Raw genomic sequence first — 57,671 nt, forward strand, 5'->3', positions numbered from 1 at the left:
AAGGCGGGCAGCGACCGCTCCATGACCTCGAGGAGCCGGTGGCGCATCGAGAAGCTCGTCCGCAGCGACACGCCGCAGGCCGCCGCGCAGTCCCTGAGCGTGGCGCCCGAGACCATGAGCGCGGCGTACTCCGCCCAGGTCGGGGCCTCGAGCTTGCTCGACGCGAGCACGCTGCCGGTCGTCCCGCGGAAGGTCCTGCCGCACCCGCGGCACAGCCAGCGCTGGGCGCCGTCGGCGTCGCGGCCGCGCCTCACCACGCGCGGGCACCCGCACCTCGGGCAGCACGGGGCCTCCTCCCCGCCCCCCGCCGCGTCCTCCTCCATGACGGCGAGCAGGGCCTCGAGCGCCGACCGCCTGTCGTCGCCCCTCATCGCCCTGAACATGCTCTCCCAGCCCATCGCGGACATCGCGGACCCCTCTCTCCCCGGGAACACCTTCAGGGGAGAGGCTACTCCGCCGTGCGGACGAAAATACAAATAGAGGGTTAACACAGCCATGACGTCAAAGAAAAGCCCCGCCGGGGCGGGGCAAAGCATGCGATAAAACGGCTGCTAGTCGACCGAAACGAGGCTAAAGACCTCGTGTCCTTCGGTCTCAAGAACGTTGCGCGGGTGCAGGAAGGAAAGTTCGAGGATGCACCCGTAGCCAAGCAGCGTCGCTCCGGTCTCCTGGACAAGCTTGCCGACGGCGGCAAGGGTGCCGCCGGTAGCGATAAGGTCATCGATCACGAGCACGCGGTCCTCGGGGGTCAAGGCATCGGCGTGAATCTCAAGCGTGTCGGTGCCGTACTCGAGCTCGTAGCTCATGGAGATGGTCTTGCGAGGCAGCTTGCCAGGCTTGCGGGCCGGTACAAAGCCGGCACCAAGCTCAAGGGCGACCGGAACGCCAACCATAAAGCCGCGCGCCTCGGGGCCGATGACCTTCGTCACGCCAAGCTCACGGAAATGATCGGCAAGTGCGTCGACCGTAGCACGAAGCGCCTCGGGATCGGCGAAGAGCGGCGTGATGTCCTTAAAGATCACGCCAGGCTCCGGGTAGTCGGGAATGTCCACGATCCGTGATGCGATATCTACCATCTTGTTCATACTCCCTTGGTCTCAGGTCGTCTGAATTTGCTACCGGCTGCGACGCGTAGTGCCAGACGTGGTTCGCTGGCGCTTGCTCAGGGGTTCGATGCCTCCGCTTGGCGGCTTCTGCGCGTCACGCGCGGCGTCGCGAGCCGCCTCGGACCGGGTGATCTCGTCATCGATCTGGTCGACGTCGGCATCCTCGACGACGGCATGCAGCGATTCGAAGACACGGTTCTTCAGAAGCGCTGTCTGGACGCCGTCGGTAAGGTCGTGGAGTTTTTTGAACGCGCGCTCAAGCTTGGCGTCGCGGTCCTCATCGCTCGTGTCCATGCCCAGCATGCCGATCAGCACCTGCTCGAACATCGTCGACTCGCGGTTGGCGGCAAGCACGTACTGGCGAAGGTTCCTGGGCTCGATATGGAAGCGTGACAGCTCGGAGCAGTAGCGGATGATCTCGAAGTCGCGGCCGTCGATGAGCTCGCGGTTCTTGGGGCTCTTTACGATGCGCACGAGGTCGTTTTCGGCCAGCGAGCGGACGAAGGAGATGCTAACGCCCAGAAGGTCGGGGATGTCCTCGATAGGGTGCAGCTTCTGCTTCGTCTCCTTGGGCTGCTCCTTGATGGGAACGTCCGAAAGGAGCCCGACCTCGTACTGCAGGGTGCTGAGGTCCGTGGCGCTATCCAGTCGCTGCTTGATGACATTCAGGGGCATGTAGCGCGTCTTTTGGAGATGTAGGATGACTTCGAGCCGGTCGATATCCTCCTTGGAATACTGGCGGTATCCCTTGGGGGTGCGATGCGGGGTTATCAAGCCCTCGTCTTCCAAAAAGCGAATCTTAGAGTTCGAAAGGTCTGGATACGATCCACGCAACAGATTGACGACCTGGCCGATGCTGTAGTAGTTGCGTTCGGCCAAGCCTATTCACCCGTTTCGATGCGCTCCGGCTTGCTTTCATGGTAGATCAGCGTGAAGGTGCCGATCTGCACGGACGAACCGTCATGGAGCGGTGCCGAGTTGACGATGGCGCCGTCGACCCACGTGCCGTTGAGCGAGCCGAGGTCTTCGATCACCGCGCCGCTCGGCGTGCGGAGAATCTTGGCATGGCTGCGGGAGACGGTCATGTCGTTCAAGAAGATGGCGTTCGCGGGGTCGCGCCCAATCGTGGTCTCGGTGTCGACAAGCTCAAAGGTGTTGCCGGTCTGCGGCCCCTTGATGATGGAGAGCACGGGATTGGAAATGCGGGCGCTCCTCATGAGGTCGGGTGCGGTGGCATCGTCTATGGGCATGCGAAAGACACGCGTGGAATCAGTCTGGTTGGACATTGCTACCCCTATCGAACATACCCGGCGACATCCGGGCGGAAAGCTTTACGTTCCATTCTACCCCAAAGGCATCACAGGCCGGCTGCAAGGCTTAGGAGGTCTCCTCCGACTCCACGATTTCGGGGTTGAGGAAGTCGATGTCCTCGTCTTCGGGGTGGTCGATGGCATGCTTGATGGCTATCGCTCCCTTGATGGTGTAGATAACCGCGGTGAGCAGGGAGCAGATGATACCGAGGTAGATAAAGAAGATGCCCAGCGGAGCCGAGCTGCCGTTGAGGCCGGGAAGGGCGGAGACGCCGGGGAACCACGAGAGGCCGTCAACCACGGGCAGACCCAGCAGCATGAGCGAGAATCCCGTCATGAGGAGCGCCGTGGCGGCCTTGCCGGTGTAGACGACGTCGATGGGGCGCTTGTGGAAGTGGCGGACAACCAGGTTGCCGCAGGCAAGGTAGACGTCACGCCCGATGACAAGAATGCACATCCACAGGGGAAGCTCGCCGCGGGCAACAAGGCCCAGCACGCCGGTGAAAAGCAAGGCGCGGTCGACGATGGGGTCCATCATCTTGCCAAGCCAGCTGACGGTCTTCGTCATGCGGGCGATCTGGCCGTCCAGCCAGTCGGTGGAGGCGGCGACGGCATAGATGGCAAGTGCTACGTAGCGGTTGAAGTCGGTGACGAACAGGTACAGGAACACCACGGTAAGGACAAGCCGTATCGCGGTGATGCAGTTCGAAATGGTGAAAATCTTATTGGAGGGATAGTCGGAGGTGCCGATGAGCTCCCGTCTGATCTTCTTCTTGAGACCCACGCTACTCCCCTGTCGCTCGTTTCGTGCACGCTAGGGCATGTACACACTAGGGCTACTATACCCACTGCGTAGGGACGAACAGCGACGAATGCTGTATACGAAAAGGGCGCCATAAAGGCGCCCTGCAAGCTTCTGGTCGGGACGACTGGATTCGAACCAGCGACCCCTTGACCCCCAGTCAAGTGCGCTACCAAGCTGCGCCACGTCCCGAAGCAAACGCTGTTGTCCTGAACAGCAAAAGATACTTTACTCAACTCGTCCGCTCGATGCAAGGACTTTTTTGCGCAATCTTACAAATCGTATGCGCGGCGCAGGACGGCGCGGGCAAGGTCCGCCTTGGCAAGCGTCGGCAGCTCCTCCGCTCCGTCGCTGGTAACCCACCATGCCTTGTCGGTATCCGAGCCGAATCCGGAGTCCGCGCGCGAGACATCGTTGGCAACGATCGCGTCGCATCCCTTGCGCTCAAGTTTGGCTTGGGCGTGCTCCAGGAGGCGGTCGGTCTCGGCGGCAAACCCGATGACGCGTCGGCCCCCTTTATGGGCAGAGATCTCGCCTAGGATGTCGGGGGTTTGGACGAGCTCCACGGAATCGAGCGGCTCGGCAGACTTCTTGAGCTTGTGGTCTGCGGGGTGAGCCGGGGTATAGTCCGCGACGGCGGCGGCGCAGATGACGATGGTGCTCGCGTCAAAGGCGTCGATCACAGCGTCGTGCATCTGCTGTGCGGTCTCGACCGGAATGCAGGTCACGCCGCGCGGAGGCTCAAGCGAGGTAGGGCCAAGCACCAGGGTTACCTGGGCGCCCATGTCCCGTGCCGCCTCGGCAAGGGCGATGCCCATCTTGCCTGAAGAGCGATTGCCGATGTAGCGCACCGGATCGATGGGCTCATGCGTGGGGCCAGCCGTGATGAGCACGCGCTCCCCTGCCAGAAGCTTGGCGTCTGGCGATGAGGAGCGGGCAAGAACGTCAAGGGTCGCCTCGACGATCTGCTCGGGCTCGGCAAGGCGGCCTTTGGCGACGTCGCCACATGCCAGATAGCCCTCGCCAGGCTCGACCACGTTGACGCCTCGACGACGGAGGGTCTCAAGGTTCTCCTGGGTGGCCGGGGCCTCCCACATCCCTACGTTCATGGCCGGTGTTACCACGATGGGAGACGGGGTGGCGAGCAACGTCGTCGACATGAGGTCATCGGCGATGCCGTGGGCCATCTTGGCAAGGATGTTGGCCGTGGCTGGCGCAACAAGTACGACGTCCGCCTCTTGGGCGAGCGAGATGTGATGAATGGGGTCCTCGGGGTCGTCGAAGAGGCCGACCGCGACCTTCTCGTGCGTGAGCGACCGGAAGGTCGTAGGCCCCACGAATTTTGTCGCATGCTCGGTCATGAGCACCTTGGCGCGGCATCCACGCTTCTGCAGCAGGCGAACGATCTCGCATGCCTTATACGCGGCGATGCATCCCGTCACACATACCAGGACGCAGGGCTCATCCGTCCGATCGGACATCTTAGGCCTCCTCGGTCACGATGAGCATGCGATGGCAGTACGGGCAATGCGTGATGCCTTCGACGCGCGAAAGGTCGGCGAGCGAGGACTCGGTAAGCGTCATGCGGCAGGTGGAGGGCACGGCGCCCACCAGACGCTCGACCGCAAGGCCGTTGAAGCGCTTGAGGCAGCGGTCATACTCGGCAAGGATGTCTTCGGGAATCCGCGCACGAAGGGCGGTCTGGCGACGCTCCGCCTGGTCAATGTCCGCCTGGATGGATTGGGCCTTGTTACGAGCTGCCTGGGCGTCGGCCTTGATGGCGCGCTCGCAGCGGGAGAGGAAGTCGGATGCCTGGGCCTCCTGCTCTTTGACCTCGGCGAGGTTGCGCAGATGCTCCTCGCGGGCAAAGGCGATCTTGTCGAGCTCCTTGGCAAGGTTGGACAGGTCGATCTCGAGCTGCTGGACAGCGTCGTAGTCGGAAGGGTCGACGCATCCGCGCTGGACGTCTTCGACGGCCTGCTTGCAGTCGCGTTCGTCTTCCTCGAGCTCTGCGAGTTCCGTCTCGAGGTCTTTGCGACGGCCTACGATGCGCAGGGTATCGTCCTTGACCTTGAGATACGCCTTGCGCTTGCGCGCAAGTGCCTTGATTTCGGGCAGGTCGGCAAGATCTGCCCGGCTACGGGCCAGCGCGAGATCAAGCTCTTGCAGATCAAGCAGGTCTGTTCCAACGCTCATGAGCGCACTCCTTCGTTCGTCGTCCACCATTGGCGGGGGCAATCCATTGTAGCGATGCTGGCGGCTTCGATGCCGGCCGACTCGGCGGCCACAGAAAGGATATCTACAAACGGCTGCTCGGAGCGATCGTGCCCCAGCAGCACGACGCTGCAGCCGCGAAGCGCAAGGTCCTGGCAGACGTGATAGCCGGCCTCGCCGGTCACGACCACCTGCGCGCCCGCGGCAAGGGCGAGCTCGCCTAAGTCTCCAAGTGAGCCACCGAGAACCGCGGCACGCTCGATCTGCTGCGCGGGGTCTCCCCACACGCGAGGCGTGGTTCCAAAGGCCGTCGCGCAGCGCTGGGCAAGCGTTTCGAGGGCGCACGGCTCAAGCGTGCCCACGGCGCCAAGCCCGGCAAGCGTGTCGTCGTCGGGATGCTCAAGCGAACCTTCCGGCGTCACGCCCGCGAGTGTAGCAAGGTGGGCGCGGGCCTCGCGGGAGCGATCGAGGTTCGTATGAAGCGAGATCACCGAGACACCGAGGCGTGCTGCCGCAAAGACGGCAGACGAGCAGGCGACATTTGTTGCCGAAGGAGCCGGCTCGAAGCTTGCCGGCGCCTTTATGTAGACAGGGTGATGCGTGAGCAGGACGTTGGCACCCATGGCCGCGGCGGCCTCGACGTTGGCGAGCGTGGGGTCTAGCGCGACGGCGATGCGGCCCACCTCCTGAGCCGGATCTCCCACCGAGAGGCCTATGTGGTCCCACGACTCGGCCGTATCGGCTGGAAAGCGCTCGAGCAGGCGTTCCAGAAGTGTTGCGACGTTCACGATCGTCTCCTATCCAATGAGCTTGGCCAGGGCATCGGCAAACGCATCGAGGTCGTCCGAGCGCACGCGGTCGTCGAACGAGATGCGCAGCGACCCCTGGGCGGCCGCCGCATCCATACCCATGGCAGTGAGTACGTGGCTCGCTGCGGTACTGCCGCTCGAACAGGCGGAGCCTGCCGATACTTCGAACCCGGCAGCGTCAAGCCGAAGCACCAGGGTCTCGGAGTCCCAGCCGTCTACGTAGATGGAAACGATTCCGGGCAGGCGGTCTTGAGAGAGGATGTCCGGCACCGTTGGATGAATCTTGGGATGCGCGCAGAGCGTGCGATAGAGGCTGGCGGAAAGCTCCATGAGGCGTGCATGGTCTTTTGGAAGCCGCTTGGCGAGAGTATCGGCAGCCGCGGCGAGCGCGACGATGCCTCGGAGGTCCTGCGTGCCCGCTCGGCGTCCCGCCTCCTGTCCCCCGCCGAAAACGCGGGGACGCAGGGGCGTGCGGCCTTTTAGGTAGAGAAAGCCCGAGGCAACCGGTCCGCCGATCTTGTGCCCGGCGACAGACAGGGCGTCGATGCCAAGGCTGCAGACATCGATAGGCATATGGAGGTATCCCTGAATCGCGTCGGCATGAAAGAAGGCTCCGACACCATGGGCGAGCGTGGCAAGCTCTTGGGTGGGCTGCACGACGCCGGTCTCGTTGTTGGCAACCATGATCGAGACGAGCGCGACGTCCGTATCGAGGGCATCCGCCAGTCTTTCGGATCGAACCGTGCCGTCGCGATCGGGGTCGACGACCGTGACGGAAAAGCCGGCCTCGCGCAACAGCGGCAGGTTGTCGAGAATCGCATCGTGCTCGATGGACGAGGTGATCACGCGCGTGCGCTTGCGGTCGCGTGCCCGAACGCCTTCAGAGATACCGAGGAGGGCGAGCTGATCGGACTCGGTGCCGCCGCCCGTGAAAATGACCTCGCTGGGGCGAACGCGACCGCCGAGGGTCTTTGCGATGACGCGGCGGCAGCGCTCGAGCTCTTGTGCCGCCTGCCTGCCGAGCGTGTGGAGCGAGTTGGGGTTCGCGCCGGCGATCGGCGAGGCATCGTAGACGCGCTGGGCCTCGATCGCCTCGGGGCGCATGGGCGTCGAGGCGGCGTAGTCAAGCAGAACGAGATGGTCGGGCACGGTGCTCACTGCACGTTCCATGCTGCAAGGCCGGGCGTGCCGAGGGTGCGTAGGCGCGTGACCTCGGAGGCGGGGTCATCCGACTTGAAGACGGCCGAGCCGGCTACGATGACGTCTGCGCCGGCTGCCACGACGGTCTCGACGTTGGCAGCGGATACCCCGCCGTCGACCTCGATGAGGGGCTCGACGCCGTGCTCGCGCGCCATGGCGCGCACCTGGCGAATCTTGGAGAGGGTGGTCTCGATGAAGGACTGACCGCCGAAACCGGGGTCGACGCTCATGAGGAGGACCATATCCACGTCCTCGATGATGCTCTCGAGGACGCAGGCGGGGGTGCCGGGATTGAGCACCACGCCCGCCTGCGCGCCATGTGCGTGCACCTGCGAGACGATGCGGTGCAGGTGGCGCGCAGCCTCGTAGTGAACCGTGACCATGTCGGCGCCGGCATCAAGGTACCAGCCGACGGTCTCGTCGGGGTTAGTGACCATCATGTGCACATCGAGCGGAACCGAGCTTGCGCGCTTGCAGGCGCGCACCGTGTCGACGCCAAAGGTGAGGTTGGTCGTGAAATGCCCGTCCATAACATCGATGTGGATGAAGTCGGCGCCGGAGATGGCGTCGAGGTCGCGACCAAGATGCAGCAGGTCAGCGGACAAGATGGACGGTGCGATGCGGACGACGTGGTCTGCCATGGATGCTCCTTTCGCGGGCGACGGTGGTGCGGGAATTAGCGGTCGAGGCCGTAGAACTCTTCGTTCGGGATGCGGTCCAGCAAGAGCCGCAGGGCCTCTTCAAGTCCGACGCCTTGATAGAGCGCCGACTCGAGCGCGAACGTGATGGGAGCGTCGACGCCCAGCGAGCGGGCGAGCTGGGCGGTGCTGCGGGCAGCGGCGGCGCCCTCGACGACCATGTGCGTACGGCGCTGATAGTCCTCTAGGCTCTCGCCGTGGGCAAACGCGACGCCGAAGGAGCGGTTGCGCGAATGCGGCGAGGTGCAGGTGGCCACGAGGTCGCCCATGCCGGCAAGTCCCATGCAGGTGATGGGCTCACCACCTCGGGCGTTGACGATGCGGCTGATCTCGGCCAGGCCGCGGGTCATGATGAGGGCGAGTGTGTTGTCGCCATAGCCGGCGCCGGCAGCGATGCCGCAGACGATGGCGATGACGTTTTTCACCGCAGCGCAGGTCTCGATGCCCACCATGTCGCGCGTGACATAGATGCGGAATTCCGGCGAGATGAGCAGCGTGCGGAAGAACTCAGCGACCTGCGGGTCTTCCGAGGCCACGACGGCGGCCGAGAGGCTTCCCTTGCAGATCTCTTCGGCGTGGTTGGGGCCCGAGAGTGCGGCGACGCGTTCGGGGTGGCCGATCTCGTCGGCCACGACCTCGCTCATAAGCTTGCCGGTCCCCTCTTCGATGCCCTTCGTCAGGCAGAGGACGGGCACGTCGGCAGGAATAGAGGGGGCCGCCCCACGAATCGTGGAGCGCAGGAAGGGCGAAGGCACGACGACAATGATGCCGTCCGCCTCGGCCAGTGCCTCCTCATAGGAGCCGCTGGCGCAGACGTTGTCAGGCAGCGTGTAGTCGGTCAGATAGAGCGGGTTCACGTGGCGTTCGTTGATGCCCGTCGTGGACTCTTCGTCGTGCGACCACAGCGTTACGCGGTCGGCACGCGCCGCGGCGACGCCGGCGATCGCGGTACCCCACGAACCGGCTCCGATCACGGTGATGTTCATCGAGCGTCCTCCTTCTTGCTGCCAAACGAGAGCTTGGACTCGTTGCCATGCACAAGCTTCTTGATGTTGGAACGATGCGCCCACACGACGAGGATAGCGAGCACGGCAAACGCTACGCGCATCTCGATGGAGGACGCGGGATACCAGAACCAGATAAGAAACGGCAGGGAGATGGCCGCGAGCATGGAGCCAACCGAGACGTAGCGGGTGATGATGACACCGATAAGGAACGGGACCCACAGCGACAGGCCGACCGGCGGGATGAAGGTGACACAAACGCCGAAGCCGACTGCGATGCCCTTGCCGCCCTTGAAGTGAAGGTACGGCGTGAACATATGGCCCGCGAGCGCCGCGACACACACGAGAGACAGCGCCCAGTCACAGGGCTGGCCGGCATCGAGCAGCGTCGGCGAGGGGTCGCAGAACATCGCCATGACGGTGCGCGACGCAAGCACGCAGACGACGCCCTTGAGCACGTCGCACAACAGGGTGAGCGCGCCCATCTTGGCGCCGCCCACGCGCAGGGCGTTCGTGGTGCCGATGTTGCCGGAGCCCGACTTGCGGATGTCTCCTTTGCCAAAAAGCTCGCCGAAGATGAATCCGAAGGGGATGCCGCAGATGAGATAGGTCACAAGCATGCAGCCGACGGTGACGCCCACGGTGATGGGCATGCTGGGATTGAATGGCATCATGCCCGCTCACTTCCCTCGTCCTTGGTCTTTGCACGGAAGCGCAGGCGCAGCGGGGTTCCCTTGAAGTCAAAGCTCGCACGCATGCGGTTCTCGACGTAGCGGCGATAGGAGTCGGTCACCAGGTCGGGATGGTTGACAAAGAACGTGAAGGTGGGCGGCTTTGTGCCCGTCTGGGTGACGTAGTGCATGCGCAGACGGCGTTTGCCGTCCACGATGGTGTGGCCAAACTCGCGCAGGTCAGTCAGGAACTGGTTGAGCTTCGAGGTCGAGACCTTCGAGGCACGCTTGGCGGCAGCGTCGTCGACCAGTGCCCAGATCTTTTCCACCGAGCGTCCCGTCAGCGCCGAGATGCGCAGGACCGGCGCCCACGTGGCAAACGTGAGTCTGCGGTCGACGGTCTCGAGGACGTGCTCACGCTCCCGCTCCTCCTTGAGCAGGTCCCACTTGTTGAGCAGCACCACGAGGGCGCAGCCGCGGTCGATGGCGAGGTTCGCGACCTTCTGGTCCTGTTCGGTGACGCCCACGGTCGAGTCCACGACGAGCAGCGCGACGTCGGCACGGTCGATGGCGCGCAGGCCGCGCACCATGGAGTAGTACTCGATGTTCTCGTAGACGGTGCTCTTCTTGCGGATGCCGGCAGTGTCAACCATGCGGTAGTGGCGCCCGTCGCGCTCAACGATGGTGTCGATGGCATCGCGCGTGGTGCCGGCAACGTCGGACACGATGGAGCGGTCGGAGCCGATGACCTTGTTGAAGAGCGACGACTTGCCTGCGTTGGGGCGGCCGATGATGGCCACGCCGAGCGCGTCGGGGAACTCATCGACCTCTTCGGTGTCCTCGGGAAGCAGCGGCACGATCTTGTCGAGCAGGTCGCCCGTGCCGTGACCGTGGTGCGCCGAGATGGGCATGGGGTCGCCGATGCCAAGCGAGTAGAACTCCCAAAGAAGCTCCTGCTCGCGTGCGGGGTTGTCGAGCTTGTTGACCAGGAGGAACGTGGGCTTGTGGACGCGCTTGAGCAAGCGGGCGACGGTCTCGTCCTCTTCGGTGACGCCGGTGGTGCCGTCCACGACGAACAGGATGACGTCGGCTTCCTCGGCGGCGGCCAGCGCCTGGTCGCGAATGGAGGTGGAGAAGACGTCCTCGCTCTTGAGCGGCTCGATGCCGCCGGTGTCCACGAGGGTGAACTCGCGTCCGTTCCAGTCGGCGTCATGATACGAGCGGTCGCGCGTGACGCCGCGGCTCTCGTGCACGATGGCGTCAGATGTCTGGGCAAGCCTGTTTACCAGGGTCGACTTGCCCACGTTCGGGCGACCGACAACGGCTACGATGGGTTTCATGCATCACTCCTTGGCAGTATGTACGTGCGCAGCGAGCCCCAGGGCGCCTTCGAGGGCGCACAGAAGGTCGGTAGGCATCGTTGAGGCGATATGGGTCTCTGCGCCGCGTGTGGTGAGGTCGGCGACGAGCCGCTTTTGATGATAACCGTCAAGCGTCAGGGCGTCGGCGTTGAACATGACCTCAGGCACAAAGAGCATAACCCCTCCCAGGTCGTCGTCGAGCTGGGCAAGGAGGTCTTCGCCGCAGATGAGTCCGGTCACGTCGACGTTGCCGCCGAAGTAGTTGTTCTTGATGCCTGCGACGCGCCCCTCGAGCGGTTTGGCCTCGACAAAGCCGGCGATGATGTCCCGTGCCGCCATGCCCGAGACCACGACGAGCCGCATGCCGCGCCGGTCGAGCTCAGAGCGTACCGCAGAAAGCCGCTCCTGCTCGGCTTCCTGCACGGCGCGGGTCTCGTCAAGGTAGGTGCGCACCATGCCGATGCCGTCGTAGTACTGCGGGTAGCCGTCGTAGTGCTCCGCGGCGGGCGGCTCGATGCCGGCGTCCAGATAGAACTCATCGGCGAGCTGAAAGACGGTGCGTCCACACGCGGCACGCATGCGCTCCTGGTACGGTTCGACCTGCGCGATGACGGCGCGTGCCGCGGCAGGGTCGTCCGAGTACGACGAGGTGAATCGATGCTGGAAGCGCGTATAGCCAAGCGGTACGATGCCGAGGCTCGTGATGGCGGGATGCTCCTCGCAGTAGGTAAGCGTGCGCTCAAGCTCTTCGCCGTCGTTTATGCCGGGGCAGAGCACGATCTGGGCGTGGACCTCGATGCCGGCGGCCATGATCTGCTCGAGCACCTCCATGCCGCGCCCCGCGTTCTTTCCCATAAGGCGACGGCGAACTTCGGGCGTGACCGCATGGAGCGACACGTTCATAGGGCTCAGGCAGTGGTCGATGACGTCGGCCACGTCCGAGTCGTCCATGTTCGTGAGCGTTACGAAGTTCCCCTGTAAAAAGCTCAGTCGGTAGTCGTCGTCGCGGATGTAGAGAGTTCCACGCATATGCTTGGGCAGCATGGTCATGAAGCAGAACACGCAGGCGTTGACGCAGGTGCGCATGCCGTCGAAGACCGCGCCGTCAAACTCCAGGCCCCAGTCCTCCCCCGGCATGCGTTCAAGCTCGCAAGGGCAGACCGTTTCGTCGGACGGGTCGAAGACCTCAAGCTCAACGGTCTCGTCATCGGCCTCCCACAGCCATACGGTCATGTCGGTGAGCGGGCGGCCTGCAACCGTGAGAACGCGCATGCCGGGCTCGATGCCGGCGTCATAGGCCGGAGAATCGGGCCGCACGGCCACGACGAGGGCGCCACGCGAGGCGTCGGCGTCGCGGGTCCTGCCGTAGTCGGCACCCGTCTTGGCATAGGGCGTGTTCGCGGTCATGATCGCTCCAGAATGGCTTGGATGCGCTCGCAGGTGCGGTGGATATGGGACGAAGGCGTTGACGCGCCGGCGGTGACGCCGATGTTCTGAGACGTTGCAAACCAGGCGTCTTCAAGCTCGTCTGCATCTTCGATGTGATGCGTGTTGTCGCAGCGCTCTGCGCAGATCTGGGCGAGCCGGCGGGTGTTGGCGGAATTCTTGCCGCCAACGACGACCATGCAGTCGCAGGTGTCGGCAAGCTCCGCCGCGGCGCGCTGCCGTTCGCTCGTTGCCTCGCAGATGGTGTTGACCACATGGAGCTCGGATACACGCGGCGCGATCGCTGCCACGACATCGCTCAAGGCGGATGCGGTCTGAGTGGTCTGCACCACGACGCCCACTTTTTGGGCAAGGTCGATCTGAGTGAGGTCGGCAGGGGTCTGCACCACGACGGCGCCCTCCCCGGCCGCGCCCAGGATGCCCTCGACCTCGGGATGGCCTGCCTCGCCGACAACGATGAGCTGACAGCCATCGGCAACCAGGCGACGCGCGGCGTGGTGCACTTTCTTGACGTAGGGGCAGGTGGCGTCGATCACGTTCAGGCCCTTGGCGCGAGCCGCGTCGATGACCTGCGGAACCACGCCGTGGGTGCGGACGATGACCGTGCCGTCCGAGACGTCGTCGACGCTCTCGACGACGTCGACGCCCGAGGCTTCAAGGTCGGAGACGACTAGAGGGTTATGGATGAGCGGACCCAGGGTATGGACGGGTCCCTGGGCATCCCGCGCAGCGGCAAACGCCTTCTCGAGCGCTCGCTCAACGCCGTAGCAGGCGCCGGCGTAGGCAGCGACGCGCACGGTTGCCACCGCTATCGCCTCCCCGGATGCTCGACGCGCAGCTCGTCACGGATGGCGTACATGCGCCGGATCGCCTCGTCCTCGACCCACTGCAGGCGCTCCTTACGCTTGAGGTCGCGCGGGGCGTCGTCAAGATGCACCGGCTCACCGACGCGAAGCCACGTCTTCACGGGACGCATGAGGTGGTGTCCGTCACGGGTGATGTCGCGAAAGCCGCAGACGGCCATCGGCACGATGTCGGCCTTGGCCATGCTCGCAATGAGGGCGAAGCCTCCGTGGACCTCGACCTTTTGGTCATCGGTGCGGATGCGCGTGCCCTCCGGATAGATGAGCACGTCCTCGCCGCGCTGGAGCGCGTGCTGGGCGCGGCGAAGCGACTTCATGTCGGCCGTGTCACGCTCGACAGGAATGCCTCCGACGCGGGCAAAGAACCAGCGCACGATGGGGTTCTTGTTGAACTCGGACTTCATGATGGGGCGCACGCGCCTCCCTTGCCGCACGATATGGGTCACCGTGACGACGACCTCGGCCATGGAGGTGTGGTTGGAAATGATGACCGAGCCGGTCTTCCCTTTGGGGACGAGCTTCTCGGTGTTGTCAACCTTCCAACGCCACATGACCTTCGAGAAGATGTACAGGACGGCGATGACGACGTAGTAGAGGATGCGTATGGGCAGCGCGTTTTCGCGCATGCCCTGGTCGTAATAGTGGTCCTCGGTCTGGAAGAGCTTGATCATGCTCGCTGGGCCTCCTCGATAAGGGCAGAGATCTGATCCACGACCTCTTCGATGGAATAGGCGGTTGAATCGATGCGCACGGCGTCTGCGGCGGCTACGAGCGGCGCCACGTCGCGCGAGGCGTCCAGGGCATCGCGCCGCTCGATGGAGGCGAGGGTCTCCGCGATCTCTGGTTCGAGTGCGGAGAGGTCGACCTGTTCGCCTTCATGGCGCTGGAGGACGCGACGGCGTGCGCGTTCGCGTGGGTCGGCGGTGAGGAACACCTTGACGTCGGCATCGGGGAACACGACCGTGCCGATGTCACGGCCCTCCGCAACCACGTCGTGCTGGCGTGCGACTGCACGCTGGGGAGCGAGCATCGCTACACGGACGTCGGGATAGGCAGAGACCTTCGAGACGCCGGCGTCGACCTCTGGCGTGCGAATCTGGCTCGAGACGTCCTCGCCGTCCAAAAAGACACGCGTCACGCCGCCCGGCTGGGGCTGAAAGACGATGTTGACCAGACGGGCAAGGTGGCAGACGCCGTCCTCGTCGGCAAGGTCGATGCCGCGGCTCAAGGCGGCAAACGTCACCGCCCGGTACATGGCCCCGGTGTCGAGCTTTTCGAACCCGTGCCGACGGGCGATCTCGCGGGCAATGGTCGATTTTCCAGAACCTGCAGGTCCATCAATGGCGACGATCACGACGCCCCTCCCCTCCTGACGCGCTGCCCGATGCCGCGCGCCGATCACAAATCGTATCGGTGGCCGAACCCACAGTCGCGTGCTTAAGCGCCTGGATTTCGGCGTCCGAGAGTTTTCTCCAGCTTCCTTCGGGAAGACCTTTGAGCTCGAGCGGGCCAAACCGAGGCCTGTGAAGGCGAAGCACCGGATGATGGATGGCGCCGAGCATGCGCTTCACCTGGTTTTTCCGCCCTTCCCGAATGATGACCTCGACACAGCTCGTGCCGCTCGGCACGCCGTCCGGCCAAACGGGGCGAGTGGCGGACGGACGCAAAAGGCGGCAGCGTGCCGGCTGGCACGGACCGTCGTCGAGCATGATGCCCCGCCTCAGTGGTTCGAGCTCCTTGTCCGAGACGTTGCCGTCCACATGGGCGATATAGGTCTTCTCGACGTGGCCTGAAGGGTGAAGCAGCACGTTTGCAAGGTCGCCGTCCGTCGTAAAGAGCAACAGGCCGGTGGTGTCCTTGTCGAGCCGGCCGACCGGAAAGAGCCCGGGATAATCGTCCCGCGGCACAAGGCTTGCCACGCAGGGTCTTCCTTGCGGATCGCTCATGGTGGTGAGGAATCCCGCGGGCTTGTTGAGCATGAGATAGACCGGGGACGCGGCAAACGATACCGGTATGCCGTCGACCTCGACATGGTCGCGGTCGGGGTCGACCTTCGTACCGAGCTCGGTCGCGACCTGTCCGTTCACCGTCACGCGACCGGCTGTCATGAGGTCTTCGGACCCGCGCCTGCTCGCCACGCCCGACCGCGCGAGAAAGCGCTGCAGGCGCATGGTGCGCGGATAGTCGTTTTGTTCGGTGTCAGGCGTCATGGTCGTCGTCCGTCGCATCGCCGACGATCATGAGGTCATCGTCATCGTCGTAGTCGTCTTCAAGCAGGTCGCGCTCTTCTTGGAGGTCGCTCTCCGTCTCCTCGAGCGTCGATTGGATTGAGCGGCCCGACAGGCGCTCGCGGATAAACTGGCGGGACTGTTCGTCCGGAGCGAACTGCTCAAGGTCGGGCAGGTCCTTGGTGGAGCGCAGGCCAAACTTCTCGAGGAAGGCGTTGGTGGTTCCGTAGAGGATCGCCTGGCCGTGCTGTGCATCGCGACCCAGCTCGCGGACGAGCCCTTTATCCACAAGCGACGAGATAACGCCGTCGGAGTTGACGCCGCGCACGCCCTTGACCATCTCGCGGGTGACCGGCTGGTGATAGGCGATCACGGCAAGGGTCTCGAGCGCGGCCTGGGAGAGCTTCTGGGTATCCCAGGAAAGCACGTAGGTCTCGACCTGGTCGTGATAGGCGGGGTGCGTGAAGAGGCGCCATCCGCCGGCAACCTCGCGCAGCTGGAAGCCGCGGTTGGCCTCGCGGTATTCGACGCTCAGCTCGGCTAAGAGTGAGGCGGCCTCGCCCGGCGTGATCGAGAGGGCCTGCCCCAGGGCGCTTGCGCTCACGGGGTCGCTTGAGGCCAGCAGCAGGGCCTCGAGGGCGCCTTTTAGCGAGTCGGGTTCGAGTCGCTCAAGATCTTCCATCTACTCCTCCTCCAGAGAGAGGTCCTCACCGGGATGGTACTCCGGCGCACCCTCGACGCGATCGATATCGATGGTGCCAAAGAGCTCGTCTTGACGCAATGTCACCGATCCGCGCTTGGCGAGTTCCAGCATTGCCAGGAAGGTGACAACCACCTGGCTCACGTCGGAGCCGTCGTCGAGCAGGTCGCGGAAGGTAAGGTGCGGACGCGCGATGGTGAGACGGTCGACCGAGGCAACCGTGAGCTCGAGCGGGACGCGATGCGGCGCCACGTGCTCGGCTTCGAGCAGAAACGTCTCGCGCCGGCTGTCGAGGTCGGCGCAGATCACGGCAAGGCCGCGCAGCGTGATGCCGGCAAGATAGTCCGGCATGAGGTTCAAGAACTCCGGATCGGGTCCGGCGACGCGCGGGTGCATGCGGCTTTCGGCCTCCATGCGCGCGCCAAGGGCGGCTGCGGCCCCTTTGAACTGTTTGTAGGCGATCAGCCGTTGGATCAGGACCTCGCGCATGGCGTCGCCATCGAGGTTGGAGAGCTCGTCGAGCTCCTCGTCGTCTTCGTCGTCGCGATGACGGTCGGTGTCATCCGGCACGAGCGAGGCGGCCTTGATGTCCAGCAGGGTCGCGGCGACAAGCAAAAAGTCGCTAGCGACGTCCAGGTCGAGGGCCTCGAGTCGCTCAACTTCTTGGAGGTACTGCTCGGCGACCTCAGAGATGGAGATGGCCCCGATATCGACCTTTTGGCGGGATACCAGCTGCAACAGCAGATCGAACGGCCCGGAATAGGCTTGCGTGGACACTCGATACGACAACGCGCCCTCCTTTCCTCGACCGTCTGTGTGACGCAACCGTACAGTTTAGCGTATGTGCCGTTTGGCACGCGTCATGCCATGGCGAAATCGAGGAGCAGGTTGGCAAGCGGGTAAACCGTGTAGTCGAAATAGATGCCGACGATATCGATGTGCAAGACCATGGGGAGTAGATAGAGCACCACGATGAGGATGGGCATGGCGTATTGCTGGAGACGGTAGTAGCTCTGCAGCGCCTGGCCTTTCAAGAAGAGCACGAGCACAGACGAGCCGTCGAGCGGCGGCAGCGGGATGAGGTTGAAAAACGCCAACGACAGGTTGACGACGATGCTTGTGACACAGAGCTGCATTACAAGGTTTGCTACAGCAAGGCTCACCACGCCGGAGGATGCGGCGGGCATGAGGGCGCGAAGCAGCAGGGCGAACACTGCGGCAAGCAGGATGTTGGAGGCAGGCCCCGCGAGCGCGACGATCACCTCGTCGCGTTTGGGATGCTTGAGGTTGCCCAGATAGACCGGCACGGGCTTCGCGAATGCGAAGACGGGACCGCCGGCAAGGATCATCAAGAGGGGCAGCAGGATGGTGCCGAAGGGGTCGATATGGTTGAGTGGGTTCAGCGAGACGCGGCCGCGGCTGCGCGCCGTTGAGTCGCCCAAGGCGTAGGCGGCAAGGGCATGTGCGCTCTCATGGACCACGATGCCCACGATGACGGCAAGGGCGTTGATGATGAGATATTGGATCTGATTCACGGGGACTCCTAGCGTAGGGCGCGCGCGATGCGGGCGCATAGGTAGTCAAGCAGAAAGAGTATGACGGCAACGATGGTGAAATCCAGGCGGAACACGCCTCCAAATGGCGACGAGATGACGCCGTAGCCGGCGATGATCTGCGGTATGGCGCGCGACAGGTCGGTCACGAGCCCCACGATGCCGATGCGTGCGGCAAGGCCCGAGAAGCAGAGCACCACCACAAGGGCGCACATGGCGATCGCGAGCACGCGCAGGGCATATGAGATCAGAGTGAGCGCCACGGCGGCGGCTCTACGCACGTCCACGTTCGGTCTCCTCCTCGATAGTCGTGGAGAGTTCGAGCCATTCGTCCTCGAGGGTCGAAATGGTCTTCTTGAGGCCGTTGTACTCGGAGAGCGCCTCGGCAAAGCGGTCCTGGTCGGCGTAGAGCTCCTCGGACGCCATGAGCGCCATGAGCTCGTCGTAGCGGGCGCGCTTCTTTTCGAGGTCGGCTTCGACCTTCTTTAGGCGGTCGCGGGTCTTCTTGAGCCTGCGGTTGAGCTCAGCGCGGGCCTCGGCCTCGGCGCGGCGCTGCTCCTTGGTCTTTTTGCCCTCATGCTGCGGCGTCGCGGACGACTGTGCCACCTGCTTGGAGCGGGTGCTCGCGGCGGTCGTCGCCTGTGCCTGGCCGGCGGCCTCCTGGGCCGCACGCGCAGCGAGGTCCTCGCGCTTGAACAGGTAGTAGTCGTAGTCGCCATCGATCACGGTCATCTTGCCGTCGCGGATGTCCACGACGCGGTTCGCGACCGCGCGCACAAGGTGCTCGTCGTGGCTGATGAGCACGATCGTGCCCGGGAAATTGCGCAGCGCGTTCTCGAGCATATCGACCGAGTCGATGTCCAGGTGGTTCGTGGGCTCGTCCAGGCACAAAAGCGCCTCGGGCGCCACGAGCATCTTGGCGAGTGCAAGACGGGCCTTCTCACCGCCCGAGAGCACGCCGACGCGCTTATCGACGTCCTCTCCCGAGAACAGGAAGGCGCCGAGGAGGCTGCGCTGCTGGGGCACGGTCCACGTGGGTGCAACCGAGTCGATCTCCTGTAGGACCGTGTTGGACTCCTTCAGGCCTTCGAGCTGATGCTGGGCGTAATAGGCCACCCCGACGTTCACGCCGAGCTCGCGCGTGCCTGCCGTGGGCTGCTCGATGCCGGCGAGAATCTTCATGAGCGTCGACTTGCCCGCGCCGTTGGGGCCTACGAGCGCCACGTGGTCGCCACGATAGAGCGTGAGGTCGATACCGTCGTAGATATGGTGGTCGCCATAGCTTTTCACCACGCCTTCGAGCTTCACAACCGTATCGCCCGAGCGCGGCGGGTCGGGAAACTTGAAGTCGACGTGCTTGTGGCCCTCGGGAAGAATCACGAGCTCGTTTTTAATCTGCTCGATGCGCCGCATGCGCTCCTGGGCCTGCGCGGCCTTGGTGGGCTTGTAGCGGAACTTGTCCACGAAGACCTGCATGTGTGCAATCTCGCGCTCCTGGGCAGCACGCTTGGCGCGCATCTGCTCCAGGTTGTCTTCGCGCTGCTTGAGGTAGGCGCTGTAGTTGCCGGTGTAGGTCGTCACGCGGCGATTCTCGATTGCCGCCACATGGTCCACGCAGGCGTCCATGAAGGCGCGGTCGTGGGAGACGATGAGTACGGCGCCCTCGTAGTTTGCAATGAAGCTGCGGAGCCACTGGACGCTCTCGAGGTCGAGATGGTTGGTGGGCTCGTCAAGCAGCAGCAGGTCCGGATGGCGCAGGAAGAGCTTCGCCAACGCGATGCGCATCTGCCAGCCGCCCGAGAACTCGCGACAGGGCTTGTCGAACTCGTCGACGGGAAAGCCGAGGCCGGCAAGGATCTGGCGGGCATTGCTGTCGAGCTCATAGCCGCCCAGGCGCTCAAAGCGGTCCTGGACCTGTCCGTATTCTTTCATGAGGGATTCGGGTACATCGCCACGCTCCCCCGCTTCGGCAATCTGGAGCTGAAGCTCCTCGGCGCGCTCGCCCAAGGCCTTGATCTCCACCGCCGAGGCGGTCACCTCGTCGATGACGGCGCGGTCGCTGGCGAGATTCGTCTCCTGCTCCAGGTAGCCCACGTTTACATCTTTGGCAAACGTGATCGTGCCGGCGTCGGGGGCGTCGATCCCCATGATGATCTTGAGAAGGGTCGTCTTGCCTGCGCCGTTGGGGCCTACGAGGGCGAATCGGTCGCCGGGGTTCACCTGAAAGGAGGCTCCCGTAAAGAGCGTACGGGCTCCAAAGCTCTTTTCGATCTTGTCGACGTTCAGAATCATGGCAACTCTCTCCAGAACGACCAGCGTGTGGTGTCGCAGCGTGATAGATAACAAAAAGGCCGAGGATTGCTCCCCGGCCCCGTTCTGTTGATGGTGGGCGTTACAAGATTTGAACTTGTGACCCCATCCGTGTGAAGGATGTGCTCTACCCCTGAGCCAAACGCCCTTGTGCCTTTCGGCGAGAGAAATACTAACACAGAACTATGAGTGCGCCAACCGAGAATTTTCTCAGACGAAAAGTTATGGAGACTCCTTCGATAGCGTACATGTGAAGTGCTCCCGACGTTGACGCTTGTCCACTTAACGTCAACGCTCAGTAATGTTCAAGAATCGGAGTCAATTTTGAAGCATAACTGAGCGTCGGCGAAATTCGGGGTCGTCAATGCTCAGTTTTGTATGTCTCGTCCCCGCACATTGCCGTCGGTGTGCCTCGTCCTCGCTTCTCGCTGTCGGTCGGTATGCTTCGTCCCCCATCTCTTCCCGTCGGTTTGCATCGCCCATTGTCCTTCGCCGTCGCTATGCCCTAGCCATCTCTATCGTTTGTCCCTCTTTGCACTTTGGAATGCGGGGTGACTGTTGTAGTCCCGAGCGGACGAAGTTTAGTGGCAGGTGTCTCACCAACGCGGTATCTGTGTCATGCCAATGATTGTTTCCTTCATTGCACTCGATACCTGGGTCGCATAGCAAAAAAGCCCCGCAATCGCGAGGCTTTGAATAGTTGGTGGGCCCTGGGGGATTCGAACCCTCAACCCAGGGATTATGAGTCCCCTGCGCTAACCGTTGCGCCAAGAGCCCGTATATGAAAACAGCCTCTGTAGAGAGGCTGTGTATCATACGATGGTGGAGACGAGGGGGATCGAACCCCTGACCTCTTGACTGCCAGTCAAGCGCTCTCCCAGCTGAGCTACGCCCCCATCTGGTGCGGGAATTACTATACGGGATGCTCCGAATGAATGCAAGAACTTTTCAATAAACTTTTTCTGAGAGCTTGCTCGGCTTGTGGACTGTTGGATGTGCTGCAGCACGTTCAAAAGAGCTGGTATCCAGGTTGTGCGGCAATGTACACGCTGAATTCTATATTGGAGCAATACACACGCTTGGAGGTGGTAAAAACGGCCTTGAGCGTGTGGATTGCTACAGAACAATCAATAGCTGAATCTCAAGCGTGTGATATGCCACAAAACACAGGTGGCAGCCTATCGCAGATTCATTATTTGTCTTACAACCTCCCCACCAATCAATATCTATGGAGAGGCTAGGCGATCGGCTTCGGTGCGTATCGAAGGATGTGTACCGATCATGCCTATAGGAAGGCACAAGGATGAACAGGCGCTAAACAAAAAGGACCTCGCAGAAGCAAGGTCCTTATCAGCTACAAGTGGTGGAGACGAGGGGGATCGAACCCCTGACCTCTTGACTGCCAGTCAAGCGCTCTCCCAGCTGAGCTACGCCCCCAAGCAACGGAAAATACTATACGGGATTCGTATCGGGTGTGCAAGAGAAAAGTTGAGGCAATCGCAAACTTTGTTCTCGCACGGGCCGTGTCGAAAGATGAAATCCCCAGCACGACCCGTATACCACGATGTTTCATGGCCGGGCAGACGAGAGCCCCAGCCGCTATGCGCCACGCGCAGGTGACCAAGCGCTATCGGCACTCCCCCGCAATGCGCTCGGCGAGTTGGGCTACGACAGTATCGAGGGCGATGTCCTCGCGCTCCCCGGTGGCACGGTCCTTGAACTCGACCGTGCCATTTGCAAGGCCGCGCTTGCCTACGATGACCTGATACGGGAAGCCCATGAGGTCGTTGTCGGCGAACTTCACGCCCGGGCGCTCGGCGCGGTCGTCGAACACGACCTCGACACCGGCAGCGGCCAGCTCATCGGCGATGCGCGCAGCCTCCTCGAATGCTTCGCCCTTCTTGTCGAGCGCGATGACCGAGACCTCGTAGGGAGCCACCGAGACGGGCCAGATGATGCCGTTTTCGTCGTTGTGCTGCTCAACGATAGCGGCCAGCGTACGGGACACGCCCACGCCGTAGCATCCCATGAGGAACGGCTTCTCCTCGCCGTTCTCGTCGGCGAAGGTGGCGCCCATGGCGGCGGAGTACTTGGTGCCAAGCTGGAAGACCTGCGAAACCTCGATGCCGCGTGCGCCCGACAGCGGACGGCCGCAGTGCGGGCAGGGGTCGCCAGCCTTCACAGTCACCAGGTCGGCCCATTCGTCGACCTCGAAATCGCGGTCCGGGCAGGCGCCCGTGAAGTGGTAGTCCACCTCGTTGGCACCGCAGGCCCACTTCTTGGACTCGCGCAGGCTCTCGTCCACCACCAGACGGATGCCGGCGGGCAGGTTCACCGGCCCGATGAAGCCCTTGAACAGGCCGTTGGCCTCAAGCTCTTCGTCGGTCATCATGTGGTAGGCGCCGAAGAGGTGCTCGGCTTTGACCTCGTTGAGCTCGTGGTCGCCCGGGACGATGCATACGACCGGCGTGCCGTCCTCGGCGATGAGCGCGAGCGATTTGCGGGTGCCGTTCTCCGGGAAGCCGAAGAACGCGGCGACCGCCTCGATCGTCCCAAGGCCGGGGGTGTGGACCTTCTGCAGGGTGCCGTCGCCGGGGCCCTCGGTGACGGGGACCGTCGTGGCGGCAGCCTCTTCGTCGGCGGCGAACCCGCACTCGTCGCAGTAGACGAGCGCCGCTTCGCCGGCGTCGGCCAGCGCCATGAACTCGACGGAGGTGTCGCCGCCGATCTGGCCGGAGTCCGCGACGACGGGCAGGGCGTGCAGCCCGCAGCGCTCGCAGATGTTCGCATACGCCTGCTTCATGGCGTCGTAGGTCTCCTGCAGGCTCTCCTGCGTGGCGTTGAAGGAGTAGCCGTCCTTCATGATGAACTCGCGGCCGCGCATGAGGCCGAAGCGGGGGCGCATCTCGTCGCGGAACTTGTCCTGGATCTGATAGAGGTTCACCGGGAGCTGCTTGTAGCTTCTGAGCTCGTTGGTGATGAGCGAGGTGACGGTCTCCTCGTGCGTGGGCCCGAGCACGAAGTCGCGGTCGTGGCGGTCGTGCAGGCGCATGAGCTCGGGGCCGTAGGCGTCCCAGCGACCACTGTCGCGCCACAGTTCGGCGTCGGTGAGGATGGGCATGAGCAGCTCCTGGGCGCCGGCAGCGTCCATCTCGTCGCGCACGATGTCCTCGATCTTGCGCAGGGAGCGCCAGGCGAGTGGCAGGTAGCTGTAGAGGCCGGCGGCCTGCTTGCGGATCATGCCGGCGCGCAGCAGCAAGCGATGGCTCGCGAGCTCGGCCTCGGCGGGATCCTCCTTCAGGGTGGGCGCATAGAGATTCGACATCTTCATGACGCGGTTGGTGAGGGACATGTGTTGCTTCTCCTCATGATTGTCGTGTTCGCATACGGGGGATATGGTAGCGCATCTTGCGCGCGTCTGGCCATGTGCCACCGGGTTTGCCATTGGGGACGGGTACAGTTGGCAAACGGAGCGGCGGAGCTGCCCTGTCTGCCAACTGTACCCGTCCCCAATGGCAAACCGTACCCGTCCCCAATGGCACAATGGCGGATGGTTACAGCTTGTCGATTTCTGCCATGAGGGCATCGACGATTTCATCCTCGCGGATCTTGCCAACGACCTCTCCATGCTTGAAGAGCAGGGCGGTCCCGCGGCCGCAGGCAACGCCGACATCGGCGTCCGAAGCTTCGCCCGGGCCGTTGACCACGCAGCCCATGACGGCGACAGAGATCGGTTTGGTACAGCTTTGCAGGCGCTCTTCCACAGCCTTCGCGATGGGAATGAGGTCCACCTGCGTGCGCCCGCACGTCGGACACGAGACGAGTTCGGGCCCACGGCGCCGAATGCCCAGGCACGAGAGAATGCCCCAGGCGACGGGCGGCTCCTCAACAGGATCGGCGGTTAGCGACACCCTAAGGGTGTCGCCGATACCCTCGGATAGCAGCACGCCAAGGCCCACGGCGCTCTTGATGGTTCCCTGCTGCACCGTTCCCGCCTCGGTCACGCCAAGGTGCAGCGGAATGTCGGGAAGTTCACGCGACAGGGAACGATAGGTCTCGATGGTCGTGGGCACGTCGTGCGCCTTAGCGGAAAGCACGATATCCGAGAAGCCGCGCTTCTCGAAATGCCGCACAAACCGTATGGACGAGGCAACGAGCTTCTCTGGCAACGTGAGGTCGTCGCGTTCGGCCACCTCCTGCTCAAGCGAGCCAGCGTTCACGCCGATTCGGATGACCGCTCCGGCAGACCCGGCAGCATCGATGACGGTATCCACACGTGACCAGTCGCCGATGTTTCCTGGGTTGATGCGCAGTTTCGCCGCGCCGGCGTCGATCGCAGCAAGGGCGAGGCGATAATCGAAATGAATGTCGGCAATGATGGGAACAGGGCTCTCCGCGCAGACACGTGTAAAGCTGGGAATCGCCTCGCGCGACGGCAAGGTGACGCGCACCAGGTCACATCCCGCATCGACAAGTGCTTGCACCTGAGCGAGTGTTGCCTCGGCATCTGAGGTCGGTGTGCACGTCATGGATTGGACGCGCACCGGCGCGCCACCACCCAGAGATACACCACCAATTGAGAGGCGACGGGTCTTTTCGCGCGGAAGCTTGTCCATACAACCTCCTAGAAGATGAAGCGAAGGATGTCGCCGCGCAGCAGGTAGATGAAGAGCACGGCGAATATGCCGACGCCGACATACGAGATGATGTTTTGAACGCGCAGCGGCAGCGGCCTGCGGATAATCGCCTGGATGATCTCGATGACAAGCTTGCCGCCGTCAAGCGGAGGAATGGGCAGTAGGTTCATGAACCCAAGCGAGAAGGAAATGAGCGCGCCCAGGGTGAGGAACGTCGCAGGTCCTGCCGCGGCGGCCTCGGCAGACATGACCGAGATGCCGACGATTGAAGTGGAGCCGTTCAGGACATCGAGGGTGCGCGAGGGGTTGAGCAGCTGCGCGACTGACGTTGCGGTCATAACCACGTAGGACCCGGCAACACGCGCCGAATCGATGGGGTTGAGGTGTACCACGGTGGTGCTTTCGGTGATGCCGAGCGACTCCCCTTCTGCGACATCGAGGGTCGCGACATTCTGGGCGCCGTCGCGCTCGTAGGTGATGGAGACCTCGCCGGCATCGACACTCTGTGCGGCGTTGACCAGGTCGGTCCACGAAGCGACCGGAGCATCGCCAAGGGCAATGACCGTGTCGCCCGCTTCAAGGCCGGCGGCCTCGGCGGGAGAATCCGCCTGGATAGAGCCGATAACATTGGAGTCGGTGGGAACCGACACGCCTACGATCGAGTAGATGCTCATGAGCAGCAAAAATCCCGAGAGGATGTTCACAGCGATGCCGGCGACGAGCATAAAGGCGCGCTTCCAAAAACCCTTGCCGAGGTAGGTTCGGGAACGCTCCTGCGCATAGAACGCCTCGTCGTCAAGCGTCGGTTCCCAGACGTCGCCCTCCGAGGTTGCGTGCGCGCGGTCGAAGAGCCGTCCATCGTAGATGGTATTACCCGCAGCGTCGCGCGGCATAGAGGCGTACGTCGTCGGATAGTACTTGCTCGAGGGGCCCTCCCCTTTCGACTCGTCGTAGACAGGAGACAGCGACCCCCATCCCATCAGATGGACACAGGCCTCCATAGCTTCATCTTCTGTGATGTCGAGCTCATGGGCGATGTCCTCGACCGACATAGATCCGCGCCGATGCACAAGGCCGAGGACGGCGGGGGCATGCGCTGCCGGCGTGGGATCCATGCCGCAGATCATGGCATAGCCGCCCAGCAGCAGCGGGGTCACGCCAAATTTCGTGCCGACCTTGCGCGACACATGATGCAGGTTGAAGCGACAGGGCAGGCCAAGGAAGAACTCGGTGACGCGCACACCGCAGGCGCGGGCAGCAAGAAAGTGCCCGCCCTCGTGTACGCCCACGAGTACCGAAAGCATGAGAAGGCCCCAGAAGATGGGGCCGATGATGCCAAGCACTGCGTCCATACACACGTCCAATCAATCAGAGCCTGCGGCTTCGCAGCAGGTGCTTAGCCGTGTCGCGAGCCCATGCGTCAATGTCAAGCAGCTGCTCGACGGACTCAACCGGCTGGGTGTCATGCGCGTCGAGGCATTCCTCGACGACTGTGGGGATATCCATAAAACCGCACTCCCCCGACAAAAACGCCTGTACCGATACCTCGTTGGCCGCATTGAGTACGCAGGGCGCCGTGCCGCCGGTGCGACCGGCGTCCTGCGCGAGGCGAAGGCACGGGAAGGCATCGGTATCGGGTGCGGCAAATTCGAGCGAGGCCAGGGTGCGGAAGTCAAGGCGCTCGGCCGGAGTGTCCCAACGCTCGGGGTACGACAGCGCGTATTGGATGGGTATGCGCATGTCGGAGGCACCCAGGTGAGCGATAACCGAACCGTCGGCGAACTCGACCATGGAATGGATTTTCGACTGACGGTGGATGAGGACACGAATATCATCGATGCCGCAGGAAAACAGATGCATGGCCTCAATGCACTCAAGACCCTTGTTCATGAGGGTCGCAGAATCGACGGTGATCTTTGGCCCCATGCTCCACGTGGGATGGTTGAGCGTCTGCTCTACGGTCACCTGGGACAGCTCGTCGCGCGTCATGCCAAAGAACGGGCCACCCGAGCAGGTGAGCCAGATGGCGTAGACCTCGCTGCGGGTTCCTGCCTGCATGCACTGGAACAGCGCGGAGTGCTCGGAATCGACCGGCAGCAGCTGGCCGGGCGCGACAAGAGGCATCAGCAGGTCGCCGCCGATGACGAGCGCCTCCTTGTTCGCGAGCGCCAGACGCTTGCCGCTTCGGAGGGCGGCAAGGCTGGGCAGCAAGCCTGCGGCACCGACCACCGAGACAAGTACGCAGTCGACCTCGTCAAGCGTGGAGAGTTCGCAGAGACCTGCGGTGCCGGTGTGAAGCGTGCAGCCGTCTGGAAGCAGGCTGGCGGCGTGCGCCGCGGCAGCTTCGTCGGTTACGCAGACGTGATGCACTCCGAATTCGCCTGCAGCACGAGCAAGCGACTCGATACGGCTGTGTGCAGAGAGGGCTACAACCTGGAGCCTGTCGGAATGCTTGCGGCAGACGTCGAGCGCCTGTGAGCCCACAGAGCCCGTGCATCCCAAGATCGCCACGCGCATCCGAGCGCGATCCGTCATATAACGCCTCCGATGATCAAAAGAAGCTGAGCGGTGATCGCGCCGAAAATGAGGGAATCGTTTCGGTCGAGCATGCCGCCATGTCCGGGTATCAGGGTACCCGAATCCTTGACACCCACACCGCGCTTGATGCGCGATTCGATAAGATCACCGAATACACCCAGGACGGACACGACGACGCCACAAAGGACGGCATACCAGAGGTCCATTCTGAAGAAACCGGTGGCGAAAAGGATGCACCATACAATGACAGAACCGAGAATTCCGCCGAAGAAGCCTTCCCAGCTCTTATGCGGAGAGATCTTGGGGACGAGCTTGTGGCGGCCGATCTTGCTTCCGACGAGGTATGCAAAGGAGTCGGAAACCCACAGCGAGGCACAGACGCCCACGGTGAGCAGGGCTCCTGGGAAGCCGGGGATGGCGTCACGCAGAAGTACGACCGACGAAAGCATATAGCCTGTGTAGATGGGTCCCATAAGCGTTACGGAGACGTCGGAGATGCGGCAGCGCGGCGAGTAGACATACCAGAGCCCCACCGACAGGACAAGCAGGAAGAGCGCGGCGCTCAAGAAGTATGAGTCGCCAAGCGCCGCAAGCGGAAAGAGCGCCGCGGCAACCAGCCCCAGCGGGGCGTTGGGTACCTTGCCGTCGCGGCGCATCATGTCGAAGAATTCGCTGCAGCAGATCCAGCTTACAACCGCCATGAAGATCGCAGTGCTCAGCGTGCCGCCCAGCAGGCAGCCGATGAAGAGGCCGACATAGATGAGGCCGGAGACGACGCGCGTCATGAAGCGCGCAAGGGCACTCCCCTTTCCAGCTTCAGCCGGCTGCCCCGAGGTCTGCTCGGGACGATTGGTCTGATGTTCCGAAGACTCCATGGTCATCGTCCCTTAGCTGCCGAAAGCCCGCCGAACCGACGGTCGCGGTGCTGGAACGACAGAATAGCGTCGACAAGCCCCCAGCGATCGAAGTCGGGCCAGTAGGTATCGGTGACGTAGAACTCGGCGTAGGCGACTTGCCACAGCAGATAGTTGGAGAGGCGGAGCTCGCCAGAGGTGCGAATGACCAGCTCGGGGTCGGGAAGTCCAGCGGTGTAAAGGTGGTCGGCGACGACATCCTGGGTGATGTCCTCGGGGTCAAGCGTTCCCGCCTGGACGCGCTGGGCGATGAGACGCGCGGCACGCGTGATCTCGGCGCGGCCTCCATAGTTCACCGCAAGCGCGAGCACCATGCCGGTGTGATCGCGCGTCTGCTCAAGTCCGTATTCGAACACGCGACGGGTCTCGTCCGGAAGGGCCTCGATATCGCCAAGGAACACAACACGGACGTTCTCGCGATGCAGAAGCGGAAGCTCCTCGATGAAGGTCTTGGCAAACAGGTGCATGAGCAGGTTGACCTCGGCCTGAGGACGTGACCAGTTCTCGGTAGAAAACGCGTATGCCGAAAGCACGTCGACGCCCAGGCGGACGCACGCCGTAATGATCTCGCGCAGAGATACGATGCCAGCTTTATGGCCTTCACCACGGGAAAGGCCGCGAGACGTCGCCCAGCGGCCGTTTCCATCCATGATGCAGGAGATATGATGCGGAATCCGAGCGCGATCGAGCAGAGACATGTCGATCGTGCTCGGCGGATTCGCAAAGAATGTCTCGAAGGTCGAATCGTCCACCTAGATCTCCATGACCTCAGCTTCTTTAGCCTTCAGAAGCTCCTCAATCTTCGCAATGTAGGCGTCGGTGTGCTTCTGCACCTTAGCCTGCTCACGACGAATCTCGTCCTCGGTGAGCTCCTCGTCGCGGTCGAGGCGGTTGTTGAAGTCGCGGCGAATGTTACGGATGGACACGCGCGCCTGCTCAGCAAGCTCGCGGCATTCCTTGACCAGCTCGCGACGACGCTCCTCGGTGGGCGCCGGGAACGGCAGACGAACGACGTTGCCGTCGGAGCTGGGGGTGATGCCCAGGTCGGAGGCAGCGATGGCCTTCACGATGGCGTTGAGAAGCGCCTTGTCCCACGGCTCGACCATGAGCATATGGGCCTCGGGGACCTTGACGGCAGCGACCTGCGTGATGGGCGTGGCCACGCCGTAATAGTCGACCGTGATGTCGGAGAGGATGTTCGCGTTGGCGCGGCCGGTGCGGACCTTCGAGAAGTTGTGCTTCAGAGCCTCGATGGTCTTATCCATGTGTTCGGTGATGTCTGCCATGTCTAATCCTCCTGTACGACGACGGTACCGACGGGTTCGCCCTTGAGGGCGCGCTTGATGTTGTCTTCGCCCTCGATGTTGAGCACGATAATCGGCATGCTGTTGTCCTGGCAGAGGGCGGCGGCGGTGGAGTCCATGACCTGGAGCCCCCGCACGAGCACCTCGTGATAGCTGATGTTGTCGAAACGCTTCGCATCGGGATGCGAGACGGGGTCCTTGTCGTAGATGCCGTCGACCTTCGTCGCCTTAAGCAGGCAGTCGGCCCCGATTTCGCAGGCGCGCAGGGCGGCCGCGGTGTCGGTCGTGAAGTACGGGTTGCCCGAGCCTGCGGCAAAGATCACGATATCGCCCTTTTCCAGGTGGCGCATCGCACGACGACGGATGTACGGCTCGCAGACCTCATTCATCTGAATGGCGCTCATGACGCGGCAGGAGCTTCCGGTGCGTTCGAACGCATCCTGAAGCGCGAGGGCGTTCATAACGGTCGCGAGCATGCCCATGTAGTCTGCCTGAGCGCGATCCATGCCCTGAGCCGCACCCGCCATGCCACGGAAGATGTTGCCCCCGCCAACGACGATTCCCACCTCGACGCCGTCGTCAACAAGGTCTTTGACCTGACGAGCAAGACGATCGGTGACTTTCGGGTCGATGCCGTAACCGCCATCTCCCATGAGGGCCTCACCGGAGAGTTTGAGCAGCACGCGCTTGTAGAGATACGTGGACAAGGGTCCTCCTTACATCGAAGCTTGCACCATCATAGCAAAGAAGCAGATAGCACTCATGAAAAAGCAGGCTATAGGCGGAAACCTATAGCCTGCTTGCATGTCATCTCTAGGAGATGCTAGTTGTTGTTCTCGCCACGCTCGAGACGGTCGAAGCCAACGACGGTGATGGTGTCGCCAAGCTCCTTGCTGACCTGGGCAGCGTACTGGTTGATGGTCATGCTGGAATCCTTGATGAACTCCTGCTCGGTGAGGACGCAGCCCTTGTAGAACTTCTCAAGGCGGCCAACAGCCATCTTCTCCTGGATGGCCTCAGGCTTGCCGGACTCAGCGGCCTGCGCCTTGTAGATCGAAACCTCGTGATCGATGACGTCCTGCGGGACATCCTCGCGCACGGCGCAGATCGGCGCGGTGGCAGCGACCTGCATGGCAACGTCATGGGCGAAGGTCTTGAAGGTCTCGGCGGAAGCGGTCTCGGGCTTCTCGAAAGCGAACTCGACGAGAACGCCGATCTTGCCGCCCATGTGAATGTAGCTGGAGATGGCACCGTTCTGCGGCTTGCGCACGGCAAAACGGGTGATCTTCATGTTCTCGCCGATCACGTGGATGAGCTCGGTGAGTGCAGCCTCGACGGTCTCGCCGTCCATCTCGGAAGCAAGCAGGGTCTCGACATCAGCGGGCTCGGTGTCGGCGACCTGCTGGGCAACGCGGGCAGCGAAGCCGGTGAACTTGGGGTTGGAGCCGACGAAGTCGGTCTCGCAGGCAACCTCGACGAGCGCGCCGGCGTGGGCGTCCTCGGAGACATAGGCGCCGATGGCACCCTCGTTGGTGGCACGGCCGGCCTTCTTCGCAGCGGCGGCAAGGCCGTTCTTGCGAAGAACGTCAACGGCGAGGTCCATGTCGCCGTCGGCCTCGACGAGGGCCTTCTTGCACTCCATCATCGGAGAGTCGGTCATCTCGCGGAGCTGCTTGACCATTGCGGCGGTGATCTGAGCCATGGGTGATCCTTTCAATCTATGACGAACGTTCGTGTAGATGCGGATACGTGCTACTCGGCAGCGGGGGCCTCAGCGGCCTCGGCCTCGGCTGCGGGAGCGGTGCCGACCATCTCGGCCTCGGTGACCTGCTCCTGGCCCGTGCCGGACAGGCAGGCGTCGGCCATGAGCTCGCACATGAGGGTGACGGCGGAAATGGCGTCGTCGTTGCAGGGGATGCCGTAGGTGACCTCGTCAGGATCGGAGTTGGTGTCGATGAGGGCGACGACCGGGATGTTGAGGCGACGGGCCTCCTTGATGGCGTTCTCCTCGCGCTTGGTGTCGATCACGAAGAGAGCTGCGGGCAGACCCTTGAGGTCGCGGGCACCACCGAGGTTGGTCTGAAGCTTCGTGAGCTCCTTGCCGAGGACAGCCTGCTCCTTCTTGGGCAGCACGGCCATACGACCGTCGGCGACCATGGCCTCGAGCTCCTCCATGCGGTTGATGCGGGAGCGGATGGTGACGAAGTTGGTGAGCATGCCGCCCAGCCAACGCTGGTTGATGTAGGGCATGCCAGCGCGCTCGGCTGCGGCCTTCACCGGCTCCTGGGCCTGCTTCTTGGTGCCAACGAACAGCACCTTGCCACCCTTGGCAGCGTTGCGCAGGAAGGTATAGGCAGCGTCGGCGTTGACGATGGTCTGCTTGAGGTCAAGGATGTAGATGCCGTTGCGCTCACCGAAGATGAACGGCTTCATCTTGGGGTTCCAGCGACGGGTCTGGTGGCCGAAGTGGCAGCCGGCCTCGAGCAGGGTACGGATGTTGATCTTGGTAGCCATGTAAACCTCCTGTGGTTTGCCTCCGCGCGGGGTCGGCCTCCCGCGATCACCCCGGATATGGCTCGGTCCGGGGCACCACGACGTGGGAGTAGCCGCGCGTGTGTGATGAACATGCTGCCGCCTGTGCGGCAACCTTATGCATAATAGCAGCTGCCGGCCGCAATGCAACCGGCCAAGACATAAATACAAAATCCCCCTGTGGGGTTACCCGCCGGTTACCCGCCGCGCACCTCCGGGATGTCTGCTTGCTCGGCGGGCTGCTTTTCTTCGGACGTCTCCCCGAAACAGGTCGCTTCTGCCCCCTTCCTTACCCTCGTGGGTGCGCCTGCCGCACGGCTGCCTTGAGGCGGTCGGGGGTGAGGTGCGTGTAGAGCTGCGTGGTCGAAAGGCTTGCGTGTCCCAGCAGCTCCTGGACGCTGCGCAGGTCGGCGCCGCCGGCAAGCAGGTCGGTCGCAAACGTGTGCCGCATCGTATGGGGCGTGACGTCGGGGGGAAGCCCCGCTTTGCGCGCGAGGACGCGAAAGCGATAGCGGAGCGAGTCGGCGCTCATCCGCTTTCCGTGGCGGCCTATGAACAACGGATGGTGGCCGGCAACATCCTCGGTTGCCTTTGCCTGCGCGAGGAGACGTCCACGCGGACCCGACAGATAGGACGCGACCGCCTGCCATGCCCGTCGATAGACCGGAACGATGCGCTCCTTCGACCCCTTGCCGAACAGGCGCACCGTGTGCTCCGAGCGGTCGAATGATTCGATATCAAGACCGGACAGCTCTGAGATACGAGCACCGGTGGCATAGAAGAGCTCAAGCATGGCAAGGTCGCGTGCCCCCTCGTCCGTGGAGGGATCAGGAGCGTTAAGGAGCCGCGCCATCTGCTCATGGGTGACGGTCGTGGGCAGAGAGCCAGGAACCTTCGGGGTCTGGATGGTCGACGCGACATCGGTGTCCACGAGCCCCTCGGCAAGCGCCCATCGGAAAAAGGAGCGAATGGCCGAAAGGTGTGCCGCCACAGTGCGCGGCGCATAGCGAGCCGCCTTGAGCTCGGCGAGGTATCGTCTGAGCTCACGTACGCTCACGTGGAGCGCATCGACGCCGTGGCGGCGGGCCCAAGCTGCAAACGCATCCAAGTGACCCCGGTAGGCCCTCACGGTCTGGGGGGACATGCCCTCCATCTGTGCAAGATAGGCAAGGAACCGCTCGGAAGCATCCTCGAAGGGCGACGTCGCGGCAGAGCCGTCGCACGCTGGTGAACCTGAAGGGTCCTTATGCATGGAACAGGTCCTGGCGCGTGGCGAGATAGCCGTCCAGATCGTGCAGGGCTCGTTCCGCGTAGGCGGCGTAGCGCTCCCGCTTGCCGCGGCGGCGTTTGTCGACAAGAGGCGGCACCAGGCCGAAGTTCACGTGCATGGGCTGATAGTCCTGCGTCTCGGGGTCGGTGGCATAGTTGACAAGCGAGCCGAGCGCGCCGGTGCGGGGAAGCTCGACGGCAGGCAATCCCTCAAGCTGGGCATAGGTATTGAGCGCCGCGAGCAATCCAGAGGCCACGGCCTCCATATAGCCTTCGGTGCCGGTGATCTGCCCGGCGAGGCGCACCGTGGTGCCGGGGACGGCAAACGTGCGGTCAAGCACGTGCGGGGCGTCTACGAAGGTGTTGCGGTGCATGACGCCATACCGGAAGAACTCAGCGTTTTCCAAACCCGGGATCATGCGGAAGACGCGGCGTTGCTCGGGGAAGGTCAGGTTGGTCTGGAATCCCACGAGATTGTATGCGGTGCGCTCGGCGTTTTCGGCGCGCAACTGGACTGCAGCCCAGGGCCGCCTGCCGGTACGGGGGTCGGTGAGACCCACCGGCTTCATGGCTCCAAAGCGAATGGCATCCAGGCCCTTTCGCGCGACCTCCTCTGCCGGCTGGCACGCCTGGAAGAGATCCCCGCTTTCGAAGTCCTTGAGAACCACGCGCTCGGCGCCGACGAGCGCCTCGATGAAGGACTCATATTCTTCGCGATTGAGCGGTGCGTTGAGATAGTCCCCCTCCCCTGCCTCGTCATAGCGCGATTGGGTGAAAAGAATATCCATATCAAGCGTCGAGGCATCGACGATGGGCGCCGCGGCATCAAAGAAGGCAAGGGACTCGCCGCCCACGAGCTCATGCAACGCCTCGCTGAGGGCGGGCGAGCAGAGCGGGCCCGCTGCAATCACGACCGGGCCCGCGGGAACCGTTTGAACCTCCTCGTGGCGCACCTCGATGCGATCCTCGGCGGAAACGAGGGCCTCGACCTCGGCGGAAAAACGCTCGCGGTCAACGGCAAGCGCGCCGCCTGCAGGAACGGACGCGCGCTCGGCGCATGCAAGAAGGCAGGAACCCATGCGGCGAAGCTCCTCTTTGAGCAGGCCGGCGGCCGAGTCGAGCCGCGTGGCCTTGAAGGAGTTCGAACAGACGAGCTCGGCAAGGTGGCCGGTGTGATGCGCCGGGGATGAAACCTTGGGGCGCATTTCGTAGAGGGTTACCGATACGCCGCGCCGAGCGAGCTGCAGCGCACACTCGCTTCCGGCAAGTCCTCCGCCGATGATGGTCACCGTCTGTTCTGCCATGAAATCCGTCCTCGTGTCATCGTTTCGTTTGATTGCTCACATTGTGCCCGAACGACGTCTGCGCGTGAAGCGTCGTCTCGGAAGCACCATAGCGGCCATCGGGCAGCTGAACGACCAGACCCTTGACGACGAGGGAGCCTATGAGTTGTAAGCCTGAGAACGTGTCGAGCTTGGCGACGCGCGCGATGTCCTCCGAGCGCAGCGGCGACGCAGTCAAGGCCTCAAGCACTGCTCGCTCGGCGGGGTCGCGCGTCGGAACCGCACCGGTGTGCGCGGCTGTTCGTCGCAGCGTACCGAAGATACGCGAAATCGCAACATCAAGCGACGCTTCATCGGCAATGCAGCACGCGCCCTCAGAAATGAGGTAGTTCGTGCCTCGCGACTGGGCAGAGAAGATGGAGCCTGGGACGGCAAGGACCTCCCGGCCAAGCTCTAGAGCCGTCTCTGCTGTTGAAAAGGTGCCCGAGGGAAGCCCCGCCTCGCCTATGAAGGTGGCCAGGGATAAAGCGGCGATGACGCGGTTGCGGCGTGGAAAGGCCCACCGTCGAGGCTCGGTGCCCCAGGGGTCTAGCGAGATGATGGCGCCGCCAGCGGCAAGGGTACGCTCGAAGAGCGCCGCGCTCGCCCGCGGATAGACGACATCGGCGCCGCATCCCAGCACGATGACGTGCTTGCCGCCGCGCTCGAGCGACTCGAGCCCGCCCGCTTGGTCGCATCCGATCGCTCCTCCCGAAACCACCAGGACGTCAGCCTCGACGGCGAAGCGCGCTGCCATCTGAGAGGCTGCGATGCCGTACGGTGTGGCCACGCGCGACCCTATGATGGCGAGCGCCGGCCGTCCCAAGAGCGTGGGGTCTCCGCGCCCATAGATACGCTGAGGAGCATCCGAAAGCTCCCGCACACACGACGGGTAGTCTTCGGAATCGCGTTCGATCACCCATCGGTCACCATGTCCGTACGCTGCGGTCATTGCTCTCTCCTCCCCTGGTAAACTGCCGCCTCCAGCACATGCTGAGATGTCACCTGTTCCGATTCCTGCACGTCGGCGATGGAGCGGGCGATGCGTCCAAGCCGCATGATGCCGCGCCCGGTCAGGTGTGTGGCCCGCGCCATAGAGAGCACGGTCTCCTGGGCGTCGTCGGCAAGCTGGAAGCGCTGCGCCACGGCATCCATGACGGCGCGCCCTCCGCAGGCCAGGCGGTCCGACGCCTGCGAGCGCGCCTCCCGCCAGTGACGATACGCGCGCCCAGTCTCGACGAGGCGGGCCAGGTCGTTCGACGTGGCGCCCTCGGCTCCTTCCAGGATCACCTGGGGATCGGGTCTATGGACATCAAGCACCATATCGATGCGGTCCATGAGAGGCCCTCCCAACTTCGACCGATAGCGTTCGACCGCAGCGGGCGGGCAGCTGCAGGGTATCTCGTCGTCGCCCAAGTAGCCGCACGGGCAGGGATTGCTCGCCGCGAGCAGTCGGAATCGGCACGGGAAGCGATAGAGCCCGTCGGCGCGCACGATCCGAACCTCATGGTCCTCCATGGGCTGCCTGAGCATCTGCAACACATGCGACGGGAACTCCGCAAGCTCATCCAGAAAGAGCACGCCACCATGGGCAAGCGAGACCTCCCCGGGCCGCACCGGCCGCCCTCCGCCAACGAGTCCCGCCGCCGATACGCTGTGGTGCGGGCTGCGAAATGGCCGATGACCCGCCAGAAGTCCCTCGATGCGCTCACCGGCGACCGAGTGTATGCATAGGGCATCCTGAAGCTCATGGGATTCGAGTGGAGGAAGGATCGTGGTCAAGCGCCGGGCAAGCATGGTCTTTCCCGATCCCGGGGCTCCGATCATGAGGACCCCAAGGTCACCTGCCGCAGCAATCGCAAGCGCTCGCTTGACGACCTCCTGGCCCAAGACATCTGAGAAATCGATCGCGGCATCTTCGTCGGTCGCAGCGGTGCGCTCGGGGACTGCGCGGACAGCGTCCCGGATTCCGTGCGAAAGTCCATGAAGCCGGGCGAGGCAGGAATGTGCGACCCCGTCGAGTGCAACGTGTTGGCCGCCGAAGGCCCCGATGAACTCCAGGCCCGAGTCGCGTGCAAGAATCTGATACGCCACCTCGCCGTTCACAGGGGCTATATCCCCGTTGAGCGCAAGCTCGCCGGCAAAGAGGCATTCATCGATGCCGTTCAAGGGAATCTGTCCAGAAGCCGCCAGGATAGCGATGGCTATCGGCAGATCAAGGCTCGAGCCGGTCTTGCGAACGTCTCCTGGCGCAAGGTTGACCGTGATGCTCGCACGGGGCACCTCGAAGCCTGCCGACCTGAGCGCACAGCGAATTCGATGCCGCGCATCCATGACGCTGCTGTCCGCCATGCCAACGAGGACGATGCTCGGCAGACCGCCGGATATGGACACCTCGACGGTGACCGGCTGAGCCTCTACGCCTCGGATGCAGGCGGCATGCACGGCGTAGACCTGGGCCGTCATTGCTCGGCCTCCCACTGAAAGACATCGATGTGGTGCACGATGTCCGCATCGCTTCCGCCATGAATGGTGAGCGCGACCACATCGAAGCGCAGCGACATGACAGGAAAATGGTCCATGATGTAGCAGGCTGCGATACGTCGATAACGCTGGCGCTTCTTGTAGTTCACCGCCTCTTCGGGAAAGGTGCCGTCACCTTTGGGGGCGCGCCGCGTCTTGACCTCGACAAGGACGATCTCCTCCGTTACGGGGTCGTAGGCAATGAGGTCGGCCTCGCCTTCGGGACACCGATAGCTGTGCTCCAGCACATCGTATCCGCGGGCTTCGAGATAGCTTGCTGCCAGAAGCTCGCCTAACGCCCCCAGCTCGCGAGAGCTCAGCGTGGAGACATCCTGGGGATCGAGGTCTCCCAATGCATGCACGCCTGCATCTGCAAAGTCGTCATAGCTCCTTGATTCGGAGTGCTTGAGATGGTCCTGTGACATGGCCGCTCCTTTCCACGGGGTGGCCTCATCATCCAGGCCGGCCCTTACAGGATTCGTCGGTCTTTCTTACACAGACTTCTCCTCGATCTGCATTGATTCTTACCACGGGGGACTGTCGGCAGCTACTCCGTCTGATCGGTGCGACGATACGGGGGGCGGCGCGCTAAAACAGCCGTGCGGTTTCCAGGAAGTTTCCACAGAAGCTCACGCGGTGCTGGTCGGTAAGCCCATGCTCGCGGATGGCGGCGATATGTTCGGGCGATGCGTATCCCTTACACTGTGCGAAGTGGTAGGCGGGGTACTCGGTGTCAAGCTCGACCATCAGCTCGTCTCGGGTCACCTTAGCCACGATGGAAGCCGCGGCGATGCAGGCGACGGTGGCGTCACCGTGTACCACGTCGCGCTCGTGCTCAACGGCGTGAAGCGGATTGCCGTCCATGAGCACGCAATCCGGCTCAAGGCCCGTGTCAGCGACGGCGCCAGCCACCGCACGGCGCAGCGCGGCGGCCATACCGATCTCATCGATCTGCGCGGCGGGAATATGGCAAATGCCGACGGCGCGTGCCACCTCGGCGATGCGTGCGGCCAGAACCTCGCGGCGTGCCGGACTCAGACGCTTGGAATCGTCGAGACCCCAAATGAGCGGCTCGTCGGGAAGGCAGACGGCGCAGACGGTAAGCGGACCTGCCACAGAGCCGCGGCCGACCTCGTCGACGCCCACCACAACACCTTCGCCGCCGAGCTCCCTCATCGAGGTATAAAGGCCGCGCACGCGCTCATGCTCGGCCTGTTCTCGCTCAAGTCGGCGCTTCGCGCGCTCGCAGGCTTTCATGACCTGCACTCGGGGGTCCTCACGATATCGCTCGATCAATTCGGGAAGGTCTTCAAGCGGCGCGCTTCCAAGCTCCGCGGAGATTTGTGCGGCCGGAGCCGAGCTTGTCATGTTCGCCATGTCTCCCCTCCTGATTCCTATGCCTGGTTTGGAACGTACGCGTATGAGCATTGTTGCACGCGCTATGAAAAAGGGCCACCCGAAGGCGGCCCTTGGCTTTGCGATGTGAGTCTCGACTTAGCGCTTCTCGGGAATACGAGCAGCCTTGCCAATCTTGTTGCGCAGGTAGTACAGCTTGGCGCGACGCACGCGACCATGACGCACGACCTCGAGCTTGGCGATCTTGGGGCTGTGAAGCGGGAAGGTGCGCTCGACGCCGATGCCGAAGGAGATCTTACGAACGGTGAAGGTCTCACGCGAGGAGCCGCCGCTCATGCGGATGACGTCACCCTGGAAGACCTGGATGCGCTCGCGGTCACCTTCCTTGATGCGATAGTGCACCTTGACGTTGTCACCGACGCGAACCTGCGGAAGGTCCTCACGGATGTCCTGACGCTCGATGGCGCGAATGTAGTCCATAGTTTCCTCACTCTTCTAGAGGTGCCGCACGCGTGCGCCGGCACGTAGGTTGACAAACGAGAACATATTATACGCAAGGTCGCAGGTGGTGCAAGCAGGAATTTGCCTTCTCCACAGGCATGTGGAGCAATGGTGAGCGACGTTGTGCATCATGCTCTACTCCCCTGCTCAGACGTTGCCGATATCGTACCGCAATGCGTCTGACGAGGCGTCGGCCAACCTCAACTACAATAGAACAGACTTTTACCCCTCCCACATCTTTGAGAGGACGCTATGGACGCAACACAGATCCACGAACCCTCCTCGGGCCGAAGGATGATGACGGCCATCGCCATCGTCCTTGCGCTGCTCACGGGATTTGGCGGATATCACCTGTTGCGAAACACCATTCTCTCGAATGCCCGCGGATTCGGCGACCAGCTTGCCCGAAGCTTTGCCGCCGAAGAGGAGGTGAGGCTCGAGGCGATGAGCCTTATGGTGGTAAACGGCGCAAACGACCTGGATACCCTGATGTCGTTCGGCGCGACCGAAGCGGACTTTCAGCGTCGCCTCGACGTGCTGGGCTCCTCCACGTCCCGTGTGCTTGACGGGGTGAGCACCAGCCCGTTTCTCATCGTCGACGGATCGATCATAACTTCAAGCTCGGAAACTGCGGCAGACCACGCCGACGTCGATCGAGAGGCGTGGTATCGGGAACTTCGAGAGCAGAACGACCCGGTCATGATCTCTGACGCTTACCAAGGACGCGAAAGCGGCGCAGAGCTTCTTACCATCGCGACCCTTGTCGACGGGAAGGCGGACGTGCTGGGCATCGATGTCCCCGCAGGACAGTTCGAGGCGCTCAACAGCAGGTTTGAGCTCCCTGCTAACTCATCGTATTTCCTGTTCGACGGCGCCGGTGAGATCGTGGCGGCCGAAACGTCGGTCGATGTGGGCGACGGCCTGTCCGATGAATACATGGACCGCCTGGGGGAGAGCGTTCTTGCCGGCAGACTTGATGACGAATCGACCACCTATGTGGGCACGGTCGGCGAAGAGCGCAGCATTTTCTATGCTGAGCTGGAAAACGGATGGTTGTCGGTCATAACCATACCGACCTCGGAAGTGCTCAGCAGCGGCTGGGATGAAAGCCTTACCGTGCTGGCGGGCATCTGCCTGGTGCTCACGATCGTCATGGTTGGCGTGCTGGTTGCCTACCGGGTGCGGTCGGCACGCCTGCGCAAGGTCACCCATACGCTTCAGATCCTGGGAAATACCTTCTACGCAATCTACCTCATAGACTATAAGCGCGGCACGTATACCTCGATCAAGTCGCGCCCCGAGATCGCCGCACAGCTGGGAAAGCGCGGCAGCTACCGTCGATTCCAAGAGACGATGCGCACCGTTATGGAGCCGAAGACCTTCGAGGGCTTCAAGGAAAGCTTTTCGCTTGAGAACATGGCTCGCATAGCCGCCGAAAACGTGCAGCAGTTCGGCGGAGAATACCGACGCTACATAGACGGGGTACCTCGCTGGACCAGCATTCGACTCATCGCGGACCCCATCCTTTCGAAGCATGAGTTCATCCTGTGCTTTCGATTTGTCGACGACGAGTTGCGCGAGCGCGCCCAGAGCGTCGAGCTCCTGGAGAGCTCACTTGCTGCGGCGCGCGAGTCGGCAAAGCGCAAGGAGATCTTCTTTAGCAATATCTCTCACGACATGCGCACCCCGCTCAACGCCATCATCGGGCTGACGCGCCTGCTCCGCGAGCATATGGATGAACCTCAGGAGGCCGAGCGCTACCTATCGCTTGTTGAGGATGCGGGCGAGCAGCTGAGCGGCCTTGTGGGCGATGTCCTTGATATCTCTCACAGCGAGCACGTCGCCAGCGGCGTGCTCCACGTGGAGACAACGGACCTGGCGGAGGTCATCGAACGCGCTGTCGCACCCTTCCGCGATCGTGCGCAAGCGGAGAACAAACAGATCGACGTGTCGATTGAAACGGCGCATACCGTCGTCAAGGCCGACGCCCGCCGCCTGCGGCAGGTGCTCAACAACCTGATCTCCAACGCCTTGAAATACAGCTACGCGGGCGCTCGCGTGACCATTCGTCTGGACGCCGAAGAGCGCGACGAGAGCGATACGCGTCGCACGCGTGGGTATCGCATCATCGTTGCGGACACCGGCATTGGAATGTCGGAGGAATTCCTCCCCCACCTCTTCGAGCCCTATGCACGAGAAGAGGTCTTCGCGCCGCGCGGCATTACGGGAACGGGGCTTGGCATGCCCATCGTCAAGAACCTCGTAGAGCAGATGGGCGGCACGATCGACGTTGAAAGCACGCCGGATGTTGGCACGACATACTACCTGAACATCCCCTTTGAAACGGTGGAGAACACAAGCGCCCCCACCGACGCCGGTGCTACCACAGCTGCGTCTGTAAACGCAGCCTGCGACGACAATCGGGCAGACACCCCCATCACCGCCCTGGTCGCCGAGGACAACGTTGCCAACACGATTATCGTGCAGTCCCTTCTTGAGTCGCTGGGTGCGACCGTCGTCTGTGTGGAGGACGGACAGGCCGCGCTCGAAACGTTTGCGGAATCGGAGGAAGGCGCCTTCGACGTCATCCTCATGGATATGCAAATGCCTCGCATGGACGGCGCGGAGGCGACGCGGGCAATCCGGGCGCTCGATCGCGCGGACGCCAAGACCGTCGGCGTGGTGGCGGTGACTGCAAGCGCGTTTGCCGACGACGTGGCCCAAGCCATGCGTGCGGGCATGGATTCGTTTACAACCAAACCGCTCTCGCTCGACGGCCTCAAACACGCTATCGAGGAGGCGCTGCGCCGGCGTCGCAAGAACAACCATGTATAAGCCGTTGACACATAGACGTGGCGGTATTCCCTGCATGTCCCTGTAGTTGACAGGACGAAAATAAAGGTACCCCTCCGCAACAATCAACTATAATCGCCCTAGACGCATTCGCGATGAGCCTGCACCGCGGCGCGTCCGATCGTAAGGGGCGGCCGTGGGCCTAGAACATGCATCTCGACATACCAGCGTCGAAGAAGCGACGCAGCGCCACACGGCGTCTGCCGCGATGCATCCCCATGCCGAAGCTCCTGCCCCTACGAACGCGCCTGAAATGTCCCGTACAACTTCGCCTGCCGATTACGCGCTGTGGTGCCATGTGCTTCTGGGCGAGCTTGATGCCGAGCTTTGCAGCTATGACCTCGCCACGACCACGCTGACCGTTCATTTTCTTGATGACCTCGGCATCATGCAGACGCGATCCTACGTGCATATGCCAGGCGTCGCCGTCGACGCGGGGCACGTGCATCCCGATTCCATCTCGACCTTCTGCGACATATTTCAGCGCCTAGAAAACGGTGAAGACGGCGTGCAGGAGAACGTCATGCTCCTGAGCAGGCGCAACAATGCGTTTGGATGGTCGAACATCTCGTTTCATATGCAGTATGACGATGCCGGCACGCCGGTGCGAGCGGTCGGGCTACGGCGTGACCTCGAGAACGATGAAGGCGTCCAATCGTGGTATGGGGAGCTTCCTGAAGCCCTCTGGCCGGATCTGGTTCGCACGGGAACGATCAACCTTGCCACCCGCATGATCGACGCCGCCCTGGTTCGACATCACGACAGCGCGAAGCTGCTCCGCAACATATCGCTCGAAGAGGGTATGCGGCGCATCGAGGTCTCCCTCTGCGGTTCGGTGGCTCTCGAGGCATACCGCCAGTTGCTCGACCCCGAACGTCTTGCCAAACGCTTCGAGGAGGGACGTCGCTGGTCGGTCGGCTGGTTTCGCATGATAGACGGCGGGGTCGTCAAACCGATGCGCATCGCCGTGAACGTGCGCAAAGGAAACCGTGGCAATCTGGTCGCCAGAACGTTTACCAGCTGCGTGCAGAAGCGCGACCACTGGGAGTCACAGACCGACCTATCCTGTATGCGCGATGCCGAGAGCCTTCTGTATCGTCGGGACTACGCACGCGTGCTCGTACCATCGGTCTTGCGGGAGGTTGACGCCGGGTCGCTCAGCTCGCTGTCGGTGATTCAGATCATCGAGCTCGAGCCTATGCCCAAACGTCTCAAGGCCGACCTTGCATGCGCTATCGGTGTGTTCCTTGGCGTCGATTGCATTCCCTATCGATTTGACGAAGAGTCCGTGGGCGTGCTCGTTCCCTCTGCGGGCTCCGACGATGAGCTATGGCATCGTCTTTCCGACGCCATAGCGGCCGCACGGGCAAGTCTCGTCGATGCCGATCAAGCGGATTCGCGGCGGTTGTCGAACGTTCGCATCATTGCCGAGTCGATCTATGCCACACCCGACTATCTTGATATCGTTTCGGCGGCGGATATGGCCCGATCTGCCTGCGAGCGGCGCGCGACGGCGCCGGACGGCCTGGCAGCCGACTTCGTACAGCCTCCGGTTTCTCAATACGAGCTGCTCGAACAGGGTGGTTCTTCAACGAGCGACCGTGTGGTCGACAACCCCATGGCACTCGGCTCGTTAAGCGACGAAGAGATTCGGGCGTTTGCGCTCATTCTTTCGACCATGTTGAATTCCGGCTCAACGCGTCAGGCTATCACCGCAGCACTGCGTGGGCTTGGGATGTACCATGGTGCGCGTCGTGTCTACCTCGTGATGGTGAACGCTCATGACGGCTTGCTCAACATTCCGTTCGAATGGTCGGATGCTGGGACGATGTCGATCAAGGGCAGGCTGTCGGATACCCCGGCGCTGCGGTTCCCCTTCATTGCGCGCAACATCGGGGCGACCCATCCGGTCTATGTGAGCCGTCCTCGCATCCAGACCTATGCAGACGAGGGCACGATTAAAAACGATACCTGGCGATTTTGCATCGTGCCGGTTGAGGCAGACCATGAGGTGTCGCTTGCCATCTGCATCGATGACCCAACGCGTCATTTCGATAGCTGGGAGCTTGACCGCGCCCTTGCGGCACGCGTTTTCCGCGAGTGGAGACTCTTGCGGCATAGCCGGCACGGCAACCAGGAACATTCGCTGCAGGCGGCCGGCGAGCTGCCGGGACGTCATGACCTTGAGCGTACGATCGGCGAGGCGCTTGGAGAAGGATGGAGCTCGTGCGGGGCTTTGGCGATCTGCGTCCCTCATCCGGACCAGCTTGTCAAGGCAAAGGGACTTACCTACGCCATAGAGGTCGTAGCTTCCATCAAGGGGGCACTGAGCGCCCTTGACGATGAGAACGCAGCCTATCAGATCTCTGACACCGAGTTCGTGGTGCTCTTCTCCGACGTCTCGTATCGCACGTTTGTTCAGCGGTGTGCGGAGATTCGTACCATGCTCGTCACAGCGCATCCGTCGGCCATTCATGTTGGTAGCGCTTGGACCGGTATTCCGGCAGAGGTGCGCAACGTTGTGGACGAGGCGCTCGCCATCGCGCAGCACGACAACGGCCTGGCGTATGACGGTCTTGGAGCTGCGAACAACGTCACGCGTCTTGATGATGTGGAGCAGGAGGGCGCCGAGCACGCTCTTGGAGCGAACATCGCCGAGCGATTCGTCGTGTACCTGCAGCCAAAGATCGACGCGCGCAGCGGTCAGATCGTTGGGGCCGAGGCGCTTGCCCGCTATGTTGATGTCGACGGACGGCCAATCTCTCCCGTCACGCAGATCGACCATCTTGAGCGCAGCGATGAGGTTGCCGCGCTCGACTACTACGTATTCGACGAGACTCTGTCGCTCATGAGCGAATGGAAAGAGCGGGGCTATTCCACGATTCCGGTTTCTACCAACTTCTCGCGCGCCACGCTGCTCAGTCCGACCTCGCTTGCGTCGGTGCTGGCCATCATGAGCCGTCATCCAAACGTCGCCCCCGATACGCTGGAGATGGAAGTTACCGAAAGCGCGCTCGACCTGGGTACCGTAACGCTCAACGAGCTCGTGAGCCGCTTCCGGTCGCTTGGGCTGCGAATCGCCCTCGACGACTTCGGCTCCCACTATTCAAGCATGTCGGTGCTGGCAAACGTGACGTTTGACACGATTAAGCTCGACCGAAGCTTGGTATACGGCCTTCCCGACAATCCCGTGTCGGCGAGCATGGTGAGAAGCATCTCCGAGATCTGCCACGAACAAGGCATGGCGTGTGTGGCCGAAGGCGTTGAATCCAAGGCCCAGGCCCGTATGCTCATTGATGCGGGATGCCCGATATGTCAGGGGTTCTACTACGACAAGCCCCTGCCGCCCGATCTCTTCGAGGAGAAGTACCTCGTCTAGAGTATGCGTCTTCCCTGCCGTGATGCAGCGCTTTGCACGGCGACCCGAAGATAGCTGTGGGCGGGCATCGGTGCGGCGCGATGCCCGCCCACGTGCCTATCTTTGGGCTCGTTCCCCGGCACCCAGGCTGTCGATTATGGTGATGACAAGCCCCTTGATGCTGTTTTCCGTTGTACGGTACGGCGCGATACGAACGGTATAGCACTTGCCGCTGAGGGCCTCGACCTCGCGATCGATAGGCGTCAAGTCACGCAACACCTGCTGAGCATCGCCCACGATATCCTCTCTCGGGAAGCTATGGGCAAAGATCTGGATGGGGCGCCCCACGTCATGGTCCATGAGCTGGAACTCGCGCCCTACGTACTCGGTGAACTTGCGAATATTGAAGTTCTCATCGATAAACAGGATGCCGATCATCGTCGAAGACAAGAAGTTCGAAAGGTCGTTCGTGGTCATCGTAAGCTCGTCGACCTTTTGCTGATACTCGGAGTTGACGGTGTAAAGCTCTTCGTTCACCGACTGAAGTTCTTCGTTGGAGCTTTGCAGCTCCTCGTTCGCGGTGAGCAGCTCTTCATTTGCGGCTTGAAGCTCCTCGTTGACCGTCTCGAGCTCGCCGATCGTCGACTGCAGGTTGCTCTGCGAATCGCGAAGCTCGGCTTCGAGGTCCGCGATGCGGCGGGCGGTGGTCTTGTCGATGTCGTACTTCTCAACAACGCCCGTAGGCGAGCTCAACCGATGTTCTACGAACAGCATCGCCGTCAAGGTAGCCTCGATGTTTCCCGGCATGGGGATGGGCTGTGCGATAAGGTCGATGACCCTGGTTCCCGAGGGGCAGTCCACGCTGATGTCCTGGTAGGTCACCGCGGTGTTCTCGCTGCGGCTGCGGGACAACGCCGTCGATGCCGCAAGGGAAAGCCCCGGATTGATGATGGTGAACAGGTTGAAGGTCGCCTTGCCCGGCGCGATGGCCACGTACTCAAGGTAGTCCCCGAAGAAATGGATGACGTCGTTTGCCTCGTTGACAATCACAGAAGCAGGCAGGAAACGCTCGAGGAACTGCGTGTAGATGTTCTCCAGGCCATAGTCGGTCTGGCGTTGCCGCTCGATATGCTGGGTGCGCGGCGCGACGGAGGGTACAGCGGGAATGGTGAAGGTGGCAGGTGAGGGCCCTTCCATCTTCCCGGTCCCGTTGTGGATGTAGATCTTCTCAGTCGAGCAGGCCGGCTGGAAGATGTTGGGGTATTCGTTAGCCGTCTCGCTTTTTCCCAGGAACAAGTAGCCGCCGTTTTTCAGCGCGGAATGGAAGATGGCGAACAGACTTCGCTGCAGCACCGGCTGGAAATAGATCATGACGTTGCGGCAGCAGATGAGATCGAGCTTTCCAAACGGAGGGTCCGAGAGCATGTTGTGCGGCGCAAAGATGACCATCTGGCGGATCTCTTTCGAGATGACATACGTGTCGCCGCGCTTCACGAAGAATCGGGCCAAGCGCTCAGGAGAGACGTCCTCGATGATGCTTTCGGGGAAGACGCCCTTGCCGGCACGCTCAATCGCGCTCACATCGATATCGGTCGCGAAGATCTTGATGTCGCGACGCACCTGCAGCTCGTCAAGTACCTCTTTAAAGAGGATGGCGATGGAGTAGGCCTCCTCCCCTGTCGAGCAGCCGGCGCTCCAGACACGGATGGAGTCCTCAGGGATACTGGCACGCACGATAATATTGATGACGGTGTTCTTCAGCACTTCAAAGAACGGCGCGTCGCGGAAGAAGCTCGTGACGCCGATAAGAATCTCTTTTGCAAGCACGGCGACCTCATCGGGATTCTCGTCGAGCGAACGCGCATAGTCGGCAAGGCTGGACGCATGCGTGACCATGATGCGGCGCTCGATGCGACGAATCACCGTCGAGCGCTTGTAATGCGTAAAGTCGATATCGCGCCGTTTTTTGAGCTCGCGATAGATGAGGGACAGGCTTTCTTCGTCGGTGAACAGCTCCTCTCCCGAGCTCGAAACGAGGTTCATATGGAAGCGTGCGAAGTTGACGATCTCGGCGGCGATTTGCTCTGGCGGCAAGACCCAGTCCACGAGGCCCGTCGAGATGGCGCTGCGCGGCATGCCGTCAAACTTCGCGCTTTCGGGATTCTGCACGATCGCGATGCCGCCCGCCTCCTTGACGGCGCGGATGCCCGAGGTGCCGTCGCTGCCGGTGCCCGAGAGCACGACGGCGACCGCACGCTCGTGGCACTCCTCGGCAAGCGATGAAAAGAAGATGTCGATGGGGTGATTCAGCACCTGGTGGTCGTAATCGGCAAGATGTAGGCGACCGCCGGCGATCGTCAGGTTTTTCTTGGGCGGAATCAGGTAGACCGTGTCGGCCTCCACCTTGCAGCCGTCCTCGGCCTGCACGACCGGCATATCGGTCTGTTTGCCAAGAATCTCGGACATGAGGCTGCGATGGTCGGGAGACAGGTGTTGGATGACGACGTACACCGCTCCACTCTCCGTTGGAAGCGAGGCAAAGAGCTCCTGCAGCGCCTCCACCCCGCCCGCTGACGCCCCGATGCCGACGACGAACGGCGCGCGCCCACGGTTGTGCCCGCGCTCTGCGGTACTCTGTTCCACTTGTTGTGCCATATTCCAATCCTTTCCGTCCCCATACGAGACGTAACTCGCCTTTTTCATAGTGCGCTGAGCGCTTCCTCACTCGGCGTCGAGCGTATGCCGCTGCACCGTCTCCCACCTGCGTCCGCGTTTGCGGTAGCCAATGAGTGCGGCCATGCGCGTCACCGCAAGGATGAACCGCAACACCGTCACCTCGAAGAGCGACAGCAAGACGGCCCGCACGATGTCGAGGGCTGTCAGCCGCAGATCACGTGTCTGCACGCGAGAGAAGAATGCGGTAAGCGACATGACAGCCCCAAAGACCGCGTAGATTCCGAAGAACATGAGCATGAACGGAACGTTGATGAAGTTGAAGATGGCCGCAACGATCATCGTTACGATGCCGAAGAGCTCGATGACCGGAGACAGCAGTTCGTAGACAAGAAAGTATGTATAGGAGAGAACCGCGACCGGACCAAAGCGGAAGTTGGCGAACAGACGCGTGTGCTTGACCATGGATTCGAACAGGCCCGTGTGCCAGCGCCGGCGCTGCCGCATGAGGTCGCCCAGGGTTTCGGGGGCTTGGCTCCAGCAGATGGCATCCGGAGCGTACCGGATGCGATACGGAATGTCGTTGCCGCGGCAGAACACGTGCAGCCGTGTGACGAGCTCCATATCCTCCCCCACCGTCTGGGGGTCGTATCCGCCCACCGCAAGCACTAGATCTTTGCGGAACAGCCCAAACGCCCCCGAGATGATGAGGTTGCCGTTAAACTGGTCGAGCAGGATGCGGGCAGACAAGAACGAGCGGTCGTACTCGAGGACCTGCATGGCAGGGATAATCTTCTTGGGCAGCGAATAGGACTGCACCCAGCCGTCGCGCAGGGCGATGCCGTTGGCGGGACGCACCAGACCTCCCACGGCAACCACCGTATCGTCCTCGATCACGGGCGTGACGATCTCGCGCAGTGAATCCCGCTGCAGTGCCGAGTCGGCGTCGATGCAGATGAAGTACGGAAACCGCGAAACGTTGATGCCCGCGTTCAAGGCGTCGGACTTCCCGCCGTTCGCCTTGCGGACGAGCGTGAGGTGGACACCCGACACCTCGGCCGTCCACAGGCTCTCGATGGGCTGGGTCGCGAGGCGGATCTGCACGGGGCGGTCCGTACGCTCGAGGCAGAAGGTGTCGATTACCTTGCGCGCGGTGTCGTCGGTGGAGCCGTCGTCAACGACCACGACCTCGTAGAGGCGGTAGTCGAGGGCGAGCAGGGACCGCACGGAGCTGACGATGGTGACGCCCTCGTTGTGTGCGGGGACGATGATGCTTACCGGCACGTAGCAGTCCGGCGCGATATGGCTTAGGTAGTGCGCTTCGCGCGAACGGCGATTCAAGATGGAGGCGCCGACCGTCACGGAAAGGAACAGAAACGTGGCGTAGCCGATGAGGTAGATGATGAAGAAGACGCCCACGGCCCAAAGGAAAGCCTGCACGGAGGCAGCAAGCGGTGTCATGCGGCATCGCCTCCCAGGACAGGCACTTCTGTCTTATCGTTCGCGTCGCTGGCGCCGCCAAGCTTCCAGCGGAAGACGACCATATCTCGCGCGAAGCGATCGTCGCCGCACATGATGTTGGCGAGCTCACGCTCAGGTGTCGCTCCAAGGCGGAAGAGGCTCTCGGCTGCGTTGTAGCGAACGTGGTAGACGGGGCTGTGAAGGCAGCGCTTCAGTGCCTGCACGGTCTTGTCGCATGGGTAGGAGCCCAGGACCGTTGCGGCCACGGCGGCGTACTCCCATGAAGCCGACGTGTCGGCCCGGGTGAAATCTACGATGGGATCCAATGCGGACTCCCAAGGATTGGTCATGAAGTAGCGCATGCAGGCAAGCCTGACCTCGAGGTTCGCGCGATCGTCCTGCATGAGGTCGAGCAGAAATTGATGGCGGTCGATCGGCGCGGGTTCGCATCCGTAGCGGGCTGTCCTTGCGTGACGCAGGAAGTTGATGATGCAGACCTGCATCTCGGGCGTGCGCTGTTTGAATCCTTCGAGGAGCGCGTCGGCAAGCTCGTTTCGGTCCCCCGGATAGGCAAGCAGCGTCTCCGAGATCAAGCGGTGTGCGCGCTTAGCACCGTCCGCATCGAGCAGCCGAACGGCACGTGCGATCTCGGTGGCCGTGCTGATATGCACCAGAGCCTCGAAGGCGTTCTGACGCGAATAGAGGGCTTTGTCGCTGAGGCACGCAAACAGGTCGGCTATGAGCGCCGAGGATGCGGGGCGCCCGCGGTACCAACGCGTGACGATGGCCGCAAAGTAGGCGCGGCGCAACGAGTCCCTACCGGTAAACGAGGGCAGCAGCGTATCGAACACGCCGGAGATGTCTTCTAGATAGTGTTCGGCCTCATCGGGCATCTCTGAGCTGAGCCGCTCCATGGTGCGGTCGAAGGACTCCATGCCCGAAAGCGTGCGCAGCCTTCGGCTCAGAAGCTGGCGATGCTCGGCGTCGGTTCCGTCGAGCCCGCGAGCAATCGCTGTCTCCAACAGGGTCGCCATGTGGCGCGACCGCCGCTCGAGCAAAAATGCGCGAACCGTCTCCCACTGCAGAAAAACGAGGTCGAATATGATCATGGCAAGGCTGACGATTGCGTAGAACGCGATGAAGATAGATGCTGTCATGCCGCATCACCCGTCCACGCTTCTTGTAAGGCAGAGAAGACCGGCTTGAGGCGTTCATGGGTGGTAACTTCGGTGTCCCATCCGTCCAAAAGCAGCTCGGACATCTCTACGACATCTTGTGATAGAGCATTGTCGCCACCTACCGAAATACCAAGCGAAAGAGCGTCGATAGACATATCTTCGACGCCGTAGTGCTCGTAATAATCTTGGTGAACACGCATGGTCGATGGATCGCTAAAGTTTAGGAGCTGCCAGGGAATGCGCACCTCCAAAACACCGTCTCCGTAACAATAATCTGCTAGGGAGTCGTAGTCGGGACTGTCCGGATCGGCATTGCCCTGACGGAGCTTTCCCGTCGACGCATATGCGTCGGTGAGATCGTATTGAAAGTTCTCCATTTTCTCGAGACCGATTGTTCCATCATCCAAAGTGGGAAGCGGCTGATCAAGGGCAAGCAACGAAAGCGTCGTGCGAGCCATGGTCACAGGCTTGAATAACGGAGAATCCTTTGCAGGGATGGAGACATACGGATCGCGGCCCTCGACGGTCATGAGCATCATTGCCCTCGTGACGTCATAGCGTTCCTGCACATATAAGCACGCATCGTTCCCATCGAAGAGAATCATAAAGTCGGCGGGCTGCTCAAAGACAAGGGGAAGCGTCGTCGCATCCACTTTCAACTCGGCATATGTGAGAATTCCGCTCAACGCTTCTGTATCGGGCAGATAGCAAGCAGTTGTCGAACCGCTCATGCTGGTTACGTCGATGGGGATAATAGTCCTTTGTCCTTCAGCAACGTCATCACCAGAGATTTTGAGATACAGGTAGCGTTCATCATATTGTGCAAAGAGCTCAGACCCATGTGCCGAGATAATCGGGTCGATTCCATCCCACTCTTCGTCCGATCCGTCGACGATGCAGCATGGAAGCTCCTCGCCAGGATCAAACGCAAGAATTCCGTATCCCTGATCGACCGTCTGAGCATCGCTCCAATACGGTGTCCTCAGCTGATCGGTTGCAAAAACGGTATTCCATGTCCGTCTTCCCCACTCATCGTTCCACTCGTAGGCAAAGGAACCGGCACATTGCGCTTCTACGATGTCGCGATAGCACTGGACCATAAGCTCAGCCTGTTCGCGTTCGGAGAGGCCTCCTTGGTCACGGCCCGTTGTGTCTTCGGCGTATCCGGTTCCCCGTGAGGACGAAAGACCGTATTCCCCTATGACCACAGGACAGGAATGATGTTCAACAAGAGCTGTAAGATACGGACGATAGCAATTGCCGTCGGCGTCGGCGCAAAATGGCGCCTCACCGGGTTCAAGATATCGAGCGTAATCAGGCTCAAACGGATACACGTGGTACAGAGCGAAGATTCCAGAATGAAGCTCATCGGTTCCGACAAGATGCTCGATATCGACCGAAGCGTATTTATTGAACGTTTCGGCGATACGGTCTGGATATTCAAACGGATCGGTCGTCGGGCTGTTGACGATTCCTATGAGCCGTTGCTCATCATAACGTTGCGTCTCGTAGGCAACGGTTTCGTCGACGAGGCGGGCGAGCATGGATTCGAAGGCCGAGGAGTCTTGAGTTGAAGAAGCGTACCGACCGGTGTACGGAGCCATTTCGGCATCAACGCTGTCGGTATATGCAACCGCGCGCGTGTCCCACGGCACGCCAAGGGCGTATCCGACGACCCAGCTCGATACATCTACGGTATAGGAACCCGTTCCGGATACCTGTCTAAGCTCTAACGGAAGTCGGCCATGGATGGCATCGATGACCTTTTTGGCCCCATCCCGCAGCGAGCCGAAATAACCCTCATCATAGGCATCCATGTGAGAGTATGCAGCGTAATCATCAAGATAGACTCCCTGCAGAAGATAGAGCGGCGTATCTGCCTGCTCATTGTATTCGCTCAAAGCCCGATAGAACGCATCGCCCATCAGCATGTAGACACGAATCGTATTAGCGCCCATATCCTGAATCTCAGAGAACCAACGCGTATACGTTTCTTCATCCACCGCATAGTCGCTTACAAAAGCACCCGGCACGGAACCTGCAAGGTCTACACCACGCATGGTAAATGGTTCCCAGCCTTCCGAAGAGAGGGCCTGAGTCTCCTTGCCGTGCGTTCGCCACTCGCAGCTGATTTCTTCAGGAGAATCGAGAAGCAAATCGACTCCATGATTCCAGACAAGATAAAACGCAATGAATGCGAGCAGTGTCACAGCACACATCGCCAAGATGAATCGTTTCATATGGTCCTCCCCTCAGAGCTCATGAAATGCGTGCTCGACAATCAGTGGTTATCCATCTTTACTGCGGACTCATGTGAGTACTGTTTCAAGCTTTCAATGTGGGTGTCGAGCCAGGTGCCTCGTTTATCGATGAACGCCCTGAGCTCTCCGATTGCCTCCTCATAGCTTGTCGGATTTCTCTCAATAGGGATCAAGCGGTGTTCGGCCTTGAGGGTAGTGGGATCGAAGGTGGAACCCCAGACCTTCCAATTGCGCTCGATTGCAGGTCCCAAGAAGTCGAGTGCCGAATCGATAAAGTTGCCTAGATACTCGTCCGAAAGAACATCTTGACGCAGCTGACGATAACGATCGATGACGGCATCGATGAAATCCTCGTCCTTGACAAGCATGGTGAACCAAGGACGATTGACCATCGTGAACCCCGATGCGTCAGAGTAATCCGCTTCCGCATAGTTATCGAAAGCGCTGTTGAAATCCCAGATCGGTCCAAGTGATATACCGCTGCGCAGGTCGCGGGACAAATATGTCGAATAGAGAGCAGCATCGTAATTCATGCTGAACTCGTTCGCTATGAAATAGGAGACGAACGAGTCCACATCGATATAGTTCCAGTATCCGTAATCCGCAGTGTCATAGTCATATGAATAGAGAGCCTTTTCAAAGGCACTGAAATCTTCCTCTATCCATTGAAGTTGCTCGTCGGTTAGTTCTTCCGCTTTGGGATACAAGACTTCAAGAGATGAATCAAGTAAGCCAACCTGAGAACCGAGATTGTCGAGCGTGACGGCATTCATATCATATCGATCAAGCTTCAACATATAGCTTGTTTCCGGTCCACTATTCACACCCTGCTCTGTTTCGGTGAGGCTGACGCGACTTTCGGAAACATCAACCGCCTCCATACAAAGAAAGAGGCCACGATACTCATCGTTCACGAACAGCTCACAGAACCGAACCTCCGGGGTATCTTCGCAAAAGGTTCCGAAGACGTTATACGCAAGATAGTTGCGAATAAGGGATTTATCGAGATAGGGTCCGTTAAGAATCCAACCGTTGTCCGCCGGCATCCCCAGGACGCCCTCGTTCACAGGGTTGCCTTCCTCATCGATAAAATGAAGGGAGTAGTTTCGTTTGGGAAAGTCCCGCGACCGGTGTCCTCGGTAGCGGATACGAGTCTGAGATGAAAAGATCGGGTCATCGCTCAGCTGGTTAGCGCTTCCCTCATCGTAGATGATGTCGATATCTCCGATAATGTAGTCGAGGCCTTCTGCGGTTTTCGTTTCGTAGTATCGCCCGTCAGGACGAAGTTTGGCGTCTCCATCCTCCTCGGTAACCACGTCGCCCGGGACCTCCTGTCCGCGCGTGTCTATGGACACGACCGGCAGATGGCTTGCAAAGGTCTCGGGGTCGATGCTCGTCGAGCTCGCAGCGGCGCGGTCGGCCTCTGAGAGGTCGTCCAAGGAGGCCGCCTGCTCATGCTGAATGTAGCGCTGCTGGGTCCCGGTCTCCTTCTCAATCTCCCAGGTTCCCAGATGCGCCGCCACGGCAACGATAAGAGCGCAGACGCACGCTATGATGGCAATTGCTTTCGACCGCATGGAGACACCGCCGCTTAGCTGCCGATTTCATCGTTTTGAGCGACGATGTTGACATACTCCACGTCACCGAGGGCATAGATGCGCTCGGTGAGCACGACGCCGGCTCCCTTCTGGGCACGGTCGAGTGCGCCCTTGGTCACCTCGAAGATAAACTCGACGCTCGACTCGGTGGTGTTCTTGACGCGCAGGCTCGCCTTGGACCCGAGAAGCTCGAAGATCTTGCCCTCGATTTCAAGCTCGCGAGCACGGGCGGCGCGGATGATGATGAGGGTGCGCACATCGTTGCGGATACGGCCGAGCAGCAGCATGGTGACGAACACGGCGACGGTGCCCACAGCCGCAGCAAGGAACTGTGCCACACCACAGCAGATGCCGCAGATGATCGCCCAAAAGATATAGGTCGTATCGCGTGGGTCCTTGATGGCGGTACGAAAACGCACGATGGACAGAGCGCCCACCATGCCGAGGGACAGCGCGATCGAAGAGCCGATGACCATCATGACGGTCGCCGTGAGAACGGTGAGGGTCACGAGGTTCACGTTGAACTTCTGCGAATAGATGGTTCCCGCATGGCTCTCCCAATACGAGACGAAGATCACAAGTCCCAGGATGACGGCGCAACCCACGCGCAGTACCGCGTCCTCGAGGCCTACGACCGATGCCGATCCTTGCAGAAGCTGATAGAGCTCTTGTCTCACAATCCACCCCTTTTCCGTCATTGCATCCCGGCGAAAGATTTGTTGCCGATAGCATGGTTGCTAGAACTGATAACCCATCGAGATGTCGCGCCCCAGACAATACTTGCTCACGGAAAGCGCTCGTTTCTCAACGGAGTTGAGCTGATCTTTGATGTAGCTCAACAGAAACCCGTTGTACTTCACCTCCAGGATGATGTTGAACGGGTCGAGCACCGGATGGAGAGGCAGATGTTCGTCAAACACGTTCACATTCGCCTCGGTCGCCCGTATCTCCGAATCGAAGGTGATGCGAATCCGGTTCTCCTTCGCCACGTACGCGCGTCGTCGATACTCGATCACCGCCTTGGGGCGGTAACCGTTGCAGGCGATAAACGCGTAGAGCTCGCCGGCAAAGGCCTCGGGACGTTCCAGCATCCAAGAGAGGTCGCCTGCGACAAGTCGCTCTGCCTCTGTGCGGCACAGGGGTAGCGACCGCTTGAGCTGATGCTCCCCTTCTTTCTGCTTCATCTCGAGCAAGGCGAAGTCTGCGGTGGGGTCATAGAGGCGAAGACGCAGCTTGCGCCTCGGATCAGTGCCGAAGAGCTTTTCGACGAAATCACGGTCCGAGACGGTGTCAAAATACAGGGAGCGAATACTATAGCCGCACGGCCCGTTGTGGTCATCCTCGTGCATGACAGCGGCAAGGCGGCGCTGAAGCTTGGCCGCCGCAGTGGGATCGACCAAGAACTTCTTCTCCTGCCTCGTCACCTGCCGCACGTGCCGGCACCCTCCCTATTTCATGCTTAAACACCAAACAAACATCCCTATACGCAGGAACATTTGTAGATAATCAGTATACCGTCAGAACTTTGAGGGGGAGTACAGATTTTCTCCGGCTACCTTTATGCTGGTACAGCGACAGCATATTCGTGGTCGAACAACCAAGCGTTGAAGGGAGATGCACGGTGAGGGCTCTCGTGCATGCATATCGTACCTATCAAGCACGCGCAGCGGCGTACTTCAAGGACGGCGTACGCGAGATTGCAGCCGATAACTTCAAGTTTCTGCGCTTTGCGAGCATTGCGACGTTGCTTCTGCTTGTCTTCCTGCTCCTGCTGGCACCGGCGGTGATTCATGGCTGGAAGCCCTCTGTGTTCCATCTCGTCTTCCTCCCGGTCATGATCGTGTTCTGCGCGATCGCCTGGATGGGCCATCGGCGCGGCATGCTCCGCCATGCCCTTCCCATGTGCATCGCCTTTGAGATTGTGCTCTACGCCTTCATGATCTTCCTTGATACCGCAGCAGAGCCCGACTCACCAAGCACCTTCATGCAGCTCGTATGTATTGCCCTTCCCGCGCTCTTCATCATGCCCGACTTCATAACCTACGGCTTGCTCACCGCGGCCGAGGTCGTCTACCTTGTGTGCGTCATCACGCTGAAGGAGCCAGGAATCGCCCAGTACGACATCTTCGAGATGATCACGGGCTTTCTGTTCGCGCTCTGCGTGTCGCATCTCACCATGAACTATCGGTTGAGTGCCCATGAGATGCGCATGAAGTACGAGATCATGAGCAAGCGCGACACGCTTTCGAATCTCTATAACAAGCGCGCCTTCGTCGAAAAGGCACGTGCGTATCTGGAGAGCGTCAACCCACACTGCACCTGTTCTCTGGCATTTTTGGACCTCGATGACTTCAAGGCGTTAAACGATACGCTGGGACATCCGGCAGGTGACGAGGTGCTCATCGACATGGGCCATCTCCTCAGCGAGCTCTTCCGCCCCACCGACATCATCGGGCGCTTCGGCGGCGATGAATTCCTGGTGCTTGTTGAGGGTATGGCAGATATCGACTTGCTAAGACACCGCTTTGACGCGGTGCGTACGCGCCTGCGCGAGGCCTGTGAAAAGCAGCTGGGGTACGAGATCGGCTGCAGCGTGGGCATCGTTTATCTCAACAACGAGCCGGCAGATTTCGATGAACTCGTGGGCCAAGCGGATGCACAGCTGTATACCGCCAAGCGCGAAGGAAAGAGCCGTACGCGTATCGCCCACTACGTTCCGGCCGGAGTGGAGGCGGTGGACACCAACGTCAGACAGTCTCCGAACGGAGATGAAGCCGATAGGACGCATGGCTCATCAATAATGTAAGCAGCTGGAGCTGAGCAGAACCATCGTAGGGAGGGCGACCATGGGCATCGTCTCACGAAGTGAATTCGAGACCTCGACCGCCGAGGCGTTCGACCGCGTCTGGGGTCTTGCAGACGACTACGGTCCCATACCTGCTCGCTCGCGTGACCCGCACGCCCTCCTGATTGCCGACGACGACGCGATCAATCGTCTCGTGCTTGCCAACCTGTTCGGTGACCACTACGAGATAGACGAAGCTGAGGACGGCACCCAGGCGCTCGCCATGGTGCTCAATGACCCTCTACGCTATGCCGCCATCCTCCTCGATTATCA

The 57,671-nt window shown here is 61.6% G+C and carries 50 protein-coding genes, 5 tRNA genes and 1 pseudogene (1 of these 56 running past the window's edge); 4 read left to right on the forward strand and 52 right to left on the reverse strand.

What is annotated here, in order from left to right:
• The 45 genes and pseudogenes from B5F33_RS07225 to rplS all read right to left on the reverse strand — a co-directional run.
• Positions 1-383 (reverse strand): annotated as a pseudogene (locus B5F33_RS07225) (hypothetical protein); the annotation flags it as partial.
• 168 nt (positions 384-551) lie between these two features.
• Positions 552-1,076, reverse strand: a complete 525-nt coding sequence (locus B5F33_RS07230; RefSeq protein WP_087411209.1) for an adenine phosphoribosyltransferase — start codon at positions 1,074-1,076, stop codon at positions 552-554.
• A gap of 39 nt (positions 1,077-1,115) precedes the next feature.
• Positions 1,116-1,985: a MerR family transcriptional regulator gene (locus B5F33_RS07235; RefSeq protein WP_087411141.1), complete on the reverse strand. Its 870-nt coding sequence runs from the start codon at positions 1,983-1,985 to the stop codon at positions 1,116-1,118.
• 2 nt (positions 1,986-1,987) lie between these two features.
• Positions 1,988-2,392, reverse strand: a complete 405-nt coding sequence (locus tag B5F33_RS07240) for an FHA domain-containing protein (protein WP_087411142.1) — start codon at positions 2,390-2,392, stop codon at positions 1,988-1,990.
• 91 nt (positions 2,393-2,483) lie between these two features.
• Positions 2,484-3,200 (reverse strand): CDP-alcohol phosphatidyltransferase family protein, encoded by a 717-nt coding sequence (locus B5F33_RS07245; protein WP_087411143.1) that lies wholly within the window; start codon positions 3,198-3,200, stop codon positions 2,484-2,486.
• Positions 3,201-3,333: 133 nt separating this feature from the next.
• A tRNA-Pro gene (locus B5F33_RS07250) sits at positions 3,334-3,410 on the reverse strand.
• Between the two features lie 80 nt (positions 3,411-3,490).
• Positions 3,491-4,699, reverse strand: a complete 1,209-nt coding sequence (gene coaBC, locus B5F33_RS07255; RefSeq protein WP_087411144.1) for a bifunctional phosphopantothenoylcysteine decarboxylase/phosphopantothenate--cysteine ligase CoaBC — start codon at positions 4,697-4,699, stop codon at positions 3,491-3,493.
• Between the two features lies 1 nt (position 4,700).
• Positions 4,701-5,414, reverse strand: a complete 714-nt coding sequence (locus B5F33_RS07260; RefSeq protein ID WP_087411145.1) for a hypothetical protein — start codon at positions 5,412-5,414, stop codon at positions 4,701-4,703.
• Complete coding sequence (locus B5F33_RS07265) at positions 5,411-6,220, reverse strand: Nif3-like dinuclear metal center hexameric protein (RefSeq protein ID WP_087411146.1); 810 nt, start codon at positions 6,218-6,220, stop codon at positions 5,411-5,413. The genes B5F33_RS07260 and B5F33_RS07265 overlap by 4 nt, the downstream gene beginning before the upstream one ends.
• A gap of 9 nt (positions 6,221-6,229) precedes the next feature.
• Entirely contained in the window at positions 6,230-7,399 is a 1,170-nt protein-coding gene (locus tag B5F33_RS07270) for a cysteine desulfurase family protein (RefSeq protein WP_343215925.1), read from the reverse strand.
• Entirely contained in the window at positions 7,396-8,082 is a 687-nt protein-coding gene (rpe, locus tag B5F33_RS07275) for a ribulose-phosphate 3-epimerase (protein ID WP_087411148.1), read from the reverse strand. The genes B5F33_RS07270 and rpe overlap by 4 nt, the downstream gene beginning before the upstream one ends.
• A 35-nt stretch (positions 8,083-8,117) precedes the next feature.
• Complete coding sequence (locus B5F33_RS07280) at positions 8,118-9,125, reverse strand: NAD(P)H-dependent glycerol-3-phosphate dehydrogenase (protein ID WP_087411149.1); 1,008 nt, start codon at positions 9,123-9,125, stop codon at positions 8,118-8,120.
• A complete protein-coding gene (gene plsY / locus B5F33_RS07285; RefSeq protein ID WP_239284930.1) occupies positions 9,122-9,817 on the reverse strand; it encodes a glycerol-3-phosphate 1-O-acyltransferase PlsY in 696 nt (231 codons plus the stop codon). Before plsY ends, B5F33_RS07280 begins: the two co-directional genes overlap by 4 nt.
• Complete coding sequence (gene der / locus B5F33_RS07290) at positions 9,814-11,154, reverse strand: ribosome biogenesis GTPase Der (RefSeq protein ID WP_087411150.1); 1,341 nt, start codon at positions 11,152-11,154, stop codon at positions 9,814-9,816. The genes plsY and der overlap by 4 nt, the downstream gene beginning before the upstream one ends.
• A 3-nt stretch (positions 11,155-11,157) precedes the next feature.
• The gene (locus tag B5F33_RS07295; RefSeq protein WP_087411151.1) at positions 11,158-12,582 is read right to left on the reverse strand and encodes a DUF512 domain-containing protein; all 1,425 of its coding nucleotides are present in this window, start codon (positions 12,580-12,582) and stop codon (positions 11,158-11,160) included.
• Positions 12,579-13,427 (reverse strand): 4-hydroxy-3-methylbut-2-enyl diphosphate reductase, encoded by an 849-nt coding sequence (locus tag B5F33_RS07300; protein WP_204214459.1) that lies wholly within the window; start codon positions 13,425-13,427, stop codon positions 12,579-12,581. The genes B5F33_RS07295 and B5F33_RS07300 overlap by 4 nt, the downstream gene beginning before the upstream one ends.
• 2 nt (positions 13,428-13,429) lie before the next feature.
• Positions 13,430-14,155 carry a lysophospholipid acyltransferase family protein gene (locus B5F33_RS07305; RefSeq protein ID WP_087411153.1) on the reverse strand — a complete coding sequence of 242 codons (726 nt, stop codon included), beginning with the start codon at positions 14,153-14,155 and terminating at the stop codon, positions 13,430-13,432.
• Complete coding sequence (gene cmk, locus B5F33_RS07310; protein WP_087411154.1) at positions 14,152-14,838, reverse strand: (d)CMP kinase; 687 nt, start codon at positions 14,836-14,838, stop codon at positions 14,152-14,154. The genes B5F33_RS07305 and cmk overlap by 4 nt, the downstream gene beginning before the upstream one ends.
• A complete protein-coding gene (locus B5F33_RS07315; RefSeq protein ID WP_239284933.1) occupies positions 14,822-15,694 on the reverse strand; it encodes a pseudouridine synthase in 873 nt (290 codons plus the stop codon). The genes cmk and B5F33_RS07315 overlap by 17 nt, the downstream gene beginning before the upstream one ends.
• Positions 15,684-16,394 carry an SMC-Scp complex subunit ScpB gene (gene scpB / locus B5F33_RS07320; RefSeq protein WP_087411155.1) on the reverse strand — a complete coding sequence of 237 codons (711 nt, stop codon included), beginning with the start codon at positions 16,392-16,394 and terminating at the stop codon, positions 15,684-15,686. Before scpB ends, B5F33_RS07315 begins: the two co-directional genes overlap by 11 nt.
• Positions 16,395-17,201, reverse strand: a complete 807-nt coding sequence (locus B5F33_RS07325) for a segregation/condensation protein A (RefSeq protein WP_087411156.1) — start codon at positions 17,199-17,201, stop codon at positions 16,395-16,397.
• 71 nt (positions 17,202-17,272) lie between these two features.
• Entirely contained in the window at positions 17,273-17,947 is a 675-nt protein-coding gene (locus tag B5F33_RS07330) for a site-2 protease family protein (RefSeq protein WP_087411157.1), read from the reverse strand.
• Between the two features lie 8 nt (positions 17,948-17,955).
• Positions 17,956-18,252 (reverse strand): hypothetical protein, encoded by a 297-nt coding sequence (locus B5F33_RS07335; RefSeq protein WP_087411158.1) that lies wholly within the window; start codon positions 18,250-18,252, stop codon positions 17,956-17,958.
• On the reverse strand, positions 18,239-20,257 hold the full coding sequence (locus B5F33_RS07340; protein ID WP_087411159.1) for an ABC-F family ATP-binding cassette domain-containing protein: 2,019 nt from the start codon (positions 20,255-20,257) through the stop codon (positions 18,239-18,241). The genes B5F33_RS07335 and B5F33_RS07340 overlap by 14 nt, the downstream gene beginning before the upstream one ends.
• Positions 20,258-20,348: 91 nt before the next feature.
• Positions 20,349-20,423 (reverse strand) — tRNA-Val (locus B5F33_RS07345).
• A 553-nt stretch (positions 20,424-20,976) separates the two neighbouring features.
• Positions 20,977-21,052: transfer RNA gene (locus tag B5F33_RS07350), tRNA-Ile, on the reverse strand.
• 43 nt (positions 21,053-21,095) lie between these two features.
• Positions 21,096-21,171: transfer RNA gene (locus B5F33_RS07355), tRNA-Ala, on the reverse strand.
• Between the two features lie 465 nt (positions 21,172-21,636).
• Positions 21,637-21,712 (reverse strand) — tRNA-Ala (locus tag B5F33_RS07360).
• Between the two features lie 190 nt (positions 21,713-21,902).
• Positions 21,903-23,606 (reverse strand): proline--tRNA ligase, encoded by a 1,704-nt coding sequence (locus tag B5F33_RS07365; protein ID WP_087411212.1) that lies wholly within the window; start codon positions 23,604-23,606, stop codon positions 21,903-21,905.
• A 223-nt stretch (positions 23,607-23,829) separates the two neighbouring features.
• Complete coding sequence (ispG, locus tag B5F33_RS07370) at positions 23,830-24,891, reverse strand: flavodoxin-dependent (E)-4-hydroxy-3-methylbut-2-enyl-diphosphate synthase (protein ID WP_087411160.1); 1,062 nt, start codon at positions 24,889-24,891, stop codon at positions 23,830-23,832.
• 8 nt (positions 24,892-24,899) lie between these two features.
• Entirely contained in the window at positions 24,900-26,264 is a 1,365-nt protein-coding gene (locus B5F33_RS07375) for a M50 family metallopeptidase (RefSeq protein ID WP_087411161.1), read from the reverse strand.
• 16 nt (positions 26,265-26,280) lie between these two features.
• The gene (gene dxr, locus B5F33_RS07380) at positions 26,281-27,447 is read right to left on the reverse strand and encodes a 1-deoxy-D-xylulose-5-phosphate reductoisomerase (protein ID WP_239284935.1); all 1,167 of its coding nucleotides are present in this window, start codon (positions 27,445-27,447) and stop codon (positions 26,281-26,283) included.
• Positions 27,444-28,325 (reverse strand): phosphatidate cytidylyltransferase, encoded by an 882-nt coding sequence (locus tag B5F33_RS07385; protein ID WP_239284937.1) that lies wholly within the window; start codon positions 28,323-28,325, stop codon positions 27,444-27,446. The genes dxr and B5F33_RS07385 overlap by 4 nt, the downstream gene beginning before the upstream one ends.
• 2 nt (positions 28,326-28,327) lie before the next feature.
• Positions 28,328-29,062: an isoprenyl transferase gene (locus B5F33_RS07390; protein ID WP_087411215.1), complete on the reverse strand. Its 735-nt coding sequence runs from the start codon at positions 29,060-29,062 to the stop codon at positions 28,328-28,330.
• Positions 29,063-29,116: 54 nt separating this feature from the next.
• Positions 29,117-29,650: a ribosome recycling factor gene (frr, locus tag B5F33_RS07395; protein ID WP_087411162.1), complete on the reverse strand. Its 534-nt coding sequence runs from the start codon at positions 29,648-29,650 to the stop codon at positions 29,117-29,119.
• Positions 29,651-29,652: 2 nt separating this feature from the next.
• Positions 29,653-30,375, reverse strand: coding sequence for a UMP kinase (gene pyrH / locus B5F33_RS07400; RefSeq protein WP_087411163.1), 723 nt, complete (start codon positions 30,373-30,375; stop codon positions 29,653-29,655).
• Between the two features lie 116 nt (positions 30,376-30,491).
• On the reverse strand, positions 30,492-31,370 hold the full coding sequence (gene tsf, locus B5F33_RS07405; RefSeq protein WP_087411164.1) for a translation elongation factor Ts: 879 nt from the start codon (positions 31,368-31,370) through the stop codon (positions 30,492-30,494).
• Between the two features lie 50 nt (positions 31,371-31,420).
• Positions 31,421-32,182, reverse strand: coding sequence for a 30S ribosomal protein S2 (gene rpsB, locus B5F33_RS07410; RefSeq protein WP_087411165.1), 762 nt, complete (start codon positions 32,180-32,182; stop codon positions 31,421-31,423).
• Between the two features lie 307 nt (positions 32,183-32,489).
• Entirely contained in the window at positions 32,490-33,452 is a 963-nt protein-coding gene (locus B5F33_RS07415; RefSeq protein WP_087411166.1) for a tyrosine recombinase XerC, read from the reverse strand.
• A complete protein-coding gene (gene trmFO, locus B5F33_RS07420) occupies positions 33,445-34,773 on the reverse strand; it encodes a methylenetetrahydrofolate--tRNA-(uracil(54)-C(5))-methyltransferase (FADH(2)-oxidizing) TrmFO (protein WP_087411167.1) in 1,329 nt (442 codons plus the stop codon). The genes B5F33_RS07415 and trmFO overlap by 8 nt, the downstream gene beginning before the upstream one ends.
• A 16-nt stretch (positions 34,774-34,789) precedes the next feature.
• Positions 34,790-35,743, reverse strand: a complete 954-nt coding sequence (locus tag B5F33_RS07425; protein ID WP_087411168.1) for a DNA-protecting protein DprA — start codon at positions 35,741-35,743, stop codon at positions 34,790-34,792.
• Entirely contained in the window at positions 35,740-37,257 is a 1,518-nt protein-coding gene (locus tag B5F33_RS07430; protein ID WP_087411169.1) for a YifB family Mg chelatase-like AAA ATPase, read from the reverse strand. Before B5F33_RS07430 ends, B5F33_RS07425 begins: the two co-directional genes overlap by 4 nt.
• Positions 37,254-37,739 (reverse strand): YraN family protein, encoded by a 486-nt coding sequence (locus B5F33_RS07435; RefSeq protein WP_087411170.1) that lies wholly within the window; start codon positions 37,737-37,739, stop codon positions 37,254-37,256. The genes B5F33_RS07430 and B5F33_RS07435 overlap by 4 nt, the downstream gene beginning before the upstream one ends.
• 163 nt (positions 37,740-37,902) lie before the next feature.
• Positions 37,903-38,691 (reverse strand): ribonuclease HII, encoded by a 789-nt coding sequence (locus B5F33_RS07440; RefSeq protein WP_087411171.1) that lies wholly within the window; start codon positions 38,689-38,691, stop codon positions 37,903-37,905.
• A 117-nt stretch (positions 38,692-38,808) separates the two neighbouring features.
• A complete protein-coding gene (gene rplS, locus B5F33_RS07445; RefSeq protein ID WP_087411172.1) occupies positions 38,809-39,150 on the reverse strand; it encodes a 50S ribosomal protein L19 in 342 nt (113 codons plus the stop codon).
• 273 nt (positions 39,151-39,423) lie between these two features.
• On the opposite strand from rplS, the gene B5F33_RS07450 reads away from it, so the two are divergent.
• Together B5F33_RS07450 and B5F33_RS07455 are read left to right on the forward strand one after the other, a co-directional pair.
• On the forward strand, positions 39,424-42,006 hold the full coding sequence (locus tag B5F33_RS07450) for an ATP-binding protein (protein WP_087411173.1): 2,583 nt from the start codon (positions 39,424-39,426) through the stop codon (positions 42,004-42,006).
• Between the two features lie 271 nt (positions 42,007-42,277).
• A complete protein-coding gene (locus tag B5F33_RS07455; protein WP_158095337.1) occupies positions 42,278-45,403 on the forward strand; it encodes an EAL domain-containing protein in 3,126 nt (1,041 codons plus the stop codon).
• Between the two features lie 96 nt (positions 45,404-45,499).
• Here the strand turns inward: B5F33_RS07455 and B5F33_RS07460 are convergent, their stop codons facing one another.
• The 7 genes from B5F33_RS07460 to B5F33_RS07490 all read right to left on the reverse strand — a co-directional run bounded on the left by B5F33_RS07460 (position 45,500) and on the right by B5F33_RS07490 (position 55,986).
• On the reverse strand, positions 45,500-48,037 hold the full coding sequence (locus tag B5F33_RS07460) for a chemotaxis protein CheB (RefSeq protein WP_158095338.1): 2,538 nt from the start codon (positions 48,035-48,037) through the stop codon (positions 45,500-45,502).
• 66 nt (positions 48,038-48,103) lie between these two features.
• Positions 48,104-49,516 carry a glycosyltransferase gene (locus B5F33_RS07465; protein ID WP_087411176.1) on the reverse strand — a complete coding sequence of 471 codons (1,413 nt, stop codon included), beginning with the start codon at positions 49,514-49,516 and terminating at the stop codon, positions 48,104-48,106.
• Positions 49,513-50,673 (reverse strand): HEAT repeat domain-containing protein, encoded by a 1,161-nt coding sequence (locus B5F33_RS07470; RefSeq protein WP_087411177.1) that lies wholly within the window; start codon positions 50,671-50,673, stop codon positions 49,513-49,515. Before B5F33_RS07470 ends, B5F33_RS07465 begins: the two co-directional genes overlap by 4 nt.
• Positions 50,670-52,934, reverse strand: a complete 2,265-nt coding sequence (locus B5F33_RS07475) for a hypothetical protein (RefSeq protein WP_087411178.1) — start codon at positions 52,932-52,934, stop codon at positions 50,670-50,672. Before B5F33_RS07475 ends, B5F33_RS07470 begins: the two co-directional genes overlap by 4 nt.
• Before the next feature lie 41 nt (positions 52,935-52,975).
• Entirely contained in the window at positions 52,976-54,532 is a 1,557-nt protein-coding gene (locus B5F33_RS07480; protein WP_087411179.1) for a CotH kinase family protein, read from the reverse strand.
• Between the two features lie 14 nt (positions 54,533-54,546).
• Positions 54,547-55,230 carry a DUF4956 domain-containing protein gene (locus B5F33_RS07485; RefSeq protein WP_204214463.1) on the reverse strand — a complete coding sequence of 228 codons (684 nt, stop codon included), beginning with the start codon at positions 55,228-55,230 and terminating at the stop codon, positions 54,547-54,549.
• Between the two features lie 60 nt (positions 55,231-55,290).
• The gene (locus tag B5F33_RS07490; protein WP_087411181.1) at positions 55,291-55,986 is read right to left on the reverse strand and encodes a polyphosphate polymerase domain-containing protein; all 696 of its coding nucleotides are present in this window, start codon (positions 55,984-55,986) and stop codon (positions 55,291-55,293) included.
• A 188-nt stretch (positions 55,987-56,174) separates the two neighbouring features.
• Here B5F33_RS07490 and B5F33_RS07495 point away from each other — a divergent pair, with 188 nt between their 5' ends.
• Both B5F33_RS07495 and B5F33_RS07500 read left to right on the forward strand, forming a co-directional pair.
• On the forward strand, positions 56,175-57,359 hold the full coding sequence (locus tag B5F33_RS07495; RefSeq protein ID WP_087411182.1) for a GGDEF domain-containing protein: 1,185 nt from the start codon (positions 56,175-56,177) through the stop codon (positions 57,357-57,359).
• A 40-nt stretch (positions 57,360-57,399) separates the two neighbouring features.
• On the forward strand, positions 57,400-57,671 hold the start of the coding sequence (locus B5F33_RS07500) for an HD domain-containing phosphohydrolase (RefSeq protein ID WP_087411183.1). Its footprint extends 907 nt past the window's final position; 272 of the gene's 1,179 nt are visible here — the first part of the coding sequence; its start codon is at positions 57,400-57,402; its stop codon lies off the right edge, out of view.

The organism is Collinsella sp. An2 (assembly GCF_002160065.1).
Taxonomy (GTDB): Bacteria; Actinomycetota; Coriobacteriia; order Coriobacteriales; family Coriobacteriaceae; genus Limicola.

Coding starts and splice junctions, on each gene's coding strand:
- frr (WP_087411162.1), bottom strand. CDS start 29,650: ATGGCAGACATCACCGAACACATGGATAAGACCATCGAGGCTCTGAAG.
- B5F33_RS07305 (WP_087411153.1), bottom strand. CDS start 14,155: ATGATCAAGCTCTTCCAGACCGAGGACCACTATTACGACCAGGGCATG.
- rpe (WP_087411148.1), bottom strand. CDS start 8,082: ATGGCAGACCACGTCGTCCGCATCGCACCGTCCATCTTGTCCGCTGAC.
- B5F33_RS07460 (WP_158095338.1), bottom strand. CDS start 48,037: ATGGCACAACAAGTGGAACAGAGTACCGCAGAGCGCGGGCACAACCGT.
- rpsB (WP_087411165.1), bottom strand. CDS start 32,182: ATGGCTACCAAGATCAACATCCGTACCCTGCTCGAGGCCGGCTGCCAC.
- B5F33_RS07390 (WP_087411215.1), bottom strand. CDS start 29,062: ATGTCTCTGCTCGATCGCGCTCGGATTCCGCATCATATCTCCTGCATC.
- B5F33_RS07480 (WP_087411179.1), bottom strand. CDS start 54,532: ATGCGGTCGAAAGCAATTGCCATCATAGCGTGCGTCTGCGCTCTTATC.
- B5F33_RS07340 (WP_087411159.1), bottom strand. CDS start 20,257: ATGATTCTGAACGTCGACAAGATCGAAAAGAGCTTTGGAGCCCGTACG.
- B5F33_RS07425 (WP_087411168.1), bottom strand. CDS start 35,743: ATGACCGCAGCGTACGGACATGGTGACCGATGGGTGATCGAACGCGAT.
- B5F33_RS07475 (WP_087411178.1), bottom strand. CDS start 52,934: ATGAAACGATTCATCTTGGCGATGTGTGCTGTGACACTGCTCGCATTC.
- B5F33_RS07375 (WP_087411161.1), bottom strand. CDS start 26,264: ATGGACGCAGTGCTTGGCATCATCGGCCCCATCTTCTGGGGCCTTCTC.
- B5F33_RS07280 (WP_087411149.1), bottom strand. CDS start 9,125: ATGAACATCACCGTGATCGGAGCCGGTTCGTGGGGTACCGCGATCGCC.
- B5F33_RS07455 (WP_158095337.1), top strand. CDS start 42,278: ATGTCCCGTACAACTTCGCCTGCCGATTACGCGCTGTGGTGCCATGTG.
- trmFO (WP_087411167.1), bottom strand. CDS start 34,773: ATGGCAGAACAGACGGTGACCATCATCGGCGGAGGACTTGCCGGAAGC.
- B5F33_RS07440 (WP_087411171.1), bottom strand. CDS start 38,691: ATGGCGAACATGACAAGCTCGGCTCCGGCCGCACAAATCTCCGCGGAG.
- B5F33_RS07385 (WP_239284937.1), bottom strand. CDS start 28,325: ATGGAGTCTTCGGAACATCAGACCAATCGTCCCGAGCAGACCTCGGGG.
- ispG (WP_087411160.1), bottom strand. CDS start 24,891: ATGGACAAGCTTCCGCGCGAAAAGACCCGTCGCCTCTCAATTGGTGGT.
- B5F33_RS07365 (WP_087411212.1), bottom strand. CDS start 23,606: ATGAAGATGTCGAATCTCTATGCGCCCACCCTGAAGGAGGATCCCGCC.
- rplS (WP_087411172.1), bottom strand. CDS start 39,150: ATGGACTACATTCGCGCCATCGAGCGTCAGGACATCCGTGAGGACCTT.
- B5F33_RS07430 (WP_087411169.1), bottom strand. CDS start 37,257: ATGACGGCCCAGGTCTACGCCGTGCATGCCGCCTGCATCCGAGGCGTA.
- dxr (WP_239284935.1), bottom strand. CDS start 27,447: ATGACGGATCGCGCTCGGATGCGCGTGGCGATCTTGGGATGCACGGGC.
- coaBC (WP_087411144.1), bottom strand. CDS start 4,699: ATGTCCGATCGGACGGATGAGCCCTGCGTCCTGGTATGTGTGACGGGA.
- B5F33_RS07230 (WP_087411209.1), bottom strand. CDS start 1,076: ATGGTAGATATCGCATCACGGATCGTGGACATTCCCGACTACCCGGAG.
- B5F33_RS07415 (WP_087411166.1), bottom strand. CDS start 33,452: ATGCATAAGGACCCTTCAGGTTCACCAGCGTGCGACGGCTCTGCCGCG.
- tsf (WP_087411164.1), bottom strand. CDS start 31,370: ATGGCTCAGATCACCGCCGCAATGGTCAAGCAGCTCCGCGAGATGACC.
- B5F33_RS07260 (WP_087411145.1), bottom strand. CDS start 5,414: ATGAGCGTTGGAACAGACCTGCTTGATCTGCAAGAGCTTGATCTCGCG.
- B5F33_RS07315 (WP_239284933.1), bottom strand. CDS start 15,694: ATGACGCCTGACACCGAACAAAACGACTATCCGCGCACCATGCGCCTG.
- B5F33_RS07295 (WP_087411151.1), bottom strand. CDS start 12,582: ATGACCGCGAACACGCCCTATGCCAAGACGGGTGCCGACTACGGCAGG.
- der (WP_087411150.1), bottom strand. CDS start 11,154: ATGAAACCCATCGTAGCCGTTGTCGGTCGCCCGAACGTGGGCAAGTCG.
- B5F33_RS07470 (WP_087411177.1), bottom strand. CDS start 50,673: ATGACAGCATCTATCTTCATCGCGTTCTACGCAATCGTCAGCCTTGCC.
- scpB (WP_087411155.1), bottom strand. CDS start 16,394: ATGGAAGATCTTGAGCGACTCGAACCCGACTCGCTAAAAGGCGCCCTC.
- plsY (WP_239284930.1), bottom strand. CDS start 9,817: ATGATGCCATTCAATCCCAGCATGCCCATCACCGTGGGCGTCACCGTC.
- B5F33_RS07435 (WP_087411170.1), bottom strand. CDS start 37,739: ATGTCACAGGACCATCTCAAGCACTCCGAATCAAGGAGCTATGACGAC.
- B5F33_RS07465 (WP_087411176.1), bottom strand. CDS start 49,516: ATGACACCGCTTGCTGCCTCCGTGCAGGCTTTCCTTTGGGCCGTGGGC.
- B5F33_RS07450 (WP_087411173.1), top strand. CDS start 39,424: ATGGACGCAACACAGATCCACGAACCCTCCTCGGGCCGAAGGATGATG.
- B5F33_RS07240 (WP_087411142.1), bottom strand. CDS start 2,392: ATGTCCAACCAGACTGATTCCACGCGTGTCTTTCGCATGCCCATAGAC.